The organism is Borrelia persica No12 (genome assembly GCF_000500045.1).
Classification (GTDB): Bacteria; Spirochaetota; Spirochaetia; order Borreliales; family Borreliaceae; genus Borrelia; species Borrelia persica.
This window is the reverse complement of the sequence record NZ_AYOT01000187.1, coordinates 1-57,671: the sequence shown is the minus strand read 5'-3', so window position 1 is coordinate 57,671 and position 57,671 is coordinate 1. Positions and strand designations below refer to the sequence as shown.

At 28.8% G+C, this 57,671-nt stretch carries 58 protein-coding genes (1 of these 58 running past the window's edge); 17 read left to right on the top strand and 41 right to left on the bottom strand.

Annotated features, from left to right (window positions below; all coding sequences use genetic code 11):
* From nrdF to thyX, 4 genes are all read right to left on the bottom strand, one after another.
* Window positions 1-798: the 5' portion of a class 1b ribonucleoside-diphosphate reductase subunit beta gene (nrdF, locus tag U881_RS0106525; RefSeq protein WP_038363914.1), read on the bottom strand. Its footprint begins 165 nt before the window's first position; only the first 798 of its 963 coding nucleotides appear in the window; the start codon lies at window positions 796-798; its stop codon lies beyond the left edge, outside the window.
* Window positions 799-874: 76 nt separating this feature from the next.
* A complete protein-coding gene (gene nrdE, locus U881_RS0106520) occupies window positions 875-2,947 on the bottom strand; it encodes a class 1b ribonucleoside-diphosphate reductase subunit alpha (RefSeq protein ID WP_235048148.1) in 2,073 nt (690 codons plus the stop codon).
* Window positions 2,922-3,248, bottom strand: a complete 327-nt coding sequence (nrdI, locus tag U881_RS0106515; protein WP_235048154.1) for a class Ib ribonucleoside-diphosphate reductase assembly flavoprotein NrdI — start codon at window positions 3,246-3,248, stop codon at window positions 2,922-2,924. Before nrdI ends, nrdE begins: the two co-directional genes overlap by 26 nt.
* Before the next feature lie 102 nt (window positions 3,249-3,350).
* Window positions 3,351-4,169, bottom strand: coding sequence for an FAD-dependent thymidylate synthase (thyX, locus tag U881_RS0106510; protein WP_024653725.1), 819 nt, complete (start codon window positions 4,167-4,169; stop codon window positions 3,351-3,353).
* Window positions 4,170-4,663: 494 nt separating this feature from the next.
* On the opposite strand from thyX, the gene U881_RS0106505 reads away from it, so the two are divergent.
* Complete coding sequence (locus U881_RS0106505; protein WP_024653724.1) at window positions 4,664-5,521, top strand: S2/P23 family protein; 858 nt, start codon at window positions 4,664-4,666, stop codon at window positions 5,519-5,521.
* A gap of 308 nt (window positions 5,522-5,829) precedes the next feature.
* The gene (locus tag U881_RS10950; protein ID WP_024653723.1) at window positions 5,830-6,663 is read left to right on the top strand and encodes a BB0158 famile outer surface lipoprotein; all 834 of its coding nucleotides are present in this window, start codon (window positions 5,830-5,832) and stop codon (window positions 6,661-6,663) included.
* 170 nt (window positions 6,664-6,833) lie between these two features.
* Here U881_RS10950 and U881_RS10945 read toward each other — a convergent pair whose 3' ends face one another.
* From U881_RS10945 to U881_RS0106410, 18 genes are all read right to left on the bottom strand, one after another.
* Window positions 6,834-7,457: a BTA121 domain-containing protein surface lipoprotein gene (locus U881_RS10945; RefSeq protein ID WP_235048147.1), complete on the bottom strand. Its 624-nt coding sequence runs from the start codon at window positions 7,455-7,457 to the stop codon at window positions 6,834-6,836.
* Between the two features lie 227 nt (window positions 7,458-7,684).
* Window positions 7,685-8,302, bottom strand: coding sequence for a DUF777 family protein (locus U881_RS0106490; RefSeq protein ID WP_024653722.1), 618 nt, complete (start codon window positions 8,300-8,302; stop codon window positions 7,685-7,687).
* Window positions 8,303-8,381: 79 nt separating this feature from the next.
* Window positions 8,382-9,290, bottom strand: a complete 909-nt coding sequence (locus U881_RS0106485) for a DUF693 family protein (protein ID WP_024653721.1) — start codon at window positions 9,288-9,290, stop codon at window positions 8,382-8,384.
* Window positions 9,291-9,437: 147 nt separating this feature from the next.
* Window positions 9,438-10,541 (bottom strand): hypothetical protein, encoded by a 1,104-nt coding sequence (locus tag U881_RS0106480; protein ID WP_235048146.1) that lies wholly within the window; start codon window positions 10,539-10,541, stop codon window positions 9,438-9,440.
* Window positions 10,542-10,591: 50 nt separating this feature from the next.
* A complete protein-coding gene (locus U881_RS0106475; RefSeq protein ID WP_024653719.1) occupies window positions 10,592-11,221 on the bottom strand; it encodes a DUF792 family protein in 630 nt (209 codons plus the stop codon).
* A gap of 30 nt (window positions 11,222-11,251) precedes the next feature.
* Window positions 11,252-12,592, bottom strand: a complete 1,341-nt coding sequence (locus U881_RS0106470; RefSeq protein ID WP_024653718.1) for a hypothetical protein — start codon at window positions 12,590-12,592, stop codon at window positions 11,252-11,254.
* A gap of 12 nt (window positions 12,593-12,604) precedes the next feature.
* On the bottom strand, window positions 12,605-12,823 hold the full coding sequence (locus U881_RS0106465; RefSeq protein WP_024653717.1) for a DUF1322 family protein: 219 nt from the start codon (window positions 12,821-12,823) through the stop codon (window positions 12,605-12,607).
* A 70-nt stretch (window positions 12,824-12,893) separates the two neighbouring features.
* A complete protein-coding gene (locus U881_RS0106460; protein WP_024653716.1) occupies window positions 12,894-13,316 on the bottom strand; it encodes a DUF1473 family protein in 423 nt (140 codons plus the stop codon).
* Between the two features lie 3 nt (window positions 13,317-13,319).
* A complete protein-coding gene (locus tag U881_RS0106455) occupies window positions 13,320-13,739 on the bottom strand; it encodes a DUF1463 family protein (protein ID WP_024653715.1) in 420 nt (139 codons plus the stop codon).
* Window positions 13,739-14,815, bottom strand: coding sequence for a DUF787 family protein (locus tag U881_RS0106450; protein WP_024653714.1), 1,077 nt, complete (start codon window positions 14,813-14,815; stop codon window positions 13,739-13,741). The genes U881_RS0106455 and U881_RS0106450 overlap by 1 nt, the downstream gene beginning before the upstream one ends.
* Before the next feature lie 50 nt (window positions 14,816-14,865).
* A complete protein-coding gene (locus U881_RS0106445; RefSeq protein ID WP_024653713.1) occupies window positions 14,866-15,447 on the bottom strand; it encodes a DUF764 family protein in 582 nt (193 codons plus the stop codon).
* A gap of 63 nt (window positions 15,448-15,510) precedes the next feature.
* On the bottom strand, window positions 15,511-15,882 hold the full coding sequence (locus U881_RS0106440; protein ID WP_084538447.1) for a hypothetical protein: 372 nt from the start codon (window positions 15,880-15,882) through the stop codon (window positions 15,511-15,513).
* On the bottom strand, window positions 15,882-16,280 hold the full coding sequence (locus U881_RS0106435; protein WP_235048145.1) for a DUF3890 domain-containing protein: 399 nt from the start codon (window positions 16,278-16,280) through the stop codon (window positions 15,882-15,884). Before U881_RS0106435 ends, U881_RS0106440 begins: the two co-directional genes overlap by 1 nt.
* 2 nt (window positions 16,281-16,282) lie before the next feature.
* Window positions 16,283-17,206 (bottom strand): hypothetical protein, encoded by a 924-nt coding sequence (locus tag U881_RS0106430; protein WP_024653710.1) that lies wholly within the window; start codon window positions 17,204-17,206, stop codon window positions 16,283-16,285.
* A gap of 177 nt (window positions 17,207-17,383) precedes the next feature.
* Window positions 17,384-17,977 (bottom strand): DUF228 domain-containing protein, encoded by a 594-nt coding sequence (locus U881_RS0106425; protein ID WP_024653709.1) that lies wholly within the window; start codon window positions 17,975-17,977, stop codon window positions 17,384-17,386.
* Window positions 17,978-18,048: 71 nt separating this feature from the next.
* Window positions 18,049-18,630 (bottom strand): DUF1357 family protein, encoded by a 582-nt coding sequence (locus tag U881_RS0106420; protein WP_235048144.1) that lies wholly within the window; start codon window positions 18,628-18,630, stop codon window positions 18,049-18,051.
* Window positions 18,630-19,838 carry an anti-CBASS protein Acb1 family protein gene (locus U881_RS0106415; RefSeq protein WP_038363909.1) on the bottom strand — a complete coding sequence of 403 codons (1,209 nt, stop codon included), beginning with the start codon at window positions 19,836-19,838 and terminating at the stop codon, window positions 18,630-18,632. The genes U881_RS0106420 and U881_RS0106415 overlap by 1 nt, the downstream gene beginning before the upstream one ends.
* 239 nt (window positions 19,839-20,077) lie before the next feature.
* Window positions 20,078-21,298: a hypothetical protein gene (locus U881_RS0106410; protein WP_024653706.1), complete on the bottom strand. Its 1,221-nt coding sequence runs from the start codon at window positions 21,296-21,298 to the stop codon at window positions 20,078-20,080.
* 242 nt (window positions 21,299-21,540) lie between these two features.
* Between U881_RS0106410 and U881_RS0106405 the strand changes: the two genes are divergently transcribed.
* The 6 genes from U881_RS0106405 (at window position 21,541) to U881_RS0106385 (ending at window position 27,098) form a co-directional block, all read left to right on the top strand.
* Window positions 21,541-22,065 carry a BTA121 domain-containing protein surface lipoprotein gene (locus U881_RS0106405; protein WP_024653705.1) on the top strand — a complete coding sequence of 175 codons (525 nt, stop codon included), beginning with the start codon at window positions 21,541-21,543 and terminating at the stop codon, window positions 22,063-22,065.
* Between the two features lie 157 nt (window positions 22,066-22,222).
* On the top strand, window positions 22,223-23,263 hold the full coding sequence (locus tag U881_RS0106400) for a BTA121 domain-containing protein surface lipoprotein (protein ID WP_024653704.1): 1,041 nt from the start codon (window positions 22,223-22,225) through the stop codon (window positions 23,261-23,263).
* A 483-nt stretch (window positions 23,264-23,746) separates the two neighbouring features.
* On the top strand, window positions 23,747-23,794 hold the full coding sequence (locus U881_RS13780) for a KxYKxGKxW signal peptide domain-containing protein (protein ID WP_152520702.1): 48 nt from the start codon (window positions 23,747-23,749) through the stop codon (window positions 23,792-23,794).
* 53 nt (window positions 23,795-23,847) lie between these two features.
* Window positions 23,848-24,885, top strand: coding sequence for a BTA121 domain-containing protein surface lipoprotein (locus U881_RS0106395; protein ID WP_024653703.1), 1,038 nt, complete (start codon window positions 23,848-23,850; stop codon window positions 24,883-24,885).
* A 203-nt stretch (window positions 24,886-25,088) separates the two neighbouring features.
* Window positions 25,089-25,805 (top strand): BTA121 domain-containing protein surface lipoprotein, encoded by a 717-nt coding sequence (locus tag U881_RS11590; protein WP_024653702.1) that lies wholly within the window; start codon window positions 25,089-25,091, stop codon window positions 25,803-25,805.
* A 228-nt stretch (window positions 25,806-26,033) separates the two neighbouring features.
* The gene (locus tag U881_RS0106385) at window positions 26,034-27,098 is read left to right on the top strand and encodes a BTA121 domain-containing protein surface lipoprotein (protein ID WP_024653701.1); all 1,065 of its coding nucleotides are present in this window, start codon (window positions 26,034-26,036) and stop codon (window positions 27,096-27,098) included.
* 248 nt (window positions 27,099-27,346) lie between these two features.
* Here U881_RS0106385 and U881_RS0106380 read toward each other — a convergent pair whose 3' ends face one another.
* The 6 genes from U881_RS0106380 to U881_RS0106355 all read right to left on the bottom strand — a co-directional run bounded on the left by U881_RS0106380 (window position 27,347) and on the right by U881_RS0106355 (window position 34,723).
* Window positions 27,347-29,206 carry a hypothetical protein gene (locus tag U881_RS0106380; RefSeq protein ID WP_024653700.1) on the bottom strand — a complete coding sequence of 620 codons (1,860 nt, stop codon included), beginning with the start codon at window positions 29,204-29,206 and terminating at the stop codon, window positions 27,347-27,349.
* 181 nt (window positions 29,207-29,387) lie between these two features.
* On the bottom strand, window positions 29,388-30,656 hold the full coding sequence (locus U881_RS0106375; RefSeq protein ID WP_024653699.1) for a hypothetical protein: 1,269 nt from the start codon (window positions 30,654-30,656) through the stop codon (window positions 29,388-29,390).
* Window positions 30,657-30,908: 252 nt separating this feature from the next.
* Complete coding sequence (locus U881_RS0106370) at window positions 30,909-31,964, bottom strand: hypothetical protein (protein WP_024653698.1); 1,056 nt, start codon at window positions 31,962-31,964, stop codon at window positions 30,909-30,911.
* Between the two features lie 243 nt (window positions 31,965-32,207).
* Window positions 32,208-33,122: a hypothetical protein gene (locus U881_RS11585; protein ID WP_024653697.1), complete on the bottom strand. Its 915-nt coding sequence runs from the start codon at window positions 33,120-33,122 to the stop codon at window positions 32,208-32,210.
* A gap of 271 nt (window positions 33,123-33,393) precedes the next feature.
* Window positions 33,394-34,068, bottom strand: coding sequence for a hypothetical protein (locus U881_RS0106360; RefSeq protein WP_024653696.1), 675 nt, complete (start codon window positions 34,066-34,068; stop codon window positions 33,394-33,396).
* Between the two features lie 118 nt (window positions 34,069-34,186).
* Entirely contained in the window at window positions 34,187-34,723 is a 537-nt protein-coding gene (locus tag U881_RS0106355) for a hypothetical protein (protein WP_024653695.1), read from the bottom strand.
* Between the two features lie 279 nt (window positions 34,724-35,002).
* Here U881_RS0106355 and U881_RS0106350 point away from each other — a divergent pair, with 279 nt between their 5' ends.
* Together U881_RS0106350 and U881_RS10930 are read left to right on the top strand one after the other, a co-directional pair.
* Window positions 35,003-35,806, top strand: coding sequence for a BB0158 famile outer surface lipoprotein (locus tag U881_RS0106350; protein WP_024653694.1), 804 nt, complete (start codon window positions 35,003-35,005; stop codon window positions 35,804-35,806).
* Window positions 35,807-36,358: 552 nt separating this feature from the next.
* Window positions 36,359-36,811 carry a hypothetical protein gene (locus U881_RS10930; RefSeq protein WP_235048143.1) on the top strand — a complete coding sequence of 151 codons (453 nt, stop codon included), beginning with the start codon at window positions 36,359-36,361 and terminating at the stop codon, window positions 36,809-36,811.
* A gap of 346 nt (window positions 36,812-37,157) precedes the next feature.
* On the opposite strand, the gene U881_RS0106340 is transcribed toward U881_RS10930, so the two are convergent.
* The 13 genes from U881_RS0106340 to U881_RS0106275 form a co-directional block, all read right to left on the bottom strand.
* Entirely contained in the window at window positions 37,158-38,510 is a 1,353-nt protein-coding gene (locus U881_RS0106340) for a PBSX family phage terminase large subunit (protein ID WP_024653693.1), read from the bottom strand.
* A gap of 2 nt (window positions 38,511-38,512) precedes the next feature.
* Window positions 38,513-39,085 (bottom strand): hypothetical protein, encoded by a 573-nt coding sequence (locus tag U881_RS0106335; RefSeq protein ID WP_024653692.1) that lies wholly within the window; start codon window positions 39,083-39,085, stop codon window positions 38,513-38,515.
* Window positions 39,086-39,979: 894 nt separating this feature from the next.
* A complete protein-coding gene (locus tag U881_RS0106325) occupies window positions 39,980-40,525 on the bottom strand; it encodes a chromosome replication/partitioning protein (protein WP_024653691.1) in 546 nt (181 codons plus the stop codon).
* Window positions 40,526-40,578: 53 nt separating this feature from the next.
* On the bottom strand, window positions 40,579-41,334 hold the full coding sequence (locus U881_RS0106320; protein WP_024653690.1) for a ParA family protein: 756 nt from the start codon (window positions 41,332-41,334) through the stop codon (window positions 40,579-40,581).
* Complete coding sequence (locus U881_RS0106315; protein WP_024653689.1) at window positions 41,310-41,873, bottom strand: DUF226 domain-containing protein; 564 nt, start codon at window positions 41,871-41,873, stop codon at window positions 41,310-41,312. The genes U881_RS0106320 and U881_RS0106315 overlap by 25 nt, the downstream gene beginning before the upstream one ends.
* 27 nt (window positions 41,874-41,900) lie before the next feature.
* Window positions 41,901-43,079 carry a plasmid maintenance protein gene (locus U881_RS0106310; protein WP_024653688.1) on the bottom strand — a complete coding sequence of 393 codons (1,179 nt, stop codon included), beginning with the start codon at window positions 43,077-43,079 and terminating at the stop codon, window positions 41,901-41,903.
* A 476-nt stretch (window positions 43,080-43,555) separates the two neighbouring features.
* A complete protein-coding gene (locus U881_RS0106305; RefSeq protein WP_038363902.1) occupies window positions 43,556-43,924 on the bottom strand; it encodes a BBA14 family lipoprotein in 369 nt (122 codons plus the stop codon).
* Entirely contained in the window at window positions 43,914-44,294 is a 381-nt protein-coding gene (locus U881_RS0106300; RefSeq protein WP_024653686.1) for a BlyB family putative holin accessory protein, read from the bottom strand. Before U881_RS0106300 ends, U881_RS0106305 begins: the two co-directional genes overlap by 11 nt.
* 35 nt (window positions 44,295-44,329) lie before the next feature.
* Window positions 44,330-44,512 (bottom strand): BlyA family holin, encoded by a 183-nt coding sequence (locus tag U881_RS0106295; RefSeq protein WP_024653685.1) that lies wholly within the window; start codon window positions 44,510-44,512, stop codon window positions 44,330-44,332.
* A gap of 134 nt (window positions 44,513-44,646) precedes the next feature.
* The gene (locus tag U881_RS0106290; protein ID WP_024653684.1) at window positions 44,647-45,759 is read right to left on the bottom strand and encodes a DUF685 domain-containing protein; all 1,113 of its coding nucleotides are present in this window, start codon (window positions 45,757-45,759) and stop codon (window positions 44,647-44,649) included.
* A 31-nt stretch (window positions 45,760-45,790) separates the two neighbouring features.
* A complete protein-coding gene (locus U881_RS0106285; protein WP_024653683.1) occupies window positions 45,791-46,372 on the bottom strand; it encodes a DUF735 family protein in 582 nt (193 codons plus the stop codon).
* Window positions 46,373-46,375: 3 nt separating this feature from the next.
* Complete coding sequence (locus tag U881_RS0106280; RefSeq protein ID WP_024653682.1) at window positions 46,376-47,233, bottom strand: DUF276 domain-containing protein; 858 nt, start codon at window positions 47,231-47,233, stop codon at window positions 46,376-46,378.
* The gene (locus U881_RS0106275) at window positions 47,230-47,565 is read right to left on the bottom strand and encodes a GPW/gp25 family protein (RefSeq protein WP_024653681.1); all 336 of its coding nucleotides are present in this window, start codon (window positions 47,563-47,565) and stop codon (window positions 47,230-47,232) included. Before U881_RS0106275 ends, U881_RS0106280 begins: the two co-directional genes overlap by 4 nt.
* Before the next feature lie 1,184 nt (window positions 47,566-48,749).
* Between U881_RS0106275 and U881_RS0106270 the strand changes: the two genes are divergently transcribed.
* The 7 genes from U881_RS0106270 to U881_RS10920 all read left to right on the top strand — a co-directional run.
* On the top strand, window positions 48,750-49,559 hold the full coding sequence (locus tag U881_RS0106270) for a hypothetical protein (protein ID WP_024653680.1): 810 nt from the start codon (window positions 48,750-48,752) through the stop codon (window positions 49,557-49,559).
* A gap of 387 nt (window positions 49,560-49,946) precedes the next feature.
* A complete protein-coding gene (locus U881_RS0106265) occupies window positions 49,947-51,101 on the top strand; it encodes a BTA121 domain-containing protein surface lipoprotein (protein ID WP_024653679.1) in 1,155 nt (384 codons plus the stop codon).
* Between the two features lie 740 nt (window positions 51,102-51,841).
* Entirely contained in the window at window positions 51,842-53,731 is a 1,890-nt protein-coding gene (locus U881_RS0106260) for a BTA121 domain-containing protein surface lipoprotein (protein ID WP_024653678.1), read from the top strand.
* Between the two features lie 300 nt (window positions 53,732-54,031).
* The gene (locus U881_RS10925) at window positions 54,032-54,604 is read left to right on the top strand and encodes a BTA121 domain-containing protein surface lipoprotein (protein WP_024653677.1); all 573 of its coding nucleotides are present in this window, start codon (window positions 54,032-54,034) and stop codon (window positions 54,602-54,604) included.
* A 241-nt stretch (window positions 54,605-54,845) separates the two neighbouring features.
* Window positions 54,846-55,004, top strand: coding sequence for a hypothetical protein (locus tag U881_RS12850; RefSeq protein WP_160164810.1), 159 nt, complete (start codon window positions 54,846-54,848; stop codon window positions 55,002-55,004).
* A gap of 330 nt (window positions 55,005-55,334) precedes the next feature.
* A complete protein-coding gene (locus U881_RS0106245) occupies window positions 55,335-56,957 on the top strand; it encodes a BTA121 domain-containing protein surface lipoprotein (RefSeq protein WP_024653676.1) in 1,623 nt (540 codons plus the stop codon).
* A gap of 270 nt (window positions 56,958-57,227) precedes the next feature.
* Window positions 57,228-57,671: hypothetical protein (locus tag U881_RS10920; protein ID WP_038363898.1), on the top strand; the 444-nt coding region annotated here is incomplete at its 3' end.

Genomic DNA, 57,671 nt, shown 5'->3' with positions numbered 1-57,671 from the left:
ATTCATCAATGCCTTATCAGCATTATACCTAACAAAAACATCAACAGCCGATTCAAGGCCAATACAAGAATATAGCTCTTTGGTATATTCTCTCTCAAGAGCATAAAGCCTTTCTAAAATACGCACAACCTCTTTGTAGGCATATTCCTGTTCTTTAGTTGTCATCTTGTCAAACTCTTCTTGAGCCAAAAGACCCACAAACACCCCATGAACCGATTCATCACGTAATATTAAATTAATAATCTCACCACTATTAATCATTTTACCTTGCCCTGCAAGATAGAGAGGATAAAAAAAACCAGAATAAAATAAAAAAGTCTCAAGAAATACGGAAGTGCAAAGTGCATGATATAAACTCATTCTATCATGAATGTTATTATACCTATCCAAAATCAATTTTAATTTTTCTTGATAATTTTTATAAGTTTTAACCCAATCAAATATATAATCTATACGATCGATATTAGACAAACTTGAAAATATACTACTATAACTCTTAGCATGCATATGCTCCATAGCCCCCATAAACCCAAGAATTGGTTTATAATCCAGATTATCTATAGCTAAAGCTATACGTGGCATACCAACAGAACCTTGTTCTGTATCTAAGAGAGTAAGCCCACCTAAAACCTTTTCATAAACATCTCTCTCATCAATAGACAATGTATTCCAAACCAATTTATCATCAGAGATTGGAATCTCTTCATCAACCCAAAATTGCCTCACATTTTGATCCCAAAACATTTTGGTATAGCCATTATTAAGCCTATTCCAATTTATAGCTTCTCTACTTTTCATCAATAACTCTCCTCACAAAAACAAATCTCAAAATTAATAAATATTAACAAAGACTCTAAATAAATATACTAATAAACTATACTGAACAGAGAATACACTCATTTACTGAAAGATTTTTATTACGCGTATAATACAAACTTTTAAGTCCCTTATTTTTTGCATAAATATAAAGCTTTACAAGCTCTCTAGTACTAGTTTCATTTGTAACATAAAGCAGAGTACTAATCCCCTGGTCAACATGCCTTTGAGCCTCGCTTATCAGATCAATCAATTTCCTCATGTCCATATAATATGCAGACTTAAAGCAAATAGCATTCTCTCTGCTAAGATATGGCATTGGATAATAAGTTGTAGAATTTCCATAAACCCTAGCCTCAACAAGCTCAACAATGGGCATAAGCGATGTTGTTGCATTTTGAATATAAGATATACTCTGAGTTGGAGCAACAGCCAATCTATAGGCATGGTAAAGTCCATATTGTTGAACATCTCTCTTAAGATTTTCCCAATCACTCTTAGAAGGAATTTTAAGTGAACCAAATATTTCTTTTACAATTTCACTTTTTGGAGAAAAATCTTCATTAAGATACATATCAAAATAATTGCCATTATAATATTCGCTAAGCTTAAAATCCTTAAAAGGCGAATTTCTTTCTTTTGCAATATTCATACTGCTCTTTAGAGAATAAAAATTTAACAACATAAAAAACGTACGAACAAAATCCAAAGCCTCATCGCTCTCATAAGGAATTTTATTTTTAATCAAAAATCCATGCAAATTCATAACACCAAGACCAACAGCACGATAATCATCATTTGCTTTGCGTATGCTTGGAGCATTTTTAATGCTAGTCTTATCAACAACAGACGTAAGTGCCCTCATGGCCAAATCAACAGTAGATTCAAAATCACTGTTAATCACATTGACAATATTAAGTGAACCCAAGATGCAACTAACATCATATCCAACAACATCTCCATCACCATAATCACCAATAACAGAAGATGTCTGAATTTGAAAGATTTCTGTACAAAGATTAGACATCTTAATACGTCCAATTCCCTTTAGTGGATTGTTTAAATTACAAGCAGTTTGATACATGATATAAGGATAACCCGATTCAAACTGCAGCCTTGCAATACGAACAAGGATATCCCTAGCTGAGAGCTCTTTTTTCATAATACGAGGATTATTTGCAAGCAAATCGTATTCCAAATCAAAATCAATCTCATTCATCACAAGACCAGTTTCTTTATAAATTGAATGTGGAGCAAATGCATAATACGCCCTACCCTGCTTTGCAAGTTCAAAGAACTTATCTGGAATTATGACTCCCAATGATAATGTCTGCACACGACTCTTTTCATCAGCATTAATCTTTTTTGTATCCAAGAAATCTTCAATATCATAATGAAAAATATTTAAATATACAGCACCAGCACCCTTTCTTTGACCCATCTGATCTGCATAATTAAATCCATCTTCTAAAAGCTTCATAACTGGAATAACACCTTTTGCAACATTAGCAATGCCCCGTATCTCCTCTCCCCTAGCCCTAAGATTTGAAAGATTTAAAGCAACACCCCCACCAATTTTTGAAAGCTGCATTGAAGATGAAATATTAAAAGTAATACTATTAAGCGAATCTGCAACCTCCAATAAGAAGCAAGACACAAGCTCACCTCTAACACACTTACCAGCATTTAAAAAAGTGGGAGTTGCAGGCTGGTATCGCTGCCTTATCATATCTAGAGCAAGTTTTAATGCAAAATCAAAACAACCATCAGCAAGAAACAGACTAACTGCAATAATTCGATCTTCATAAGATTCAAGATAAGTGTCATTTACTTTTAGTGCATAATCTTTATAAAACTTTGACGCACTCATATAAGATTGAAACTTAAAGTCTTCAGCATAAACAGCATTATGTATTTCAAGTATCTGATCTTCAGAATACTTTTGATAAAAATCTTCATATAATCTGTTATCAATCAAATAATGCATTCTTTCATTTGGATTTTTAAATTTTAAAGACTTACTCCCAATCTCTTCTAAAAAAACACCCAAAGCTTCAAGATCTCGCTCCAATCTATAAAACCCGTCCTTTAAAACCATAATCTCATTATTTAACTCTAAGTGTCTCATCATTAATCCTTTTTATAAAATTATTAACATCGTGTGATGTTCCAGACAATTCAAACTTTAGTATCTCAGGAACACCATACTCATCTCTTATTAAATTTACAGCATTACAAAATGAATCACCCCAATTTCTATTTCCACTACCAGCAACGCCAATCATAAATTTAAAATTATGCTTTAAAAATTTATCAACCTCAGATGGAATTTTTCCAAATGAAATAGTATAAGTCAGAAGAACATAAGGCTCACTCACAATTTCATCACCAGTCACAATACGAACAATATTTTCAAATCCCGTCTTTTCAATAAAACGCCTTACATTTCCAGTTTTTGAAGCATAAACTACTAAAATACACTCACCTCTCTAAAAATATTAAAAACAACAATTTATAAAAAAACAAATAAATTACTACAAATTAAGTTTTTCTTTTAACCTATCTAAACTTTTTTGTGGTAAATTAATTTTTGTTAAATCCAATGCCTTTCGAATTTCACATACCTCTTCACTCGAGAGCATCACTCCTCCCAAAATATGCTTTTTAAAACTACTGGTTGCCAATGGTACAACCAAGTCAACAATCTTAAGCAAAACATCAGCATATTCTCTTATCTCTTTTTGTGCATGTCCCGATGCTCTGAGTTTAATAAAACGAAACAAATTATTAAGATCAATTTGCCAATACCATTCGGTATATAAACTTAAAGGCAAAGTTATTCTTGCAAGCTCCCTGGAGACATCTTTTTTAATCATATCATCATAAATTTGATAAGCATTTTTATAATTCTCATTAAGACCATCTAAAACAGATAAAGCAATATCACATTCAATATCCTCTTCTGATCTACCCTGTTTATTTACTACACTCTGCCTCTTAATATCTTCCCTTAATGGCACATAAAATTCTTCACGCATAATACTATAACGTCCTGAAACTTCATTAATTCTTGAAGTCCGATGTCTCATCCACTGCCTTGCAACAAATATTGGAGCCTTAACATGAAAAGTAAAAACCACTTGCTCAAGCGGACTTGTATGTTCATTTCTAATCAAATAGTCAATAAGACCAGCATTGTCTCGCTTTGCCTTAGAATCCCTATAAGAAACTCTAGCAGAATTAACTATCCGGTTATCACTGCCCATATAATCAACAAGCCTCAAGAAACCTTTATCTAGAACCTTATATTCTCGATCCAATATCTCTTCTGCCCTATCCACATAATCGCGCATAAAACTGCCCTACCTAATAAAATTTTTTTAAAAACCTAACAAATTATCGTCTGAGTATTAAGTCACAAAAGCAAATACAAATATATCAGTAAACTATAAATGACTTACAGACGCTTTAAGAACAACACTCATAGTAAATTACCTTACCTTAAAAATAACCATAAAACATTAAAACACCTTAATTCTTCATAAACTTCAATTTTGAGCCTATCAAAATTAAAATAAGAATCAACATAAAAATTAATAGATACATGTTAACACAAAACTATTCAATATTAAACAAGCTATTTTACTTGCAAATGCATATATAATTTATAAGAATTTTGTACGCAATCTGCATGCACTTAGAGACAAAAAAAAATAAAAGAAAAATAAATAAATTACAATAAACCAATATCAATTACAAATTACACAATAAAAATTAAAAAAATAAATAAAATATTCTCAAAAATATATCTTTTTCATGATAAAATAAAGAATTTGGAGGGGATAAAATGAAAAAAATAATTATTTTAATATGTGGATTTATAATATCATTACAAGTAACATCTTGCTTTTTGGATGGCAATTATGAACATACAAAAACACAAATTACCGATGCATTAAACAATATTATAAATCCACATAAACACGATCATCAAAATCAAGATAAAGACGATAAATCAGATTTAGAAAATGAATTATTTGCAAAAAAACACGATACATTTGAATTACTCGAAGGACAAAAAGAGCAATGTATGTGCATAAGCTGTTGGTGGTGTAGCTGCGCAAGAAAACCAAAAAAATGCTATATTACTTGGATGAAGATTAAAGCCAAAGACATTATTGGCACAGACAAAAAGACAATAGAAACACTAAAAGATAAACTTAAATATTCATATTCAGTATCACCTATAAAGTACAATCAAGATTACAGCAAATACGTTATGCCATTAATACTCTTTGAAACTTTGGATGAAAACATTGAAGTTACATCATTTAAATTGACAAATCATCCAAACCTAGACTTTAACAATAAGAATGTTCTTGGTGGTCTTATGCAAGGAATACCTAAGGTAGAAAAATCATCGGAAGATGGATACAAGAATGTATATCCTTATGGCATACTCAATGCATTAAGTCCAACTGGTGGAGCAGAGTTGATATCTGCTTTCAAAGCCCTATATCAAGATGGCAAATGGAATTTTATGGATGCCGAAATTAAAGTAAAAGATAAAACTTCAAATCAAGAAACAACTCACAATATATTACTCAATGGAAAATTATTCAATGAATTTATTAAAGAGGTAATCAAAAAACACCAAGGCACAACTACTGCAAATACCAAATTCCAAGTACCCATTAACAACTGATCTTAAGATATAAAAATTAAATCTAATACTTAAGAGCACAAACATTTCTTAAGCATCAAGCACTTCTTCTGGAAATACTTGATGCTTCTTTTATAAAAACTACATTGAATCCGAGTAAAATGCTTTAAAATTTTGTTTAAAATCTTTCAATTATTTAAATAATTTCTATTTAAGACAACTTGTTTTATAAACAAAAATTATTTATATTATACTAATTGTTTATATTGTAATAAGGTACAAATATTAAACGACTTTAAAAAAGAGATCAAAAAAACATTAAAAAAGTTATAAGTTAAGGGGGTAAAGAAGTGATAAAAATCATCATCTTACTATTGATTTTAGTGTCGTGTAATCTGCACAATACAGACAAATCATTACAACAAGAAGGAAAAGATAAAAATGGAATTTATATTCCTCAGTTCAGGACAATAGGACGCCATGGTCTTGATCATCTACACAACAGTAATACAGAAGATAAAGAAGACCCGAATGCAATGCAACTAACAGAGGGTAGTTTAAACGTATGTTTAATGGTAACTGGTCACTGGTGGTCATATAATAGAAATTACTGTAAGATTACTTGGATCAAAACCAATTCACAAAATCTCATTGATCCAGATGCACAAGAATCAAAAATATTTCAGGGTAAATTTAAATACTCATACGCAGTGGCACCAATCAAAAGCCATGATGAGTATAGTCAATACGTTATGCCACTAATATTATTTGAAAGCCTAGTTGAGTATATTCAGATACGGTCATTTAAATTGCTAAAAAACACCCTGGTCGATCTGGATTTTCGCAAAGGAGCCATGCAAAATATGAGAAACGATGTCGCCAATCAAGTGGAAAAATCAATTCAAGCTCAAGGCTATAAAAAAGTATATATTTATGGGTCGCTTTACGCACTCTATCCAAATGGTGGAAAGGCATTACTAGACATTATTAAAACACATTACGAGAATAATCGGTGGTCATTTATGAAAGCAGAACTTACAACTTATGATGAAATTACAGATAAAACAAGTACAAACATAATACTCTTAAACACCCAAAGATTTAATGAATTCTTAAAAGAAGTTACAAAAAGACACCCAGCAACAAAAATAGCAAATACAAATTTCAAAGCACCAGTTGACTAACTGATCACCAAGTTAACTAGACTGATCACCAATTGGTGATCAGTTGTTAATATTAAATTGTTAATATTAACGATTTAATATTAACAATTTTAAACAGAAATATTTTGAAACGGCAATAAATTAAATACATCAAATTTAATACCAAACACCCCAATTAACAAACATTAAAATTAATACACATGCAAAACATCATAAACACGTCTCTTTAGAGGTTTAAATAGCTCTGAACAATTAGCCGATTTAAGCGCCCAATAAGCCCCACTATAACCATTATCACCACTACAAGCAACTTTTAAAGTTTTTAAATATTCTCTCTCTTGCATATCAAGTTGTACTTCAAATGAATCGCGATTCAAATTTCCATCCGCAAATTCATATATGGCATCAAGTATTGAATTTCTAATACCTAAAGTCACAACAATATCAGCAATTGCCTCTTTTACCTTAGAAGCATTAAGAATAACTAAAAATTCATAAAACTCATCATCACTATAAGTACGTATATCTGACATACCCTCTGCAACACTAGAATCTGTCAATGCACTCCTTAAAAACCTAACTGCCTGCTTTTCTTCATCTGATAGATCAAAATCCGAAATCAACCTTTCTAATGAAGCATTGTCAAAGCTAACACCAATATCAAAATCGCTATCAATAATATCCTGAATAGCAATATCATGAGAATCATAAAACTCATAAGAATCGCTAAATAAACCAAAATTACTTGCATACTCCTCACCCGTACAACAAAAAAACAAAACAAAAAACAGGGCCCAATTATCAAGAATTTTCATAATTTTAATATCTCCTTCTACTTAAGAAAAGATATCTCATTAATGTTAATTTAATGGGTATTAATAAAATTATTTAATTAAAATTAAATCAATATTTAGCCAAAACAATATTTAAGTACATGTAATAAGTACATATACAGATTAAAACCAAAAACAACATAAAATAAATTCAAATAAACGAAAATAAATTAGAACAAACTAAAATAGATTAAACAAATTTAAAATATTCAAGAAACACCAGAAGTATTTCCAGTTGCAAAAGTAGGAGCTCCGCTGGAACTAACATAAGTTATACTTCCAGCAGAATGAGTATGACTTTCAAACAACCTACCATTGATATACAAATTACCTTTAAGTTCAATCCTCTCAGCTTCAATAACTAAAGATTTAAGAGAAATCTTAGCATGATCCCCATCACAAATCATATTTGTCAAATTAAAAGCAGAGTTTTCACTTGCAATATCAAGCTTACCCACATTAATCTCAAATCTATCCACATTAATTCCCAAATTTTTAGGAGTCAGCGCATTTAAGATATAAAAATAATGCTTATCAAAGTAATTATTGTCATCCTCATTAAAAATGTTAATGCTACTTTGAAGCAAAACCACCCTATCACCTTCTGAAAGCTCAAGTTTTAAATTTGAAATATTACGAGTTAAAATATGCAAATCTTCATATTCTTCAATAATAACAATTCCCTCTTGCCGCTCAAAATCAAACTCCTCAACCATGCCAATACGACAAATAAATATATTATCTTGCAAATATCTCTTAATATCTTCAAATATCGAATTCCCACTTAAATTTCCAAGTCTTCTTGAAATTTCATAATTATTTTGCATAAAATCCTCCTTATTAAAAATTCAAATAAAAACATTATAAAATCAAGTAAAAATAAATAATAAATTAAATTACCAATATTTATAAAACATTAGATTCGTCATAAAGACTTAATTTTAATATACAATTACCCACATTACTAAGTTCAGCACTAGTCTGTTGAACAATAGTCTTTATAACCTTTCCATGCCTATCATTAAATTGGATCAAATCTCCAACTTTAATTTTATCTGTAAAGAGAACAGAAACATTCCAAAAATTAATAGACGCCCTACCCACAAATCTCATTTCTTTTTGTGGAGAAAAAATAGGTACAAAATCTGCAAGTTTTTGGTGGCTTTGAAGGCTGCCAAATCCATTAAAATTAATGAATATAAATTTAGTATCAACCTTAAAATCCAAATTTCCAATATCAACAAAAATCAATTGAACATATCGCCCAATAAGTCTTTCTACAAATTCTACTAAAGTAGATACGTAAAAACCCTCAACAATCATACTCTCTTTATCTTGTTCACTCAGATACATAACGGCTTGGCCTGGCAATGCCAAATCAATTGCATCTTTAAGAGACTTACCTGTGTAATCTTTAACATCAAGTTTTTTGTTAAAAAATGTATCTTGAGACAAAAGATAAATATCAAACTGAGAAACAACATCACCATTTTGACAATCAAAATTAATGAGAGCACCCATATATCCAGCCATCACAAATCTAAAACCTAAATTGTCTTCATGTGCAAATTTTTTATAATATATTCTAACAACATCCCCATGTTGTAACGCCTTACTAAAATTCAAAGGCACATTAAACAATTTAACGCAAGCTTTTTTCCAACGTAGAGAACCTACATAGGAATATTCATTACTAATTAAAATTTTAACAATGGGTGCTCCATTTTTTGTCTCTATTACTAATTTAGGTCTCTGTTCAGAAACAAGATCATTGCCATAAAACTCTATTTTAAAGTCATATTGAAATAACAACATATAATTCCCTATCTATTTCAAAAATAATCTTCGATTACATCTCCAACTACAATCTCCGATTACGTCTTAGATATAGTCTTAAATTACATTTGAGACTATATCAATACTCACAAAAACCTATTAAATTTTCAAGACTCTTTAAATTTATCAATTATCATCATGCTCCCTATTTCTCCTATAAGGCACAGGTTTGTCACCAAGCGGTCTTACAAGAGGTCTTATAAAATTTGGTCTAACATCACTACCAGGTCTTCTAAGACTAGGTCTTGTACTACTTGGTCTTAAATTTCCCCTCCTAATATTAGTTGGTTTAACACCCTTTACCCGCGATTTGGAACTGTCCTGCTCTTGAAGAGATCTAGGAATTGGCTGTCTTGGAGCAGATTGCTGCGCACGACTCTCATAATCAGAGCTTGACCGCTGACTTCTTGAAGAGCGATTTGCTGCTGCACTCTCAGAACTTGGTCTCTGACTTCTTGAAGAGCGATTTGCTGCTGCACTCTCAGAACTTGGTCTCTGGCTTCTTGAAGAGCGATTTGCTGCTGCACTCTCAGAGCTTGGCCGCTGGCTTCTTGAGAAACGACTCTCCGATCTGTCATAGCTTGGAACAACACCATACGTTCTCTCTCTTTCAAGATAATCAAAATCATCTTCAGAATTATTATCATATCTACTAACAGGAGTTCCCTTGCGACCATTTGCGGTTAATGCAATACCAAGTTTTTGCTTAATATAGTTTTCAACAAACTCAATTTCTTTAATCTGCAATTTAATAAATAACTTGGTATAATCTGGATTTTTAATCCAAGTTTTATTGCTAAAAGTCAAAACTCGATGTCTATACCTACCAAAAGAATCTTCCATAGGGATCTCTATTAATTGTTTAAATCTATTATCAGTTTCAGTAAAAACATCATCATCAAAATACTGACCATAATCTCTTAAAAACTCATCTTCCACTTGCAAAAAAAGATTATCTCGTATCAAATTCACAAGACATTTATAATAACCCTCAAGCTCTAAAATTTTAGACAGAATCTGTTTTGCCTTACCATTTTTATTTGGATCATCAACATTCACCAAAAGGCCATCTATAACTTCATAACTTGCCTCATAGGCTTCTTCAATATCTCTCTCAAAATTCCAACTGGCAAAATCAAAAGGCCTAACTAAAGGCGATGAAGAATTAGCATTAAGATTAGAAAGCACAAAGAATAAAAATACAATACATTTAAATTTAAATTTAGCCATAAACATTCTCCTAAATAAGATTATCATATGAATAATTGTATAATTATATTTTAACCTTTATAAGTAAAAAAATTAAAAGTTTTTAATATTTTAATTCGCAAACTAACATTAATCTCTTCAATGAATGCAGTATCCATAAATTTTAAAGAATTAATAATAGCAACTTCATGAAATCCAAGCAATGGACCATAAACAGAATAATAAGCACCCATCTTAAATTTTTCCCTAAAATGCAATTTTACAAAATTGGTATCAAACTCCAAAACACTATTTGCAAAAGATGTTTTTTTTAAAAGTTCAACCAAACCCTTATCATAAACAGAAGACAAAATCCCATTAGAAATATTAATTATCTCTGGATTTGATGAAACATTATAATTAAAAAACTCACCCTGAGCACTATCAACATTAACGGCTGCCTGTTCATTACTGATATTACTAAAACTTTCCTCAGGAGGTTTTGATTTTGGCAAAATAACAAATAATTGAGGCACATACACAGACCCTTTAAAATCGGGACGAGGAAATAGAACGATAAAATTGGGTGAGACTGCAAGACTAAAAGTATTATTAACCACCTCCAAAATCATTGATGTTATATTTCCACTTGAAATATTAAATTTACTTAACATATAAATATCCTCATCAATTTTATTAACAAAATTTACTAACAAAACCATTTAAAATCACAAAAACAAAAATCCTCAATTTCAAGGAATTTGTGAAATTGAATTACCCATCTTACCAAAATCAATATCACTCTTAAGAGACTCATTTTTAGAATTAAGATTTATTACATCTGATAAAGAATTAATGGCAGTCTCAATATTAGACAAACAAATGCTTAAAGGCTCCACAATATCTCTTTCCAAATCTATGTCACACACCTGTTTTAGCAAATCTCTAATCTCTCCCAAAAGCATCACATCATCACAAACATCATTCAATTTTATATTATCCAAATTAAAACTGGTATCTAAATCAAGACCATCATCTAAATTAACAGCACGCTTAATTCCTGCATTTCCACTTAAATCTAAATTTTTACTGAAAGTGCCACTGAAAGTGTCATTTAAAGGATCACTGAAAGTATTACTGAAAGTATCATTTAAATTTAAGCCACTTAAGGAATCCAATTTATTACCACCCAACATCAAATTTGCAAAAAGATTCGCAGTAGGTGCATCAAAGCCAGTACTCATAGGTAGTTTGAGTGGTGGAATTTTGAAAGACTGCTCTTTAAAACTACGAACAGGATCATAAGGCAAAGCAGAAAAGTTGTCTCTCTGAGAACTAGAAGACAAGGTATCATCACTAAATAGCTTGTAGATAACAGAAACAGCATCATTATTTGACTGATTTTTATTTTTAAAATTGCTTGCAAATTTAATCATGTCAAAAAGCATATCATTTGACTTTTCCCCATTATTTGGTAATAAACTTTCTGGTAAGAGTGATTTAAAACCAGCAGTTTGACGAATAAAATCATTAACATCCACCTGAGTATCAAATTTACCTGTATTTGCAAGCACGCTCTTGATCTTTTGTGTTTCAAATTTATCATAAGTAACATCATCAATTCCCAATGCAGAACCACCTTTTAAATATTCCAAACCATCAATCATACCAATACGTGCTTTGGAAGCTGAATTTAGATTTAAATATTTAAAAACATCTGAATATAGGGTATCTGCATTTTGTTTTGCATCCATATTTTTTGCATCAAATACATCCAAACCCAAATGAGGTGGCATATTTAAACGTGATAAATCCAGATGGGACTCATTTATATGTGACAAATTGGAACCAGGTAAATTATCAAGAGAAATAGGTATTGAAAGAGAGTCTAAAATTAAAGATTCAATTAAATCAAAATCACTATCCAATTCTTCACTAAAAGGACAAATATTTGGAAGCATCAATGATTTGGGCAAGCAATGTATAAAGCTTTCATCATTTAAGTCAAATTTTGATTTTAAATATTCATCCAATCCAATATTAAAATTAGAAGGCGGTAGAACCTCATTTACAGTATCAATGCCTAAATTCATAACAAATCTCCATCAACTCAATAAATTTGAAGTCAAAATACTTTCATACACTTCTTTTTTAAGCTTAAAATTGGCAATTTTATTGATCTCTATAAGCTCAGCATATTTATATTTTTTAATATCACCAAATGTACAAACCCCCATCAATACGGGAAAATAATATTTACAGGTTTCACTTCTCAAATATCTCAAATAACTCAAATACTCATTTAAAATTTCATTACGATTCATAAACTTTCCTTAAATTTTATTCATTAAATTTCATTTATAATTTTTTATAGTTTTTTATAATTTTTTAAAATCAACCAACTTCTCTTAACATCAAATCATCATAATTCCATCTCTCATCAATATATGAATATTTAACAAAAGTCCCACACGAATCTTGAAAACTTTCAAGATAAACCAAATTAGGTTTTTGCAAGCCTGCTATCTTTTCAACCAAAGAATACTCAATGGCAAACAGAATAGTGGGTAGCGAATATTTATATAAGAATGAATGCTCCTTATCACTATTAATGATGTCATAAAATTCATCAAAAAAAGATGGAGATATCATAAGGGAAGTTATTTTCTTTAAAGTATGCAAATTATTTAGTTCACGTCTTAAAGTTTCTTGATTTGAATCAAATCCCAAAATAGAATCCCAAGAATACATGGGAATATCTCTTACAACATATTCATAAGTTTTAAGTTTGGTTAAAATTTTAAGTTTATATCTCATAAATCAAATCCTATCGACTTCACAATTGATTGCATGAATCACAAAATTTACAGTATCACTGCTACTTGCATAAGTTCTACTTGGAATTTCAGAAAAAAATGCACTATTAGAAATAATCTTAAGTCCCATCTGGTCATTAAAAACCAATGATTTAAGCTTATCTCTTTTAAAATTTGAACCATAAAATTGCTCATTACTAAGTTTAGTTAAAATCTTATAATCAAATGATCCTTTAGTAATCTCTAAACTAAATATGTGAATAACGGTTCTTGGATCCCTAAAACTTGGAATTGGGATATTACGATCCTCAGTACTAGCAGTTGCCATAATATTTGGAGAAGTTGAGTATTGTAACTTACCCCTATCAATAAGCATACCTGCAAAACTAAAAAACACCAACTCTAATGAATAATAATCTTTCATCAATCAACCTCCCGTCTTAAATAATCATTAATATCGGAACTACTGATATTAAGTACAACACTCTTAAAGCTGTCATTATATTTAACGCTAATAGACAAATTCAAACCCAAAATATTATCTTTCTTAAGTGTAAATTTAATGTCACTGAAAGACACAACAAGTCCCCTTTCTTTAAATTCCTTAAATAAACATTCAAGTCCTGCTGTGTAAGCATTGGGTCTTCCATCGGCAAATTTTAATTCACCAAGTTTACTATTTTGCCTATTATTATGATTCCAAATACGAATAAGCTCACGCGTTGACTCATTTTTTAAGAGGTAGTACGTAAATGCCTCATCAATTGGCATTGATGAACAATCAACCGCCTCTTTAAACGCAAAGACGCCATCTCTACCAGTTTCATTCAATAGAGAATAAAAATTAATATTATTACGCCTTAAACTATCAATCAAGGTTGGATCATAAATTGGATTTGAGCGTAATGTCATTCCATAAGGATTTACAGAATGAAAAATGCTAGCCTCATATAAATACTTAGCTATAAATTTAAGATGCAAATTATCATGACCACTATCATAAATCAAAATAACACCATCTCTCTGGTCTAGTGGCAATACTTCCAAAAACTCAGGCAGTCTATTTAAATCTGTAAGGAATACTACAAATTTGACAAAACTTTTAACCAAATCCCATTCTGATTTAAAATTTTCCTTTAGCGTATCAACAAAAACGACAAACGCATATATATTTTTCTTTAAAAAGCTAACCACATCTTTTATATTTTTGTAAATAAAAAGATCAAAAGACTTAAGTCCCTCTTCATTAAAAAAATCACTGCTACTTTTGATCAAAAACTCAATCTGATCAGTAGCCAACTTAACTTTAACTTCATCTACCTTAACCTCATCTTTAACCTTAATAGAAGTCAAGGTATCTTGAAAACTTCCACCAGTTAAAACAAAATGACCTTTACTTAAAACATCACTCTTATAAATAAGCAAAGGACTATAATAACCAATGCTAGTTAATTTAACGCTATCTTCAATTAAGTTGACATTAATTGTATCTTGTGGCATATTATCTCCTATTTTTAAATTTAATTTTTAAGTTTAATTTAATTTTTAATTTATTTTTTTGTTATTCCATTTTCTAAAGTTATTAAATCTCTTTTATTTTCAATAACCTGTATATCTGCTCTGTAATTTTGACTAAATCCCAATACACCCTTAAGTCCATTACAAGAAGCATTAACAAAACCTCCATTTACCAAATCACTTGTGAATTTTAAATAATAATTTAAATGCAAAACATATTCCCTATCTGCTGCTATTGATTTTAAAAACTCGAATTTAAATGAATTATCATACAAAAATTCCAAAAAATACTCATAAATATTATGCAAACCAATATAAACCTTAAGTTCACCAACATCTCCAACAAGTCCAAAGAAGAAAAGCATAAATTTAAATCCAAATTCATTAACATTTTCATAAAAGCTTCCACTTTTTAAACCTCTACTACCCAATGAATCAAAACCTTCTGGTTTTATTACCAAAAGATAAGAACTCTTACTCCTAAGGTCATTTAAATACAAGGGCTTATAAGAATTTACAATCTTTATATTTAAAGAACGCTCTTTCAAATAATCTCTAAATTTAAACAGTATTTTTATCAAAAAATTTTGTGATTCATGTAAATTAAGTAACACAAATATTCTCCAAATTAATATTTAAACTTTAAACTTAAAATTTTAAACCTAAAGTTTAACAACTTACAGTTTTTTTAGCATTAAAACAGTATATCTAAATCTATGATCCAAACACAAATTAAAATGTCTACTTACACTTAAGATTTCCATCAGATCACTTTCCACCAATAATTGCTCTCCCGCATTAAAATCAACAACATCCAGAGTATAAGCTTTAGCATAAATTTCTTTGACAAATATATTAGAATTAAAGAGTTCAATATTATGCTCACCACTAAGAAAAAACACACCATCAAATTTAATAGGACTACTCTTGTCAATTTGAATTTCATAAGAAGAATCAACTCTATTTCTAACTAAATTTTTTTTTAATAAAAACATTGGTTGCGTATATCTTGCGATATTACGAATTATGGCTAAATTAATGGCATCCATCACACAACCCCAATTACAATATGTTTATTAGCCTTAATATTCTCAACAAGATTATCAAAAGCAAAACAAAAATCATTCAATAATTCACAACGCAATGAATAATCCGAATACTCAACCGATATTTCACCCAATCGCTCAGACTTAATTTTCCCCGAATCAAAATACAAAAGTTTTCCTCGCTTCTTAAGCTCACATCCAATAAAGTAATAAATAAGCAAAAACACATTACTTGAATTTAAATCTCTAAGTTCTAAACCTCTACTAAGCAAAACATCACTAAGCAAAAGAATATACAAATTAAATTTCGCAAAACTCAAATCCAAAGCATTAAGCATAAGCAATTCCAAAACCCTATTATAAATATCCTCTAAAATTTTATCCAAGTCCTCATTACTCATTATTAAATCCAAATTATTTTAAATCTGAGTATTGATTTTTCACTTGCAAGAATGCTACCAATAGAAAAGTCCAAAAAACTAGTTCTAAAATTGCTACTTGAAATCTGTGTATACGCATTTACAACTGGCGGATGCCCATCTTTTAAGAGTAAAAGCTTAGAACTTCTTGGATAAATTAAGATCTCATCATTCAATAAATTGGTAGTCTCAAAATCAATATCGGCATCATTATTTATTGCCCGCAGAGAATCAAACAACATGTCTTTATACGAATAATTATTATTGCTCAATCGCTCAAGCAATTTTGCCTTAACCTTGGGAGTTGTAAGAACTCTAAAAGGCACGTCTCGCTCATCTTCCAAATTGATATTATCAATCTCATCATTACAAGCCTTTATTAAATCAAAAATCCTAGCAACCTTAACACTTTTATCTATCTGTCCTGGAATATTAAGCAGTCCATACATAGTTTCTCGATTCAAATCATCAACCAAAAGAGTTCGCTCCTTAGAACCTGCAAAAGACAAACCACCTCTTAAATAATGCGAACTTAAAAGTCTATGTATTTGTGCCAATGAATACTTAAGTCCTTCTTTCATATTAATATTATTAACTGCCTGAATATCCAATTTGCCATCAGGCGCATAATACGTAAATGCATATTGAAAAGGTAAATAATTGACAAAAACAACCTGCCTTTTAAATTTAATAGTAGCAACGGTACTAAAATCATTTACCTTAAGTGTTGGCAAATCGATTATACTTGAGTTCCACTTAATAACTCGCTCACTTGCAAGTGATGCATCGCTAATCTCTATTTGCTCATCATCAAAAAAATGATAATACTCAGGAATTGGCTTATCAACAACAATAGAATCCCTTAGAGTATTTATAAATTCTTCATTATTAAATAAATTTTCATTCAATGTTCACTATCTCCTTAATTTGTAACTAATTTTTGACAAAACAATCTACAAAATTGCAGCAAAATTCATTCAAATAATTTATTTGTTACAAATAAATTTGACAAACCCATCTGACAAACCCATTTGGCAAACTCATTTGGCAAATAAATCTGCAATAAACTAGTTACCTCTATTTGCCTATAAAGGTTTACTTAAAAGCATCACTTTAACACCATAAGATCCTGGCTTGTCTTTAAATTCCAAAGCATCACTTAAGGCCATAGCATGCATATAAGTAGCCGTAGTCTTAACCTTTGTAAGAATGCCCATATCATCAAAAACCAATTTGTCACCAATCTTAATACTAGCCTCTGCCAATAAAACACACTCAAAACTATTTGCAATAGAAATTACTGTTGCCGTTCGTGTAAGATCATCATAATCTATACACACCCCATAAAGATCATTACCTCCACCACGTGACACACAAGGTGACATGACATCTTGAACAATCAGCTTAACCCCACGTTTATAGCAAAATCCAACAGCCTGATAATTTTCAAGCTTATCTGCCAAAGAATACTGCAATCCCCCTCTATGAACAAAATAAAAATCAGATGATTTAAGCTGAACGCCTCTGTCAAAAACGGCTGGATTTGTGGTATGTTTTTCAAGTTTCTCCAAAACTTCTGATTGCTTACCCGATTTTAAAGATGCAACTTCACTCTCAAGTCTCTTTTTTTCTCTGGTAAGTCTATTTACACTGGCTTCTAATTCGCTTTTATCTGCCATAAATACTCTCCTTAATGTATCTAATGTTTATTTATAATCTACTAATTTTAATTTAATTTAAAAAATTAAGACTAAACATTATAAAAATCTTGCTTAATCTGTTTCCATTCATTAAGAATTGCACGTCTTAAATCTTTATAATCTTTTAATCTATGATTTGTATTTCTTAAATTTAACACCTCCTCTTTATTGCCTTTATTAAAACTCATAAGACCATATGAATTATTGGTATTTTTAAATGAATCAATATTTACACTTGCAAGTCTTAGTAATATATCTTTAACCTGACTACTTAAATTGCGTATATCAAGCTTACCTGCAACTGCCAATATTTGCTTTTCATCAACATATTTTTTAATAAGCTCACATACTTGAATATCTAAAACCTCACCAAGTACATGACCTGCATTAATAAGTTCTTTTGTATTATAATTTAAACTTAAATTGTCATCAGCAAGTCTTGTAATCCAAACAGCCCTTGAAAGCAACTCATTATGATTGACATCATTGTTGATATTATTATCATAATTATTGATATTATGGTCAAGTTCATTATCAAGTTTATGTGTATTATCAATACTCAAATTTTGATTTAAAGCAATATTATTGCCATCTTCAAATTCTTCTTTTGCATTAACACCAGACGCTTCCATCAACCAAACCTCCTAAAATTAAAATGTAATTTACTATTTAAAAGTTCTATCTCATCATCACTTAAAGAATTTGACTTCAAAATATCCAGATATTTAGAATAAACATCAAGAAACACCTTATCTTTTTCCAATCTTTCTTTTTCGCTAAGTACAACTAGATCATTAAAATACATATTAAGCCTATAATACTTATTAAGCTTAAGATTAACCGAAAATGCTGCCGCTTCTTGAACAGTACGCAAAAAATCAATATAGTTAGTCCGATCTCCCTTGCCATCACTTCCCAAACCCTTTACCTGCTCATTAAAATTTCTAGTAAGTGGTTCTTTACTATCAGCTCCAATCTTTGCCTTTACAAGTTCAAATGCATCCTTTAAAAATGAGAGATCATATTTAATAACCTGCAAACTTGCTCCCTCATCTGCACTATAAAATACTCCATCATTATTAAGACCACTCTTTAGTCTTTCAATTACACGGCTAAGCTCAAAATCCACAGTTTCCAAATTTTGTTGCTTAGCATCATTTTTAAAAAAAGCAGAAAACAATCCCTTGCTCTTATTTTCAAAACCACTTATCTGGTCTTTGGCATTTTGCAAGGCATCCATAAGCCCAACCAACTGCTCATCCTTGTAAAACAAAAAATTATATTGTCCAATACGTTTTTCTATCTCGGCATATATCTGTTCCAATAGACAGATATCTAAAAGCAAGCTTTGAGTATAAACTGGTGTATGTTCACCCAGTACATGATCAAAATTTTCATGAATTATAACTCTACTTTTATGCAAAACAATAGACGTACCATTATCTTGGATGTACCTTAAATAATCACTACTCTGATCATCTCTTATTCGCTTATAATCCAAATACTTAAATCCAACTGGCAATTCATCATTAACAGCTCTACTTAAATCTTCATCTAAATCTTTAGGTTTAATTAAAATATATCCAGCACCATTAAATCTATAACTTATCATGGCCTCAAGAAGTGCATTTGAAAGTTCCAGAGCCAAAGATTGCAAATCATTAAAATCAACAGATTTTTTTACAAATTCCAATCCAATTCCACACTTTAATGCGTCTTCTGCTGAATTTTCTATATAATTCCTAAAAAACAATGAATACCTATAAAGATTTAATGGGTCTATCCTATATCTTTTAAATAATGTATATTCAAAATCATTCATCTCTTTTTTAAATGTCATACATTAATTATATCAATAATATTTAATCTTGTAAACTAAATATAATTAAATAATAAGTATAATTATTGTAATCTTTTATATCATGTCTATTCTAAAGCAGATATAACATATACATTATTAATATATATATTTTAAAAAAAAGGATACCCAAGACTCAAAGTCTCTGGGTAGCATACTTAAGATGATTGTTGACTCTTTGCATTAAGCAAAGATATCAATATAAATTTCTTTTCGCACTTTTAACGCAATTCTTCTTTAAGTTTAATAAAAGCAGGATCATTATTTTGAAATTTAGAGTCAATCTTCCATACTAATTCTTGCAAAAATTCAACTTCATCAGAAGTATAAACATAACGCATATTACCTGCCAATGCTTCAAAGAATGTTCTTATAGAGTTAGAATTACCTTTGTCAGTAAGAGCAAAATTAATTATAACTGAAATATCATCATAATTTTTAATATCACTAACAGACTTGATGTTGGATTTATATAAAACGCTATTTTGATCAGCTAAACCAAGCTCAATTAATTTCTTTATCTCTGCTGAATTTGAAGCATTGCTTTTCACATAGTCATAAAGCTTTTTAGTAGCTCGTCCCAAATCCAAAACTCTATACTCACCAGCAAGAGTATCTTCTTTTGCCTTAGTCATCAATTTTTCATATCTACGCTTAATCTCATCGTGATTAGGAAGATTTTTAGCAAAATCAATGGTATCTTTAATATGTTTTTCTAAGAAATTAAACATCTTTCGCTCATCTTCAGAAATATATAATTTTGAAGCCCTCTCTCCTGGACGAAGATCATAAAATTTGCAGTGAGTCCTAACAAGTTTTTGAGGAGTATTGTTATAGGTATTATTATAAGCACGTCTAGGAGCAACAGAAGCAGGTTTTTTAGCCTTTAGAACAGGAGCAGCAACAACTTGCCTAATAGAACCCTTAACATCGCCTTCTACCTTAGCAACCATAGATTTTAAATCGGAACCCTTAGCTGCAACTTGAGATACCTGAGGAACCAAAGCTTCTTGACCCTTATCTGCGTTACCAAAAACTTTTTCTTTAACACCAGAACTCAACTTGCCAACAAGCTCAGAAACTGATCCTTTCTCCCCAGCAGACACATCAAGCTTATCATCATCTTTTAAAACCTTAGACTTTCCTTCAGCATCAACAACAATATTTTTGTCCTTATAAACAAAAGTACCATCTTCGTTTAAAATAACAGCATTATCATGTTCATCAAAGTAATTGCCCTCTTCGTCAACATAATAATATTCATATTCAACATCTCCTTCAAGAAGACTATCTAAAAAACGCTCTGAACCCTCAATAATAGTCGATAAAACATCTCTCCCTTTACCATCTTCCCCTTTAAAATCTTTATCAAAAAATTCAGCCAAATTACAACTAAATGATAAGATAGTCAAGAGAGAAATAAAAATTTTACATATTTTCATTATTTTCCTCCTTACAAACTGAAATAAATTTTTAAATACTAAAGTCAGTAAATATACATCAATAAATTCAAATTTAAAGAATAGTCATATAAATCAGATTGATAAAATGGTTATTGAAATATTTCATACAAAAAAATAAGTTAAAACAATATACATCAATAGTCAAAGCATTTATGTTAAAACCATTTATTGTGCTATCTTTACTTACAAGATATATTTTTTAAAGGAAACATTATGCACAAATGGCTAAAACTGTTACCATACTATCTTTACTTGGATGCAATCCCAAATTTAATAAAAATCCTACTCAAAACATTACTCACCCTACACAAGCAACACAAGCAGAAAAACAAGAATCACAGGCTGCAACTATCATAAATCAACTAGACCAAGATGAAAAAGAGGCACTGGCATTCTTAAGAGATGCATTAAAAGACAGCACCATAGATGCAAATGTAAGCAAAACTCATACTGACAAAGAGATCGATGATTTTATAGTATATGCAGACGTAACTAAACTAAAAAAAGTGCTCGAAAATATTGTAAAAACTTTAAAAACAAAACGTGAAGCAGAAGATGCTATTGCAAAAATCACTACTGAAGATCAAAAAAATCAACTAACCAATCAATTACAGGAAGCAGAAAAACAATCTAAAACCATGCTTAAAGCAGCCAGCAGTAATGATTTTGACAGTATGTATAACAATCTTAAAGTAAATGATGATGCTAATCAGTTTGAAAATATCAAAAATCAAGCACAACAATAAAACCAATAAAATATTTAATTTTTAAACAAGTCCTCAAATAAGGATAATATCTAATTAATGAGAATGCTTTACTGGGTCTTAACAAGGATATTGTCATATCTAGATAATTATGATATACATATACGATAAACAATTTTTTTAAAAATGGAGAATATTTATGCAAAAACACTTATGGTTATTTATTACTTTATATTTATTAATGGGCTGTAAATTAGAAGTGCCAACACAAGATGGACAACAAAGCGACCATCCAAGTCACACAAAGCCCCAAACAACAGAAACGAGTTCATTAAAACAAAAGGACAAAACAACTGGTAATATAAACGCACAACTAGATGCACAAGAGGAGGATGCATTAAAGTTTTTATTACAAATCCTTAAGAATGACAAAATAAACCCAAATGGCAAAACGTATACAGATGAAGAGTCTAACAAACTCATAACGTATTTAAAACCAATAAAAATTAAAACAATGCTTGCAAATATTAAAGAAGCATTAGCACTCAAAAAAGATATAGAAACCAACTTAGCACTAATCCCCACTTACAGACCACAAAGAGATAAGTTGATCAATCAATTACAAACAGCAATAGATGAATACAATAAAAATCTTAAAACAGCTGCTGGTGAGGATTCTTTTGATATTATTGCGAATAAAATTCAAAACATATCTATTAATCAGCTTAAACAAATAGCAGAAGAAACAAAAGATGCCGTAGATATTACAAAAATAGTAGACTCTTTCAGCACTGAAATGTCAAATGCATTTGATTTCTTAGAAGAAACTTTAACAAATAATAATGCAGGAGATGCAACTTATACATTTGCACTATTTAATAAATTTATATTAGATATGGGCACAGACACAATGAAAGAAATGCTTAAAAATATTATGCAAAAAATCAAGAACGCATGTAATGCAGAAGACTTCATTAAAGAAATCGATGATCCAACACAAAAAGCCAATTTGGAAAGAGAAATAAAAAATGCCAAAGAAGAATATCAAAAATCAATTAGACAAGCCATTGGTAATGACACTTCTAACTCTAATACTGTTAAACAAAAGATTGAAGGAGTTCCATCTCCACAAAAATTTAAAACAATCAAAGATCAATCACAAAAGCAAATCCTTCAAGCACAAAGTCAAAAACGTACACCAAAAGATGGTATAAGAGATGTTCCAAACCCAATGGGATGAAAATATTATAAGCTTGTTGATAATTTTATGCACGATAACGCACCGATTATATACACTAGGTATTAAAAGAAAAGAGACTTTAAAGAATCTATAGCTATATGACAAAATTTTTGATACAAATTTAAGCAATAGATAAAATTGTTTAAACAAAACAAAATTAAATAAAAAATCTCCGTCTATTTCTAGACGGAGATTTTCAGATTAGCTAGACCAAACTTTAAAGATCAAAAGAATATTAGATATGCTAAATCCTTACTTATACAAATGACAAATTTAATCAACTAATAATATATCTAACCTAGATAGAACCATCAAACTGATTGTAGAAGGTCAACCTAACCTTCCAAGTAAAATCAAAATGAAATACAAAATAAAACACAAATGAACAACGGTTGCATTTTTACAAAATTACTAATATAATAAATAAACATTTATTTAGAAACCTGTTTAAAGCAATGTTGAGACGTTATTTGTTCGTATATTATGCACAAGTCAAAGAAAAGATGGGTTTACACGTATTGCTATATATGATTAATTGTGCTATGGGTAACTAAAATAAATCTTTAAGGAAATGGAGAATATTTATGAAAAAACACTTATGGCTAAGATATTTATGGCTGCTGATGATCTTATCTTTACTGATAAGCTGTAGTCCTCAAAAAACAAGAACTATCAGAAGTGCTGGTGACAATACTGGTGGTAATGGAAAATTAGATCCAAGAACAATATACGCACTACAAGAGAGTCAATCAAATGCTCATATAATGAGAGAACTGAGTTTAGCAGATAGGCTCATATTTAACTTTCTAGAATCAACCGTCAAAGATATGACTATAGCCCAAGATATCCAACCTTATCAGAAGATAAATGAATTTTCAATACATTTAAAAGCAGAAAAAATAAGAGAAATGCTTACACATATTAAGGCAAGATTGGATCTCGACGAAAAACTAGAAAAAGAAATAAAGAGAATGTTCAACGATGATCCACAAAAAACTGAATTCCAAAATAGATTGGAACAGGCAATGATCAATTACAAAGCAAATCTTAAAAGAGCTACCAATACAGATTCTTTTGATGAAGTTAAAACCAACATTGAAAATGTACCTATTGATGAGATAAGACAAATAGAGAAGGATATAGAGATTAACAAACAAATGACAAGTATAAGATTGCAGGTAGATACAGACAATGACATGGCATATGAACTTTTCAACGAAGCTTTAAAGGACCCTACTATAACAGTCAATGACCCCTATACAAATGAACAATATAATCAACTTTTAATCAATCTAAAAGCAAAAAAACTCAATGAAATACTTAAAAAGATAAGAAGCAAATTAACTCTTATAATAAGAAATACAAAAAATGAGCTTAAAAAAATCAGTGGTGATAATCAAGAAAAAGATCAATTAAAGAAAACGATAAAAGAAATCAGAAGAACTTATCAAATATCAATAAGAAAAGCTATTGGTACTGCTGATAGAACTGTTGCTGACAATGTTAAAATAAAAATTGAAAAAGTTGATCCTCCTAACGAGATCAACACAATTCTAAATCAAGCAAGACAAATTGTAAAAGATTTACAAAAAAATAAACCAGGAGGTAGCTCAACCAATTAAGTAATTAAATTATAATGCAAAACCAAAAGAACAAATCTTCATCTTACAGATGAAGATTTTAATTTATTTCAAGCATAATCAAACAATTAAATCAATTGTTGATAATATGTCAATCACAATTGTACAAACATAATACTACATTATAAAATTAGAGATAATATTGTTATACAACACGATATTATGATATATATAATGAGGTGAATTTGAAAGAATGTAAAATATTTATGCAAAAATATTTATGGTTACCCACTATTTTATATCTTATAACAGGCTGCAATCAGCAAAAAGAAAAGATTCCTACAGAAACAATAAAAGATAACATACCGGTACAACTAAACTCAAAAGAAAAGCAAGCATTAGACTTTTTAATACAAACTTTAACAGACAATTCAATAGCACCAGGTAGCAAAACTTATACACAAACAAAAATCAATGAACTTGTAACATATCTAACACCAATAAAAATTAAAGAAATGCTTAAAAATATGACAAAAATATTTGAAAACAACAAAAATATAGAAGACGATCTTAACAAGATATACGATCATGACCCACAAAAACCCATACTACATAAACGCTTCACAAAAATAATAAACGACTACAAAAAAAATCTTAAAATAGCTGCAAGCAATAATTCTTTAGACAAAATAAAAACCAATATTCAAAACATCCCTACCGATGAGATTATAGAGATAAAAGCCGAACTTAAACGGGCTATATCTGTACAAAAGATATTAGACAATCTAGATTATCATTACATAGGACACTTATTTTACCTAATAAAATCTACAACAGACAATTCCAAAGAAGAAAACCCCAAAAATATCTATGACTTATTTAATAAATTGGTAATAAATACAAACCCAAAAGACATTGAAGACATGTTTGAATACTCTAAAATCAATCATAAAAGCTATTGACGATAATTCAACCTCAAGTATTATCAATAAAATACAAAACCTAAATCACAGCAAGTTTACAATCATTTACCTTCAGGCAAAACATTATCAGCAATCATAATTAATAAAATACAAAAGTAAAATAAAAAAAACCTATAAACATACTTGTAATACAAAGCACACTACATTATGATATACATAGGAAAACTAAGTATTAATGTACATAAAAAAAAGAAATGGAGAATATTTATGAAACAACGCTTATGGGTACTGATTATTGCTTCTATAGTACTAAACTGCAAGCCCCAACAAACAAAGGTTCCACAAAAAACCAAAGACACTGATACAAAGACCACACAATCACAACACCAAAAACCAACACCAACACAACATGGACTGAATCGTACTATAATTAAAGAAATAGATATTCAATACAGAAAGGCACTCAATTACTACTTAATAACCCTTTTACAAGACAAAACGAATGATAAAAGATGGGATAATGACAAAATAAATAAATTATTAGAATATTTAAAAGTAGCAAGAATACAAGAAATGCTTGAAAATATAAAAACAGTAGAAAAAATCCAAAGAAAAATAAAAACACAATTACAATACGTATCAAAATTTATATACGATGAAGAACAACGAAAGTCAGTCATAGAAGACCTTGATACTCGATTTACAACAGCAATAGAAACTTACCAAGCAGAGCTTAAAAAAACTATTAGTCATGAAGATTTTGAGGATCTAAAAACAAGTATCGAAAGTATATCTATTGAAGATATTGAAGAAATAGATAAGGAAATAAACCGAATTACAGATGCAGACACGATAATACAAAATATATACCCACACAAACTTGTATATAGATTCAACTATTTCAAGAGGTTTATAACAAATAATCGCAATGGCAATATTTATACACATGACAAATTTAATCAATTTATAATAGCAATAGAAGAAGAAGGTCTTACAGACATACTTAACAAGATCCACGAACAATTAACCAAAAAGGAAAATACACAAACTGAGATCAGCAAAATCAATGATTCCGACACAAATAAAAAAACATTCAAGAAAACACTCAATCAAGCTAACAGAAATTTCCACAACTTAATTAAAGAAGCCTTTGAGCCTGATAAGACTCAATTTGATGATATTAAAGAAAAAATTATTGCAATTAAATTTGATGAATTTGATACACTCTACACCAAAGTAAAACAGTATGTAGAGAATCCAAAACCAAGTGGCACAGGTGCTGATACAGGTGATACAAGTACAGCAAGTGGCATGCAAGGTGGCACGACATAAAGCCACAAGTGGTGTTTTAGGTAGCATGTTTGTCAATTTAAGCAGTGTTTAAAGATTGATTAATTAAATTGCAACACAAAAGAGAAATAATAAAAAATCTCCATCTAGATACAAATAATCAGATGGAGATTTCCATTTATTTTGAGGATATAAAAAATAAGAACTTATCTTAAAAATACAAGACAAGTTCTTATATTACAGGGTATTTTTTTGAATACTGTACCTAAAACTATGCTTATTATAAAAAACTAATCTACAATTTGCATACTAGATTCAATTATAGATTTCAACTCTCTAATATTTGCCCCTTTTGAAGAAGTCTCAGAAAATGCATCTCTTAGATCTTGAAATATCTGTTCTCCAGATTTAGCACTATCATTAACACTATCATAAAAAGTATCAGACAATGTCTGAAATAACAAACTCACAATAGTTCCCCGATATTTATCAAATCTAAGAGTATTTCTTATTAAAAGATCAATCTCATCATCATCCAACTGATCGTCATTATAAATATCAACAATAATATTTTGTGCCTTTATGTCCCAAGAAACATTTGCAACCCAATTTTGAAGTTCATCAGAATAAGGGCTCTTATCTTTAATAAATTGATATATTCCCTCAAGAGCTTGCACCAATTCTTTTCGCTTCAATGAATCAGTATCATTTTGTTTCAACCAATCAAATAACTTTTTATGACCAACTTCAAATTTACTCTGTTCTCCTGCTCTGCCATTAACCTTAATTGCATCCCTTAAGTAACCCTCCAAACGAACAAGTATCTGTGACTCACGTGCAGTCAAACCCAAAGGCGTTCCGTCTCGCGAATTTGGAACATAAGAAATAGGATCAATACCATTAAACATACCAGATCCCACGCTTTGCAACCTGTCCATAACAAAAGTTCCAGCATCATGAATAACACCAATAGCGGCTCCTGCTCCACTAATAACGGCTCCAACTCCATCCTCAATTCCATGAACAATTCCACTAACAACACCATCAACAATTTCACTTTCAACCAAAGAATCAGAACTATTAGATTTATCTGCCCTACCCACAGATTTAGTATTGCCAGCATCAGTTTTTGCCTTTACATTTTGTGTTTGAGATGTCTGAGATATTTGCATGTGAGGCACAACAGCACTCCTACTCTTACCACTCTTATCCTTAAGAACAGTGGTTCCTTTTTCATCTTTGAAAGTATTATTAACAATATTATTATCAGCCATAAGATTCTCAGACGTAATCTTATCAGTAATCTTACCAGATGAAAGCTTATTAAATGGAAGCACAGGTAAAGTTACTACATGTGAATCTATTTTATCCACAGATTTACCATCCTGTAAACCAGCTTTTTCCACATTATCAACCAAATCATCAACCAAAGCAACAGTATCAGTCTGAATTTGTTCTTGATTTTGTTCTTGATTTTGATTTTGCTGATCAATAACAGCAATCTCCAATCCCTGACCACCAACATTCCCTGAAATAACACCAGCATGAAATTCAATACCAGAATCAACATCCAAATCACCACCAAAATCACCTAACTGATCAATACCACCCAAACTTTTACCATCATTTTCTGCTATTTGTTTACCTTTCAAATGATTATCATCTTGTAATTCTTTGTGTCCCTTCTGTGCTTCTTGATTAACATTCGCCTTCTGCTCATCAATTACTCCTAGATCCTTAGCCAGTGCCAATTGCCCTTCAATAGCTTTGTCCTGAACAACCCCATCTACTTTCTGTCCATCAACCGCAACTGCAACTTGATTACCAGCCGCCTGCTTATCAGCATTTTTATCTAATTCTGCTTTAACATCTTTAATATCTCTTTTATCTTTAGAAGAAACTTTATCTTTAGAAGCAATATCAGAGGCTCCACTCACATTCAATTTTTTTACGTCTTTATTAATCAATTTATCAAATTTAATACCAACAGAATCGTCAACTTTTTGCAAGGAAGACGAAGAAAAATCTTTAACATCTTGAGAAAAACCAGTACTATCATTCCACAATGACCTCTGATTTCCAGGATCATAAAACTTACAACTCAGCGTCGAAATACTCAAAAGTAAGACAATAATACAAAAATTTCCCATACCCAAACTCCTTACAAGATTCACAGATATTGGAATAAAAAAATTATACAGCAAATCTACAAAAAAAACACTAATTAAGCATCAGTGTCATTTAAAGAAAAAACAAAAAAATCGTTCTGAAGTTTTTAAAACTTCAGAACACAATCAAAATAATAGGTCAGCAAAAATTTATGGGTAATCTTTATTTTTTGACAGAATTTCGTATTAACGAACTTTTAAAAGAATTTCCGCTAAAGAAGAATATCAAATAATCATAGATCTTATCGTACTTAACACCAAATTTTTGACCTGCATAGTAACATTCTCTTACTGCCAATCTTAAACCAGTATAAGAAAAATCATTAGGATTTTTATTATTGTAATCATCAAGGAAACTGTTAAAATAGATACCATTTGTAACTACAGAATCAACATCGTTATCGATTGCAACTAAATATTTACCTTCATCTCCATAAGAGAAAATATCAGTATAAGCAAAATAGAAGCTTGGTAATTCTTTTTGAGCATTTACTCGATTTTTCACTATATTTGCATTTGCAAATTTGGACATTACATCTATCAAAGCATTCCATTTCTCTTCATCGTCTTTTAACCAACTAAAGAATCTATTTAATGGATTATCACTATGTCCATAAAACTCTTTTTGACCACTCTTAAATGATCCCCCAACAACAGACTTAGAAGCAGTTTCTTTACTTGGCTCAATAACAACAGTAGGAATAGCAGTAGAAGTGGTATCTTGACTTGAATTACCAAAAATATCAGAAGTGGTATCTTGCAAAAGATTTAAAGTAGCATCTGCAACACCAGCTATACCACCAATTACAGAACTGCCAACTTTTTGAGCAATATCAATAATATCACCACCAACAGTGTCTAAAAGACCTACAGCAACACTACCAGCCCCTTCTGCAATACCAGCAACAATATCACCAATAGGAGAAGCAGTAGAAGTAGTATCTTGACTTGAATTACCAGAAATATCAGAAGTGGTATCTTGCAAAAGATTTAAAGTAGCATCTGCAACATCAGCTATACCACCAATTACAGAACTGCCAACTTTTTGAGCAATATCAACAACATCACCACCAACTGTACCACCAACCGTGTCTAAAAGACCTACAGCAACACTACCAGCTCCTTCTGCAATACCAGAAACAATATCACCAGCTTCTCCTGAAATACCAGCAACGGCATTGCCAACAGCTCCTTTTGTAATATCATCAATAGCTTTAGATCCCAAATCAACAACAGGTGATACCACACCATCTTCAGCACCATTTAAAGGTTTTTTAAAAACGGTATCAATCAACTCATGAGCTTCCTTGGCAATCTCTTCACCTCTAGGCAAAGGTCCACCTGAATTTAAACCATCAACAAACTTACAACTAAATGTTAAGGCACTTACACACATAAGAAGATTAATTTTACGCATAGTAAATTTACTCATTTATTCGTAACTCCTTTAAAATTTACAATTTTTACATGATCCATCTATACAATTTGTAATACTGGCTCATAAACAAAAAATTTTATAACAATAAATACAAAATTACAGATAAGATTTAAAATTAATTTAAATTCTTTCTAAAATAAAAACATACTTATAAAAAACATAAGTAAATAAAAATCGTCCCGAAGTTTAAAAAAACTCCAGGACACAATCACAATCACATGTCAGTGCTAAAATATTATTGTAATTTTATTTTTTTAAAAGCTTTTGTACAGAATCTTTTAATGTGGTATGTAAAGAATTTCCTTCAAAGAATGATTTTAAATGTTCATAAATCTTAGCATAATCAGTCTCACCAAATTTTTGACCTGCATAGTAACATTCTCTTACTGCCAATCTCATACCAACAAAAGAAAAATCATTAGGATTTAAATCATTATATTCATCAAAGAACCGAGCAAAATAAAAACCATTTGTCAGCACAGGAGAAATACCTTGATCAACTAAAACCAAATATTTATATTTATCTTCAGGTTTGGATGAATCCTTGTAATAAAAAACATGCATATTAAAATAGAAATCTGGCAATTGACTTTTAGCTTTTACTCTATCACTATATACAAGTCTCTTTTCAAATTGTGAAATTGTCTTAATCAAAGCATTCCATTTCTCATTATCGTCTTTTAACCAACTAAAAAATCTATTTAATGGATTATTAGTATACCCAGGAAATCGTTCCACACTACCCTTCAATGAGCTCTCATTAAATGATTTTTCATAAGTAACAGCAGACTCATCAATATTTCCGTTTGGCGAAACAACGATATTAGTACCTTCGTTAGACGAAACAGCAACAACAGCAGGAGCAGCTGCAACTTTTTCGTCTAACACAACAGGAACATCCAAAGCAACATTTTGTAAAGCATTCAAAGCAACACCTGCAACACGATTTACACCATTAATAACGGCACTCTTAACTTTCTCTTCATCATCATCACTCTCAACTGCATCTGCAATCTCTACAACAGCATCAGAAACTTCGCCTACAATATCAACAACAACATCAGCTTTCAAACCAACAACAGATAATGCTTCTTCAACAATATTTGAAGGACTAACAAAATCAACAGACTCAAGATCTTTTTGGTCACTCTTTTCATGACCAAACAAAGAATCAGATGAAGGTAAACTATCAACGAATTTACAACTAAATATCAAAGCACTTACACACATAAGAATATTAAATCTATTAACAATATTAAATTTGTTCACAATATTAAATTTATTCACAGTAAATTTACTCATTTATTCTTAACCTCCTTCAAAATTTACAATCTATGCACGATCCATTTATATAAATTGCAATATTGGATCATGAGTAAAGAATTCTATAACAATAAATATAAAATCACAAATAATATTAAAATTAATTTAAATTTTTACTTAAATAAACATAATTAATATCAAAATAAAAATTGTCCTGAAGCTTTTATAAGCTTCAGGACACAATTAGAATAATAGGCCAAAAATAAAAATGTTTGCAATCTTTTATTTAGAAGGATCTTTTAGAGAATCTTTCAATTTTAGAGAATTTTTTAATGTACTCTCTAAAATATTTCCTTCAAAAAAATTTTTTAAATGTTTAGAGATCTTAACATGATCATCACCAAATGCAGTTAACGCAAATAAAAATTCTCTTGCACAAAATCTAATACAAGCCCAATTCCAATCACTAGAGTTTCTCATTGAATAATTATCTAAGAAATATTTCACATTATCACCTTTCATATCTACAATATAATCATCACCAAGATTTACCGTACTTTTATCTTGATCCATAAAGAAAGGCTCTCTTAGATTCAAAACCACCATTTTTTTCCTAATCTCTTGCCTCTTTTTATTGTAAAATTTTTGCATCAAATCCATAAGTTCTTCCCACTTAACAGGATCATCTTTTAAGAAACCCAAAAAATTATCAAATTTGCCACTAAATTTAGCAACATTATCAGATAGAACTTTTAAAGTATCATCAGTATCATTCACATCATCACTTATCACATCATCACCTAAATTCTTAGATTCAGACGAATCTTCATTACCCAAAAAAATATCTTTGTAATAGTTCTTCTCACCAAGAACTTCATTTTCAAAATTCTTGAAAGAATAACCCAAATACATACCTTGAATATAATCAGTATCTCTAATAAGATTAGAAATGTAATTAACAGAATCTGCAAAGCCTACAGTATTATTTTTATTTTGAATATCCAAATCAAAATTCATGTACTGCAAACCACCAACTGTAGCAACCTCAACTCCACCTAAATTTTCCCCGACAATATCTTTATCCCCAGGCAAATAATCACATAAGTTGAAGAAACAATAAAATTTAAAAATTAATATAATAAAAATCAAAGAAATAATAATATCCTTAAATATCTTTATATTAAATAAATTCATCATCTTTATATATGTCTCCTAACAAATACTCTGATTTATAAGCTAATATTGAAAATCAGATTATAAATCAGACAATAAATAAAAAAAGTCTATAACAAGAAATGCAAAATTAAAGTAAAAATGAATAAAAATTGAAAATCAGACAAATAGTTTATAAAAATGATATTTACATAATTAATTAAAAGTTAAACATAGCTAAAAAATAAATTAAAAACAAAATTAAAATTTCTTTAAAAAAATTAATAGATTCCAAATACAATTACAAATACAAATACTATTTTTCATCTAAAATATTAAATCTTTCATTAGACAAAAAATTAAAAGTTTCAACAGTATATTCCACATCATCATGAGCTACCACAGTAATTTTCAATTTTGGTTGTTCACGTAAAATTCTAAATAAAACCTCATTAATTAAAATGGAAAAACTATTCCTAACGACAACCGGATACTCACCCATAATTTCACGTTCCAAATTATTAACTTTATTCAGTTTAAAATATGGTTCACTAGATGATCTAAAGTTTATATTGGGCAAATCACTAGAATAAATATTAGCCTCAACTCCATGAAAAATCACATTCTTAAAATTCATCAAGCGTCCCCCATCAGATACGGTAAAAGTCAACTTGAAAGATGGACAGACGGCCATTATTTTTTCCCTCTCTTCATTTTGCAAAGACTTAAAAGCATCAGAACGTTTATTGAGATAACTAACTTCAAATAAAATGATCCTTATTCCACTTAAATTAAAATCCTCATAATAAGAAAATCTTTGCACCATATCATCATGACCACTACCATAATGATAACGAGACGAATTTCTATTCAAATCTACAATTAAAAATTTACTTTTCACAAAAATCACAAAAACAACAAAAAAAAATACAAAAAAACATGCAAGCATAAAAACATATATTTTGAATATAATTGATCTAATATCTCTCATTGTACTTCCTCACTAAACATTTACTTATATTTTACCTAACTTATATTTAGTTATCTTTATTATTATTATTATACTTATTTATTTTGATTAAAAATGCAAAGCAAAATTTTTAATATCTTTAAAATTCATCAACAAGATCAAAAAATTGCTGAGCACCACTTATGCTAAACTCAAAAGGAAAATTAATCTTAACATCACTACCACGCTCAACACATTCAACATTAAGTTTAAGACCCTCAGTTCTTGCAAATTCTCTAAATTTTAAATGCTCGCCCAATGCAGGATTTAAATGAACATAAAACCCTGTAAGCTCAATTGAATCATCAAAAGATAAAAAATACTGTTCATGATTTAATTCTAATGGAATATCATAAGACCACCACAAATTTTTATGTGCAATTTCAAGACCATTAAAATAAACCTTTAAAAGATTAAGGGGTTTCGTAGTTTTAAGAGTAAAATTCAAAACAAGATAATTATTATCACTCCTATAAGGATAATGCATAGTAAGAGAACCCATTTTATTTCTTAAAACAATTTCTAATGAAACTTTACCACTATCAGCATTATGCCGAAGCACCACTTCCTCTGAAGAGGATACACGTGCACAACTAAAAATTAAAGACGTTAATATTAAAATTACATTTAATAACATAAATACCCTTTCCCTTATTATAAAATAGCAATTAAACTTTTACAATATTTTATATATTTAAAAATCATAAAAAAATAAGTATTATATAAAAACATTATAAATAATAATATAATTTATATATGTTAATTTGATATTTACAATTATATAGCTAATATTTTATAATAAATTATATAAAATAAGGTGATAAAATCTTAAAGCTATGAGATAATAGAGTCTAAAAGTCAACCCATATTATGGATGGCATGAAGTAGTTTATAAAAATTTAAGGAGAAACACCTTATGAACACAAAAACTTTATTATCAGTCTCAGGTATTATACTTTGCATTCAATGCAATAATGCAACGGCTGAAAGATTACAATACGAGGAGAGAATATCAAAAGAAATCAGTATAAGACGCCAAGAATATCTCAGAAGCTTGCAAACAATTACAGATGACAAATCAAAGACTCCATCAAAGTTAATAGAAAGTCTTAATCTTAAAGAAGAATACGAAACAATGACTGGAAGTAAAAATATAAGCATCTTGTTCATAAATAAAGAGATAACATGGATTAAAAACAAAGCCTTAACCATCAATGGATTAAACGGCAATCCCATAGATAGCCTGAAAGACAAAATCAGATACTCATATTCAATATCACCTATCACAGAAAACCAACAACTAAGTTCCAAGATCATACCCATTGTGCTATTTGAAACAACACAAAGTGGTGGCCAAAATTTGGAGGTCATAAGCTTCCAGTTAATAGATGCACCCAATCTAGATTTTGATGAGAGAATATATTACAAAGGATTCGTCCCGATTTACACACCACCAACAACTGAACCATCACAAGAGGTTGGGTATCTTAATGCAAATCCATTTTGGATATCAGGACAAAATGACAAAGTAATACCAGCACTGACACAAAACAAAATCATTAGAGCCACAATAAAGGTAAAAAATTTGCAAACTGGATCTATTGATGAATATGATATAGAATTAGACACCAGTTATCTGGTATTATTAATAAGCCAAGTACTTCAGGAAAATCCGAAGTTACAAACGGTTGCCCCGACATTTAAGCTTGAAGAAGATTAAAACCAACCAGTATTTAAATTAATTTAATCTATAAAAAGAATAGCAAGATCCTATTTTAAAGCATAGGATCTTGTCTCATAATTAAATTTGCCAAAAAAAACAAAAAAAGACAAAAATCCCAAAATAAGATATATGCATTTACTTAAAACTTGTATCAAGAAACAAATGTCTAAGCCAAAGAACAATATTTCCTTAAGTACTTAGGTTCCTCACATAATGTGAGAAGGAAACAAAGCTTATAGCCAACATTCCTTAACAATGCACTATCTTATTTTTACTAAATAGTAAGTATATATCAATATATACACATAACAAATATATTTATAAAAAAATAAATAAAAAATAAAACAACATATACTTTTTTTTAAAAATATGGTTAAAACAGATTTATAAACAAAATCTTTACAAATAAATCATATCCCTAAAGACAAGTTTCTCTGGATAAAATATCAAGGCATATTTCAAGTCTTGTACTTTTTAATCAAAAATGGTAACATGATTATAAATTAAATAATGTTATCGTTAAAAAAACGGTAAAAAGGAGAATGTTTAATGAAAACAATTATTTTAAGTGCTCTAGTAGCTTTATTTACTTTATTAAGTTGTGGCGATGCAAAAGTTTCTCAAGAACAGTTAGGGACAGGACAAGGTACTGCTTACATCAAAGTCTTCCAAGATCGAGATGCAATAAAAGAGTTTGCTAGAAACTTTGACGAAATTAAGGATTTGTTACCACCTGCAGAAACAGGAAAGACATACAAGGCAACCAAGTTAGACGAAGCATTCAAAGCAATTGATCAAACTCTTGTAACTCCTTTCTTAAAAGCATTAAGCGCATTAAAGATGATCAAATCTGCTAAGAACAATACAGGTGCAAACATAGCAGAAATAGACAAAGAGTTTGACGATTTAATGGTACATTTAGGTTTTGTAAAGGGTGATGAAAATACAGATAAAACTTATGCAAAAACTTTAAAGACATTTAGAACTAAATTATCAGAATAATAAATTGTATCTATACAGTTTATTAGAACAGAGATTGAAATATTGGTTTTAAAAGACCAAATATGAAATCATTAAACTTCATCAGATAAATTAATGAAAGATGTATCACTTTAAGAGTGGTACATTTGTTTGTACTTTTATACTCATAACTATAATTTTATAATTTATAATAAAAAAAAATATAAAAAGATTGGAATTTTAAAAATTTGAGATATATTATTAAAGGTTGTGTTTATAATGGTTGTTCCATGTATTGATTTCAAGAATCTCTAAGGTCACAAAGTGAAAACTTGTGGCCTTAATTTTTTTTACATTACATTATAATATACTACACACACAGATGTATCTAGATATACTTACTTGTGCTAAAATGCTTAAATCTATCATGATACTTCAGACTTAAAAGTAAATAACAGGCACTAAGAGCATCAAGAGCATCATCTCTGCATCTAGATGAACCATTATAACTATAAATATCATTTATTACGTTTTTATCCGTTATCTTTAAAAACTCTATAATACGAGCATTAAATAATGGTATCAGGGTGCATATTCTTATAAACTTATTACTTAAAGGCTTAACGGCTGATATCCTAAAATAATGATTCATACCCTGCCTAAGAGATATCATAATTTTTGTTAAAAATCCATGTCCATCAGTATTATCCCTATCCTCAATATAAAGGGTATTGATATTAAAATTCTCTGCAAGCACACAAATTGCATGTAAAATTGATTCATCACTTATTGGTTTTTGATCTTGGTAAACATAGGCATAATACTTATCACCCATTCGTTCAAGTACACAAATTGCAGTATTATCCATACCAACAGAAAATGCAGGATCAATATACATAATGGGACTTTTAAATATATACTCACAATTTAAAATCACCTCATTAAAGCATGCATCAACACTAGCAGTCCACTCTCCAAGAAGTACCCTGGCCTTATACGCAGACAAATTTTTATAAATTGCCTCTTGCGTTTCAATAAAATCTTTTGAATTTAAAGGATTATCATAAATACTAAAATTATAAGTCTTATATACGTTTCTATTATCAATATAATCTGTCTTAAAATAATGTGCAGGATGATCTGGATTTGTATCGAAAATAATAATTCCTGGCTTTTGTCTAAGCCTCTTCATTATCTCAAGCAAAGTCTCCTTATGCATTAAGGTTGCCTCATTGACATAGACCAAAGCAGAATTACTGCCCCTAATTTTTGCAAAAGAATCAATATTCTTACCACCATAAACATTAAGAGTCAAACCCGCAATGGTACACTTAACTTGCCGCAAATCTTTTACAGAATACTCTATATTTAAAAGACCACATATCTTTTCTATCTGTTTAAGTGTATTTGAAAGCAAAGTACCAATTGAACTTCCCACAATAAAATTATTAGTATCCTTATGATAATTATTCCTATTTAAAATTAGAAGCTTAATTAGTAGATAAGACGCCAAAAATGTCTTGCCACTAGATATTCCCCCATTAAATATTATTTTGGAATACAAATTATCCTCAATATCTCTAAACACTTTCCTTTGCTTTGCAGTTAAATATTTATCTTCAAATAGCTTAAAGTCAATCTTATTATTTTTATTTCCAAGAAATGAATTGATATCAATATTAAACTTTTGTTTAAATCGTTTTTGCAACTTAATAAAAACGGGTAAATCACATAACTTCAAAATTACCCCAACTTTAATCCCTTAAAATTAAAGATTTCTTTTAATTTTAGTAAACATTCATAATCTTCTTTCATCTCACATAAAATAATCTTTTTAGATAGTCTATTTCTCTTATAAATCTTAAATCTTAAATTTAGCTTTAATTTTTTACATAAATTTTGATCATCAGTACCATCTATCTCTTTTTCTAAATTCAATATCTCTTCATTAACATCAGTCAATTTTTTAAAAGAAGAATTTAAAACAAGTTGCTTATATTTCAAACAAGAATCTATATAAGAATTTGCAGTTCCGTAGAACGATTTATGAAAACTATCACGTTCCATCTCAAGCCTATATGCTTGAGATGTGGCATCACGAACAAGACCATCTAAATCAACATTTAAACAAGTATCTGAAGAATTGTCATCACACTCAGCATCCATCTTGCACAAATCATCTACAGCCTCACCCAAAATATTACGTCTGGCTTTTAAAACAGCAGATTCACTGATGTCTAAAACCTTTGCTATATCAGACATACTTAAATTTGATTTAAATAAAATATTATACTTCTCTTTATTTTTAAATATCATTTGAATACATTGTAACTAATTTTTAACAAAAAAACAAGAGTAATTTAAATTAAATACAATAAAAAACAATAATTTTATTGACAATTTCATTGTTCAATAGCAAACTTTATTTTAAAATAATATTTATGCAAATTAACAGTAAATGGTATAAAAACAAAACAGATATTGGACTTAGCCAATATCTTAAGAAAAGGAGAAAAGCATAGTTAAAAAATCATTCTAACGTCAAACTTCATAATCAACAATTGATTTACCCTTTAATATATTTTAACACAAAAGATAATTTAAAGATATAAAATAAAGAAAAATTATTCCATATTTTATATACAGAATAATTAAAATTATAATTATTTTTGATAGATCTAAAGTTACAATGCAAAAACTGATAAAATAACATAAATAAAAACATATAAAAATTAAATTATACTCTCTAAAATTAAGATGTATGTTTCTTAAATAGTAAAGGGTTTACTGGAAACTCTAGCTTTAAAGCCCCCAATAAACCCTTTAAGGTAACAGGTCCTTATATTAAGAGTGACATATTGCATGTCAATCTGTACTAACTATAATATATAACAATTTAAAACATTTTGCAAACATTTTTTCAACTTTTTTTTATTTTTTTTCAAAAAAAATAAAAACCGTCTATTTGCACAATAACATGTCTATCCAAGGCTATTTATTTATAGCAAAATAATAAAAAAACCTATCGTATTTTAAAATGGCTCTTAAATTTATTACAAAAAACATAAATTTTATATTTTGACAACTTACTAGATCCATTCCTAAATTCTTTGCTCTCTATACCCAATATTTTTTTTATAAAAAATTCAAAGATTCTTAAAAAATCCAACACCATCTCATTTAATCATTTAAATATATTTAAAAATATATTTAATTTTTTGGCTTTTTTAAAGATTCAAATTGAGACAATATTTTCGATAAGAATTCTTTTTCATCCGAAAAAATTTTTTCTAAAAGGAAACTTGTAAGTTTGGCGTTCTTTTTATAAAACGCATAAGCATGAGGGCATTTAAGTTGAAATCTTAAGGGTCTTAGTGGGTTTTGTTTAGACTTTTTGATGTTAACGCCTTCTTTGTTTCTTAGCAAACAAATAGTAGAATTAATGCCATTACTGATAACAAATTTTTCTTCAATGATTCCCTCTTCAATAGCGGTTGCTATCTTTAGATATTTATAAGTCTGAGTTCTAGCAAGTCTGTAATCTTTTGCAAAATCATCAAAGCAAGAATAGTTATCCATTTTATAATATTCATTATCTTTGATTTCTTTTAATACCTTCATTGCTTCAACTTTATAAAAAATTTCTTTTTGAAAGTTAATGCACAATTTTTCTTTAAGCTTATTATAGTGGATCCACTTTTGTTTTTCCGGTGAAATATTTTGAGCTAAATTCCTCTTATTGACCTCTATTCTCATTTCTAACCCTCCTTTTGCTTCCACGTACACTAAGTGTACGTAATAATTCAAGCTTAAACAATAACACTTTTAATTTTATCCATCAAAATCGAGAGTGTATTTTGATACTCTATTATATAATCTTTATTTAAATCAAAAACATCATTTCTGGCTATTTTTCTATTTAAATCTTCCCTCTCAGATACTGTGCCTAAAAAATTATCATTTTCTTTTAAAATATTAAGCAGCTCTCTGTGTGTATTATTTCTCTTAAACTTAGTATTAATCAAATAAATGGGAGCTTTTATAGACAGTTTTTCTATGAAAAAATTAAACAAATCCAAACTCTCAACTGCCCATTTTTCTGCCGTAATTGGCACTATAATGTAATCGCTACATACCAAAGCATTAGTTAGAGTAAAATCTAAACTAGGATTAGTATCAAGTATTATGTAATCATATTCAAATTCTAATAATCTTAACTGTTCTTTCAGCCTAAATTCCTTATATGGAATGGCCTCAGAATTAAATTTGTGCAAGGTTAAATAACTAGGTATTAAATCTAGATTGCTATTGATATTGACCACAGCATTATTAATATGCAAATTAGATATTAAAACTTCATATATGTTTTGATTAAATAAATCAATCCCATTTTCCTTTATTTTTTTAAAATAGTAACTGGTGGTTGATGCCTGGGTATCTATGTCGACAATCAACACCCTAGAAGACTGCGACAGAAGTGTTGCAAATATTAAACTAGTTGTACTCTTGCCTACTCCACCCTTAATTGATGCCACTGTAATTATTTTTGTCTCTTTTCTATCCATTTTGGAATAATACCCCCTTCCGGTAATTTTTTCCCATAAAATGCATAAAGTTCCCTCTCTAATTCTAGGAGTATACTTAACAAAGTCTGATAGTAGGAACTTCCAATCTTACTTTTTTTTAATAAATTATGTAGACCACTCAGATAACAAAAAACACCACCTTTTTTAAATCGAAATTCAATATACTCACATTTCCTTAAAGTATAGGTTTCTCTTTTATTGAAGTTTTTTACCAAAAATGCTTTATCTAATTTTTTAATTCCGTAATGAATACCCAAAAAATTATCATCGTCTCTTATGGAAAACAGATGAAACATACTGATATCTTCTATGTTAAAAATTCCTCTAAGAGATATAAAAAATTTAGTAGGTTCATTTTTGCTTATTCCAAACGCATAGAAATCATTAAATATTTTAGTATGATATATTTTACGGTTATTGACATCCTCTAATTTTGAGAATATATTTTTTCCCTTCCTTTGGTTTTTAGGATCTATTTCCTTTTTCTTTTTCTTCAACAACTCTAGTAAAGCCACCATCCTTCCCTTTCCTTGGTCTAATAAATTTTACTTTATCGTGTCAAGCAGTTCGTAATAATACGTATTATCGACCACTTTACTATACTTTAATTCGTCCTTAGCGTTAATGAATTTCTTCAAAGCTGGTATCAATATGTTAATGTCCACTTTATACCTCAACTGTTCTAATAATATACTAAAAATATTGTTTTTTATATCATTTTTTTCTTTCTCTTTCTTTTTGACATCGCATATCTCAGTGTTCTTTTTTATTTTGTCAATCAGTAAACTCAAATCTTTGTATTTATTTTGTTCTATGATGAAATGTGGCTTGTTTTTGTATTTTTCGTATATTTTGTCTATCTCTTTGTTCAAGGCATCTTCTTTGTAATTTTGCTTCTTAAGTTCTTCCCGTTTTAAATCCAATATTTCTTTGAGTTTTTTTAGCTTAAGCTCTTTTTTTGAAAGTCTTTCTTTAGAATTCTTCAAGTATCCATTCTTCTCTAAAAAGTCCTTAATGCATCCAGCAGCACCCGTTTCTATCTCTTTCTTTAGTAAATTTGCATCATCAACAGAAATCGATTCTATAACCCTTTCGTACCTTTTGATTTCTCTTATGAATTCTATCTTGGAATCTTTATTCATTTTTAAATTCAATAAAACAAGAGGAAGATCGATCCTAAAGTGACATTTGGCTATGTATTTTTTTAGTATATTCTCTTCTCTTTTTTTATTATTAATACTATTAATACACTCCCATTTTAGACTCCCATTTTCTTTTGTATAAGTTTCATTATTGTTGATACTCTCTTTTGTATAAGTTTCATTTTCTTTAATATAATTTTCTATGTAGGTTTCTACTCTTTCTGTGAACTTATCCACATTTTCTTTTTTGATGGTTTTGAAATATCGATTTATCTTGGCATGACATTCTTTTTTTGGATATCTTAGCTTATACCTAACTTCACTGCCGCATTGTTTTCCCAGATGTCTACAATAGTTGAGTGTGACTTTAAACTTTTTTTCAAGTTCGTATAGATATTTTTGTACTGTTTTAAGCTTGGCTAATTTTTGATTGTTTCTAGACAGGTTGCCATTGAAAAAATATAAGATGTTTTTTTGTGTATATTGCTTGAATTTTAAATTCATGAAATTAAGTGTTGATACAAGTACAATCAAGTTGTATTGATATCTATTGGTTTTACCTTTTATGCTTTTTATTTCCATTGTTTACTCCTAATATAAGTATTTAAAGTCTTAAGTTAATTAATAATACAATTTATCTTAAAAGTAAATACTTGTTTTAACAAATATGAAAATAAATTAATATTTATTTTTTATTGCTTTAAATATTGTTTATATCTTGTTTAATTGTGCTTTATTTCTCTTAAAAAGACTTTACAAAGTTATATTTTTGCTATATTATAAAATTAAACACTTGTATTAAGAGTAAATAAGTACTAATAATTTTTTATTTAAAATTAATTAGAAATGGACGAGCCTAGTTAGGGCAAGTCGTGTCGATTTTTTTGTAGTATTAAAAAAATTATAATTTTGAAGTACAATATTTTAAAGTATAGATGAGAGTTTCATAAATAAAATAAAATAGTGAAAGTCCCATGCGGGACTTTCGTAAAAAAGAGTAAAAAAGGATATTTAATGTAATTTTAAATTTACTTTTTTAAATTACTTTTTTAAATAGATTATTGCAACTTACTATATTTTTGATATACAGCAAGCGCTATGGGTTTTGTATTATCTATGTGTTTTTTTAGATATTCTATATTTGTTTTTACCGCTTGGAGTGTATGCTCTTTGTTTAATTTTGTGTAATCAAATAGTTCAAACGGTGGAAAATTAGGATTTTCAAATTTTTGTTTTGCTTTAACTAAAAAAACTTCAAGATATAATGCATAACCCGTAAGTTGTGCTTCGTATATACTTAAATTTTTAAGTGTAGATTCAGCAGGTGGTTTAGGTTCATCGACAAGTGCCGCTATTGATTTGCAACTAAGTGATATGAATTGCAGTAAAATTATTAAGACTATAATTAATTTTTTGTTAATTTGCATCTTTATGCTCCTTTACCTTTTGTTTTTTTAGCTCTGCTTTCATTAATTTAATTTTGCTTTCCATAAGATGATTACGTTCAAGTCGCAATTCTTCAATCAAATTTGTATCAGCATCATTGTTGATTGCATTTATAAGCTTTGATATTTTATTTAGTATGGTTTCAAGTTCTAGTAAAATTTTTTTACTCTCATCCATCTCCATTTTTTTTAGTGATTCCAGGTAAATGTTGTTCATATATCTGTAAATATCAATTGCTTTTTTGATACCGGATGTAAAGAGTGTATTGTCTGTTTTATCACTGTATCCAAAAAATTCCATTAGGTTTTCTAGGAAAATTAATCCCAAATCGATATTATTTTTATTTAACATAAATTATTTCTTAAATCTCCTTATTTAAATAAATTTTATTTTTTATGTTTCGTGTTAGTGAAGTGTTTATCAACTATATGTTTCATTATTTTAACTATTTCGCTTGATACGGGTTTTAAGAATAATGCTAAGGGAATTAGTATAAATAGTATAAAGATTCCAATTATTATAAGTTTTGTCTCAGCAATATTTGATAAGAATTCAAATACTGTATTCATATTGTCCTCCATTTTAAATGTGTGTTAGATGTGTTTTTTTGCGCAAGGAATAAACCATCAAACAATTTTGTTATATTTATATATTAACATATTTTTAACAAAAATTAAATATGTTAAAAATTAAAAATTTTACATTATAGTTTAAGAAGATGTGGGGTATCTTGCCGTTCATCATTGTTATACACAGATGATTTTATTTTATACCATCCTTCAAGAAGAGTTATGGTTTGATTGTGTTGCTTACCGCTGTAGAAATATATCATGGTGTATTGTGACGTGTTACTATTTTCTGAAAATCTAAGGTAAACTTTTTTAGTCATAATTTGATTTGGATTCTTATCGCCTACAAGATGAAGAATTATATAAAGGTATATATTTTGTTCTTTAAGATTTCTTGGAAACCTTAGTTCTACTTTATCGCTAGTTATGTCTATTTTTAGTGTTTTGTTGGAAAATTCATTGTAAGAATAATAAAGATCGCTTGTAGGTGTAATTCCCCAGTATTTGAAACCATCAGGAATTCCTTTTAAGTAAAGATGTCCTGATGTTAATTTATACAATTGGTTGTTTTGTGAGTTAAATGCAATAAATTCTAATTTGTTATTTTGATTTGTGTATGATGACATTTGTGATACTATGGTATTTAACTTTGAAGTTAGTTCGTATTGTTTTATACAGGAGATATCTATTTTTTTAATTGTTACTTCGTCTTTTATTACTTGTTCAGTGATTTTTTTTATACTTTCTTTGAGTTTTTCAAAATCAGTGGCTTCTGCAAAAATTTGTTTTAACTTGTCAGTAAATGTTTGAAATCCAATCAGTTCAAAATCGCGTCTTTGTGCATTATAAATTGATATTTTGCTTGAATTTATGTTTTCTCCAGATTGATTTGTATTTTGAATAAGTATTTCTTTAACTGTGTTTAAAACATCATCAAGAGTAATTGTGTTTGATTTGCTTTTAAGACCTATTAGTTTGGACATTGTTTTTGTGTACATTTGTTCTACGTGAAGCTCGTATTCAAGTAGTTCTCTGGATATTATGTCTCTGATAATCCGTTTAAAATATTCAGTACCTTCATAAAATATATCTTTTTTAATTTGTTCAAGTAAATTTTTATATGTAATTGCATATGTCTCTTCAACGATGTCGTCAATGGGAATTAAATCGTTTTCATTGACTTTGATTTTCCTGTTGAAATCTTTTATTTGTATATTTTCTTCTATGTTTTCTCTTTGATTTTCCATATATCCTCCTTTTTATTTTTGTAATGTAAACTTATTTTATCTCTTTAGAATAAGTGTCAAAAATTTTAATAGTCCGCCCAGCAGGAATTAAAGATTTAATAAATCCATAAATTGAATTTTGGAAATCCTTTGGTATGTAATTGGATACAAGTTTTTTCAGTTTACCTTTATGTTTAACCATAATAATTTTTAGCTTTCCATTATGCTTTCCAGCTATTTTAAATTTAATTGGTGATCTTATATTTTCAAGTAATTTTATAATAATCTCGCCAGGTACATTTGGATTGACATTAACCTCAACTCTTGCGTGTAAGAATGCTTTGAATATCAAATGAAAACTTTCATCAGTGCCTATTGATTTTATTGCAAATATCAATGCCTTAAGATAACTTATCAGATCTTTTTTAAGTCCTTTTTTTAAGTGAGATGCATTAAATAGCGATAGCATCAGCAGTGCAATGTATCTTGAGTTGATGCTTTCATCTACATCGATTGAAGCAAAATTTTTACGTAATTCATTAAGTTCTTCTAATAGTTGTTTTTTAAAATCAAGTTCACTTTGTATAATTTTTGCAATCTGTGTATTTTGTAAAAATTGTGGTATTTTATTCATTGTTTATTCTCTGTCTATTATGAGTCTTAAGTTTTCATCAAAAGATAGAAGTTCGTTTTCTTTAATCTCAATGTCATTATCAAATTGAAATTCACTTTCTTTAATTTCCGTTATTTTGGTGTTTAGATTTTCTTTTATGTGAATACCAATCCGCATGCTTTTAAGCCCTTTAAGGCTACTTACAGGACTGAAAAAATCTTGATATCTAAAGGAAATACCCATGTCTTTATATTTCTTTTGGATTATGCTTTTGTATATTTCTCTTATCTGTCCATCTATTTCTCTGTAAAAAGATTCTGTTTCGGTTTTATATAATACTTTTAGGTATGCATATTTGATGAGACCTAAGCTAAATCTATACGCCTTTTTTTGTCCATTTTTGTTTAAAAATTCAAGTTTTATTTGGCCTTCGAATGCTGTGCCACTTGGAGCAGTATTATATATTGCTTGCCAAATTTGCTTTTGTATCTCTTTTGTTATTGATTGTGCTTTGTATTCTTCATCAAATATTATATGAATTGCCATTGTTCCTGGAGAATTTATGATATTTGCGTATTTTATTTGTGGAATTGCCAATAATGATTGTTTGATTGCCTCATCGGTTGAGCTTTTGTGTATGCTTAGAGATTTTTGTAATCTTTTAAAATATTCTCCCCCTTCTCTTAGTGTTGCAAATAATTCATTTAAAGCTTGAATTATTTCCATATCAATGGCAGAGCTTGGGTAATTGACTATGTCAAAAATGGAATCGTCTTTTATAGAGATATTATATTCTTTCTTAAGAATTTCTTTTTTTATGTTTTGTATTTCTTCTATTGATTTTGTGAGTATTCCAATTTCTTTGTCAAATACTATTTTCATAGATTGTATTCCATATTTAAAGTGTCTCCGGCTAAAAAGAATTGTAATGTTATTTTTTTGTCCTTTAGGGAATCTTTTGTTCTGATATTTAATATGTCTATATTTAGGTTTTTTAATGTATTTGCAAAAAAGATTTTAATTTCTTCTTCTTTGTGGATTTTTAAAAGCTTCATAAAGAAATTAAAATCAAGACCATAATTTTTATTATAAAGACTGCCAATAGGTGTTTTTAAATATAAAAGCAGTCTTTGTTTTTGCTCATCTAGCCCGTCTACCATTTTTAAATCATTGTCAAAAATTATATTAAATTCACTATCTATTTTAATATCCATTTTTAATTACCTTAGGTTATTACCTATGTTCCAATTATAACATTTTTAGCAAAAAAAATATATTATTTTTGTTAAAAAAATAGATTTATTTAAATAAATTTAAAATTAATTTTAGTTTCTCAAAATTGTGATAAAATGAATACCAATTTAGATAAAAAATTCTAAATTGTAAAAAAAAGAGACTCTTTGAAACAAAGAGTCTCCAAGGTGAGAAGAATATAAAAATGAGATTCGTTGGTATTTTAAATAAAATCTAACTTCATTGCTTTACATTTTTTTACAGAAACAATATTTAAATTGAGAACAAGCATTGTAATAACAAAATTTGTGATAACAAGAATTGTTCTTTAAATTTAAATCTACTTTTCTTGATTTTTATCAATTTAGCTCTCCTGTGGTACTTGTTTTTTGAAGGGTACCGCAGAAAAATCTTAAGAGAATAAACAAAGATGATATTATTTTATACACTTTATAACACTTTAGCCTTATAATTACTTTTGTTGTATACTTCGTATTATACATTTTTCATTAATGATCCGCAATAATAAAAGTATAAAAATAAATGCTTTTTTTGTATTTTCTGTTATTTGCCTTAATTTACGATAGTAAAGTCATTTAAGTCTAAATTGCTTTAATTTTTTTGTTTAAAAATTAACTATTTAAAATGATTAATAATTGTTGATATCTAGGCTTTTTTATATATGTTTAATAAATGCTTTTTGAGTTTAGATTGTCTTTAGAGTATGCGATCATAAATAAATATCATAAATATAGTCACTAGCAAATAGCTAGTGACATTGTCAATACGTAAGCTTTTGAAAGGGACTCTCAGAAACTTATCAAATAAGTTGCTTAAGCATATGATTTTGTTATTGCTTTCATCTTCTGATGTAAAACTTACCATTTATGCTCTTTGTTGTATTCATCTTGATTATAGTAATCATTGCTGGTATCTTCTTCATCCAAAGATGAGCATGAAAGCATCGTTAGTAACAATAGAAATAAACATTTTTTCATCTTTTATCCTTTATCTTGAAATTATATCAAATATCAAAATATATCTAGTATAATTTTAATGCTACCAAAATATATTGCGAAAGTCTAGAGGTGAAAATTAAATTGTAAGTAATAAAATTAGTGCTATATTTGTAGTTCTATTTTTATAAAAAAATAGGAGGTGAAGAATGAAAAGAAATGATTTATTGACTCTTGTTATGATTCTATTTGTAGGGTGTGATTTAAATTCTGGTCTTGGCTTTTTGGGAGATGTTGTTGAAAAATTTCATGGCAAATCTGTAAATGTTGATGGTGCAATTGGTGATGAGATTGGTGCTGCGATTGGTAATGGTAGAGTTAAGAGAGATTTGGGTGGTAAAGATGAGATAGTTAGAGAAGGTGTAGAGCGTGGACCTTTGCCTAATATTCCTGAAGAGCAATTGCCAAATCCTGGTGATAATGGTAATAACGATTTGGATGATGAGGACATTGATTTGGATAATGATGAGATTGATTTAAAGCAAATTGATTATAATCCTTATTCTTTGAATGATGTGTATAAATTGTTAGATATCTTTGCTGAAAAATCTGAAAAAGTAAGACGTAAAGTTCAAAAAGCATATGATGTTTGGGAAAAAGCTTATAATGCTGACAAACTTGCTCGTAAAGCTTATGAGGATGCTTTTGATAAATTGAAACATTTTTATGATACTGAGGGTGAAGAAAAGACTTTCAATAATCATTTTGAAGTTATACAAGAATTTTATAGAGCACTTGATAATTTTAAACAATCCGGTTTAGTTGTAGATAAGGCTTATAAAAATTATAAGAAAGCTGAGGACTATTCTTTAGCATTAGATTCTAAAATAGATGCAACTATTAAAGTTTTACAATCACCTTTTGTGGATAAAGGATATCTACCATCTGATAAGGAGCCATCTGATAAGGATTTATCTGTTGAGGATTCAGATGATGATGGTTCAGATGATGAGGATTGATTAAATATCTATAAAGATTATATTCATTTATATCAATAAGTTGTCAATAAAAATAAATTGCCTGGAATTATGAATTCTGGGCAATTTATTGACATTTATGGAATCTTTGTTTTGTTCATGAAAATGTTATGCATGCATTTGTCTCTTTTTATCAATTTTGAAAAATTACAAGATTTATTAGAAACATTCGAGCACTAATTGAAGTAGATATTTATAATATTTGCATTTTTATGCTATCAATTTTTGAAAAAAAATATTATCCTTCTACTGATTGATTGGAAATCAGGGTACATTAACTTTATGGTTATATGGTTTGTCTTGTATTTAATATTAATATAAACTTTAGGGTGGAGTGATTTAAGATAAGTTAAAAAAAGGAGGTGTTTGGTGGTTAGAGGAAAATATTACGTTTTATTTGTATTTTTAGTATTAATGATAGGATGTAATTTGAAATCTACAAAAAATGGTGAAACTTCTAGAGAAGGTTCATACAATAAACGTTCCTTTGAGGAGAGAATAGGAATAACAAATTTTGATGATGATGTTGTTGATGATAATTTAGATTCTGCTTTAAATTCATTGAAAATATCTGTTGAACTTAAAAGATTCATTTTGTACTTGGCAAGTATTGCAAGTGATCCGAATATCATTATTTCTGATTTTGATAGAGCATATACGGCTGACGAATTTTATTATTTTTTAAAGAAAATGGACAAGGAGAGTGTTTATAAATTGGTAAAATTTAGTCCAATTTATAAAAAATTAAGTATAGTTAAAGACATTATTGCTACTATTAATGATTCTGAATTAAAATTTGTAGCAGATTCGTGTTTTAAATATTATGTATATGTTTATTCCCTTTCTTTAAAGGAAACATTTAATATGTGTATTGCAAATCAAAGCAATGTACATCTTGATGATAAAGTTAACAAGCATTCTTTTAATTTTGATAATTTTGCAGTTGTTGCAGAGCATATTAAAGTTTTTGATTCTTTTTTTGAGCCATTATCTAATAATCAAAAGAAAGTTTTTTATTATATTTTTGATGTGGTAAGTAATATTAAACGTGAGGATGTCAAGTTTGAGCCTTATCATCCTTGTGAATTTTATGCGCTATTAGGTAAACTTGGTGTTGATGAGGTTAGAAATATACTAGACGTTCAGTTTCGTATTATTGACAAGATATTTGAAATTGAAGAATCCATTTCAAATATTGTAGGCAAGAACATAAATTTAAATGAACAATCTGTTTCTGATAAGCAAGAAGGGGAATCTGATAAGCAAGAAGGGGAATCTGATAAGCAAGAAGGGGAATCTGATAAGCAAGAAGGGGAATCGCACGCTGAAGTTAATATTAAAATTAAGGATGATTTGAAACGAGTAATTAAGGAATTTGCTGATATTAATGCATCATATGATCTTTATTTGAGCAGAATTTTTTACGATCAAAATATGAATAAGATGTATTATAGTAATATGAATAATGTCTTAAACTTTGATTATAATTATTATGATGAGTTGGTTAAACTTAAATTTGATTAAACTTGATATTTCTAGTTTTGTTAGGGATAATTGATGTTGTTCATATTTAATTATTAACTTGCTATAAAATTGAAGTAGCGTAGAAGAGATGTAATGGTTTGATTTTTAGGCTTTAGACCTTTGTTCTAAAGCTTTCATTTATTTTTATGCTGTCTTATAATTATACATAACATATTCCATAAGATATATGTTGATCCTACTAATTTGGATAATCCTCTTTATAAAAAGATTGGTAAGCTTTATGAAGAGATTTCGAATTTTTCTTAGTAAGCATTGATGAATATAGATAAAAGTTAATACTAAATATTGATTAATATTTCATGTAACAATAAAGCTATAGGAGACTATAATTTATAGTCTCCTTTTTATTATTTAGCATACAAAATTAATAATAAAAATTACTAAGCATTATATCCCAATTTAAAGCTTAGTGCTTTTATGTATTTTTTGTATATCATTTTTAAATAAACAAAATAGATTCTATTGTTTGATTAGAATGGTTGTCGGTAATTTACTATTGTTATAGTAACATTTTTATTATACTTTATTCTTTTAATATTTAATAACATTTTGGCTTAAAGTACAATAAATATTTTAATATTTTCAATATGGATAAGTATAAAATTGTATTCATTTTTATTATAAATTTGTATAATAATATTATATTAGTATAAAATACTAATTATAGTAATAATAATTAATTCTTTAAATTAAATGTATTTGGGGGAGGGTGATATTTGATGTTTGGCAGAAGAGAATATAATTCATTATTGGTATTATTATTAGTATTAATAGTAGGTTGTAATTTAAAATCTCCAAAAAGTGATGATAGTCTTGAAAAAAATTTTAATGAAAAAGAGAAAGATGATGATCTTGGATTGGTATTGGAGAGTGGACAGCTTAAAGATCTCCTTAGTATGTTTATGATGTCTAATTTGGATAAAAAACTGATTTTGCACATAAGAGAAATTGTAACTGATTCTAATTTACATTTTCCAGGTTATAAGACATATACAAAAGATGAGTTTTATCTTGTTTTAAGAGATCTGGGTAGAGAAAATGTTTTAAAATTGGTGGCATCAAATGCAAGTTTTCGAGCTTTAAAAGAGTCTGAGGAGGCTGTTGCTGCTCTTAAGAGTGATTATGCTTTGCAAAGGTTAATGTCTGAATTGAAGGAGTATAAGAGAGCATATTTTTTATCTCTAAAGGAAGCTTTTGATAGATTTGTTGCTGATAAAAATAAGGTTTATGATGATGTTATGATTGAAAATCATGCTTCTAATTTTAAAAATCTTGAAGAACAGGCTAGACATGTTATGGTTTTTGAGTCTTGTTATGGAGCATTGCTTGATGAGGATAAACAAGTAATTGAGAATGTTCGTGGTATATTGACCAATGCTGATATTGGTGTTGCTGAGGAATATAAGACTTATGATAATTATGAATTTACTATTTTATTTGGCAAGTTAAATAATCTTAGATTTGGAAATGTTATTAGAATATTTTCTGAAAATCTGCAGGCGTTTAGAGAGGCTAGGGATAAGATTGCAAATGTTATAATGTCAGATAGAAAATTTGTTCTGCAGCGCAAATTGGATGCTTGTGAGAGTGATTATTATTTAAATGTCAAGAGAGCATTTGATTCAGGTGTTGTTGATGATGTTTATGCTAAGTTTATATCTGTGTCCAGTTCTATTATTGATTCTAAATCTGGTGTTCCTTATAGTGTGGTTGATTTTTGCAAAGGACTTGAGAATCATGCCGTTTATATTAATGCCTATCAACTTTTCTTTAGAAATTTGGCAGGCGAGAGACAGAGAGCTGTTGATTTTATCAGAAATGTATTAACTAAATCGGTTGTTTTTGATAATTTAAAAGTATATAAAGATTATGAGTTTGAAGCTTTATTTGGTAATAAAAACTTTGCTGTTGATGAAATTATAGATGAACACCTTTATACTTTGGCAAAAAGAGACGAAGTTGGTCGTATTATTTCTGGTATTAAAGATGTATCTGAAAGAAAGGATAATAAAACTAAGTATGATGACCTTGTAAGTGGGTATTTAGAATATTTAAGACGGTTGTTCAATAATTTTGATCCTATTTCAGTTTCGGTTGAGAATATAAATCATGATTATGCATCTCAATTTGTTAAACTTGGGGCTTATATTAGACAGCAAGGATTTATAAATAAGGTATATAATACATTGTCACCTACTCAGAGTGATATGTTTGAAGAGATATTAGGTATAGTGACCAATCCTGATATTGGTGCTGCTGAAGAATTGAAAACTTATCAAGATTATGAGGTTTTTGATTTGTTTGGTGATGATCGCTTTGATGCTAAAATGTTTATAGATAGTCATAAAGATATTAGTCTTTTGGAAAAACAAATTAAAAGGGAAATTGATGGTCTGCCAGATGGAGAGAAAAAAGCAGACTTAAAGAAGGAGTTTGATACTCTTGCATTAGAATATAAACTTCATTTAAAGAGTTTATTTCATGGGATTGCTGCTGATAATGTACCTACTATACTTGAAATTGATAATTCGTTTTTAAAGCAATTTAATAGTATTAAAAATCGAGTTCAAAAGATTAAACATAAAAGATCAATATTTAAAGACATTTGAAATTGTTAATTTCAAGATGGTATCAAGCCTTAGATTTTTCTGTCTAAGGCTTTTTTATATTTTATATACTATTTATATAAAATATATTTGTTAAATTTACCAAGTTAAATAATCAATTATTTGTATTTAATTGTCTTATTTGCTTTGTCTAATTTATATTATTCTTTAATTAATATATATATTAATATTATTACATTATTATATAATAATATTTCTAGGTGATAAAATTATTGAATGATAATGTTTCTTGTTTTTGTGGTTTGTATTGTTTTGGTTTTTCAAAAAAAGGAGCTGTGAGTGATGGACGGAATAAATCGTAATGTATTACTTTTATTATTGTTGTTTATGTTGTGTGTGGGTTGTGATGTAGATGTCAAAACGGGTGGCAGTGTGGTCATTGATAAAACCGATCATGAGTTATTTATGTTTGTTTTGGAAAATCCTGTTGACAGATTTAATGTTTTACTAAATAAATTTGGTTTGTCTGCAGATGAGCAAATGATTGTTGGATTTATAAGGGAGTCTGTAACTGATCCTAATATTGAAAAGGATATGCATTATGAAACGTATAATGATGATGAGTTTTATGATGTGTTAAAAAAAATGGGCGGATCGCGTATTAAAGATATCATAACATTTTTTGGACCGACTTTTCTATCGCTAAATCGTGCTAAGATTACTGTTTATACTCTTCTTGAGAGTGATCAGGAACGCTTTGAGAGAACTTTTTTAAATTTTGTTGCTTGGTTTAAAAGAGACTTGAAGAAAATATTTGATGAAGATGATGTTCGTGACATATATCGTAATGCTTTTTATTATGGTAATCCTCTTAATACTATATTTATTTCTTTGCGAGCGCAAATTGTAGGATAGTTCAAGTTATATTATAAATACATTATAAATATTGAAAATAAAGTATTCTAATTCTCAACTAGGACTAAGCCTTATGTTTTGTTTCCAAGGCTTGGTCTGTTTTTTTATATTTTCCTATTTGCACTGCTTCTTTGTATTGTAGTTAATATTATTGATTATGTGTTACCAAATTAATTTGGTATTTTTCATTTGCTATTTATTTTTTTTATTGCTATTTATAGTATTGATAATAATATTAAGTTTGAGTCTAAAGTTTAAGCGGTCTTTTTGGCATATTGCGTATGAAAATAGGGTATTATTTGATTTTTTTATTGGAGATGGTAAAGGTTATAAGACTTATAATTATGATGAATTTTATGATTTGTTGAAGAATTTTAAAGAAGATGTATATATGTACTAGGATCCAGTAAACTTAGCTGCAACTTTTAATGAGTTAATAAAATTATAGTTATTTATTAATAATATTGTTAATGTTTCAAGATATATGTTTAAGTAGATTGAAAAAATTAAAATTTCTAAAAAATAAATTTTATGGGTAATTTTATACAAATTCACAAATTTATATTTGATTATTCATAGTATGAGCTATTATTTAAGTTAATTTAATATTAGGTTAATATTAAATTGAATATTAATCTTGATAAAAAATATTGGTATTAATTTATTGAATTGCTATTAAGAGTAGCATTGGTATTTTTGACATTATAAAAATTAGAAGAGGAGATATTTGATGCTTAGAGAAAGAATTTTCCAAATATGCATTTTATTTTTGTCATTATTATTAATATTCTTAATAATAAATTGTGATTTAAAATCTTCACAGTCTTCTGGACGTGGGAATAAAGTGGTTAGATCTGTTTTTGGTAAACCTACAGACAAAGTTGATGAGAATGAAGGAGAGTCTTTTGCCAAAATTCCAGAGCGTATCATAAAACCTTTGGGAGATGATAGCCAGGGTACGGGCGATGGTTTGGAAGCTATTCATATAGATGTTGAACTTGATAATTTGCTTGACAAATTTAATATACAAAAAAGAGACAAAAAAGTGATTGCAAATGTAAAGAAAGTATTGTGTAATCCTGATATTGTGGATAGGTGGGGAAGTGTTTATAAAACTTATGCTGCTGCTGAGTTTCATAATTTGCTTGATAGTTGGGGAGCAGATAAGGTTATTGAGCTTGGAGAGCAGATATTTCCAGTTTTGCATTCATTTACGGTATTGCAAAAATTGATTAATGGGATTAATGATGATATATTCAGACAAGGGTTACTTTATAGGTTGAGTCTTGTTAGAGAAGCTTATGAATTGGATCTTAAGAGAATATTTGGTAATTCTGTTTATGATAATATGCACAAAGATGTTGTAAGATTTATGGATCTCAAACATCAAAATGACTATTCTCAAAGCTTAGAAGAAATTAAAACCGATGCATTAGAATTTGTAAGCCTGATAAATCGTTATGCTAAATTTTCTGATGATGGGCAGGCAGCAATTAGGGCAGCAAGAAAAATAGTAACTGATCCTAATATTGCACGAGAGCAAGGTTATAGGACTTATAGTAATGATGAATTTGATATTTTACTTAGTAGTTGGGGTAATGATCAAATTCAAGAATTTATTAGTATGTATTTGGGTTATGAGCAAAGGAAAGCAGAGATTGATTTGCAGATCAATTCCATTGATAGTATAGACGATCTAGAAGCTTCAGGAGATATAAAATATAGGCTGTTAATAAGCTTGGGCAGGCTTAGACGTAAGATGAGAGATCAATTTTCCCAAAAATCAATTGACTATCTAGCGTATTTAAAAGGATTCTTTAATAAATCTACTGCTATTGAAGTTTATGATAATGTTTTCGTTGCCAGTGATTCATTTGTTGACAATCATTTTTCAAGTATTGTCGAATGTCTCTCTTCAAAGCGTAATTTTGTTAATAGATATAATGGATTGTTGCTTAATGAAAAGGTTGCAATTGAGTGGATAAGAAGGATAGTGTTTGATTCTAGGGTTGCCGAGTTTGAACGTTATAAACAATATACTGATGATTATGAGTTTTATTTGCTCTTGGGAGGGACAAATTCTGATTTTCTTGAAATCATAGATGAACATTTAAAAGTCCTTGATGCTAAGGAAAAGGCTTTGCAGGCTATTCTTAATCTTGGGTTGGATTCTAGTTTGTACAGTAAATGTTTGTTTGAATATAATTGGGTTTCGGAAGAATACACTGTGCATGTGAAAAAATTGTTTAGCATTGTTGAGGATAATGCTTTTGAAATTAAATTTGATCAGGCAAAAGAAAAGGATTATAAAATGGCTTTTTACAGTGTTGAACGCTTGACTCACTTTTATTGATTTGTCCTTGGGTTTTTTTGGTTTTTACCTAAATTTTAATTTAATTAAAAACTTTAATTTTGAAAAAAGGGTTTAAAAACATTTGATAGTGTGTAGGTTGATGTTTTATTATTTTTAGTGTTGCTTTGTATTATAATTAAGTAATATTCAATTAATTCAGTAGTGATGTTGATAATAATATTGAAGGATTATTGATATTTAATTTGTGTCAATATTATTGGTATTGGCATTGATATTGTTGTGATTTTAAATTAAAAAAGGAGTCATCTTATGATGAGAAAAAAAAATTATATTTTATTGTTGTCGTTATTCTCATTGGTACTTATAATATTGATATTGATTTTCAATTTAAGATTCCCCAAAAAAACTCCTGATCTTGAAGATGCATTTCTCAGATCTGGTCTTAGTAGACCTGTATCCGAAATTTGTGAACTTATAGATGTGTCTTTGGCAGGAAAGAGTGAATATGCTGCAGGGATTTATGGTCAAGATTTGAATGATGATTTAGAGATTTACGATAATTTAGAGCCTGTCCTTGTAGATGATAAGCTTAATGCTTTACTTGATGAGCTTGGAATAGAAGAGAAGCAAAAAGTGGCAATTGCGCATATACAAAAAGTATTGTGTGAGCCTGCTATTGGGAGTAATTATAAGACGTATGATAATGCTGAGTTTCGTAGTCTACTGATTGATTGGAAATCAGACAAAGTTAAA

Excerpts from the sequence above, each read along its gene's own strand:
- U881_RS0106270 (WP_024653680.1), top strand. The coding sequence starts at position 48,750 with ATGAAAAGAAATGATTTATTGACTCTTGTTATGATTCTATTTGTAGGG.
- U881_RS0106490 (WP_024653722.1), bottom strand. The coding sequence starts at position 8,302 with ATGCAAAATAATTATGAAATTTCAAGAAGACTTGGAAATTTAAGTGGG.
- U881_RS0106280 (WP_024653682.1), bottom strand. The coding sequence starts at position 47,233 with ATGAAAATAGTATTTGACAAAGAAATTGGAATACTCACAAAATCAATA.
- U881_RS0106290 (WP_024653684.1), bottom strand. The coding sequence starts at position 45,759 with ATGGAAAATCAAAGAGAAAACATAGAAGAAAATATACAAATAAAAGAT.
- U881_RS11585 (WP_024653697.1), bottom strand. The coding sequence starts at position 33,122 with ATGATGAATTTATTTAATATAAAGATATTTAAGGATATTATTATTTCT.
- U881_RS0106275 (WP_024653681.1), bottom strand. The coding sequence starts at position 47,565 with ATGGATATTAAAATAGATAGTGAATTTAATATAATTTTTGACAATGAT.
- U881_RS0106305 (WP_038363902.1), bottom strand. The coding sequence starts at position 43,924 with ATGCAAATTAACAAAAAATTAATTATAGTCTTAATAATTTTACTGCAA.
- U881_RS0106315 (WP_024653689.1), bottom strand. The coding sequence starts at position 41,873 with ATGGTGGCTTTACTAGAGTTGTTGAAGAAAAAGAAAAAGGAAATAGAT.
- U881_RS0106440 (WP_084538447.1), bottom strand. The coding sequence starts at position 15,882 with ATGGATGCCATTAATTTAGCCATAATTCGTAATATCGCAAGATATACG.
- U881_RS0106380 (WP_024653700.1), bottom strand. The coding sequence starts at position 29,206 with ATGGGAAATTTTTGTATTATTGTCTTACTTTTGAGTATTTCGACGCTG.
- U881_RS0106420 (WP_235048144.1), bottom strand. The coding sequence starts at position 18,630 with ATGGAAGCGTCTGGTGTTAATGCAAAAGAAGAATTTGAAGATGGCAAT.
- U881_RS0106450 (WP_024653714.1), bottom strand. The coding sequence starts at position 14,815 with ATGCCACAAGATACAATTAATGTCAACTTAATTGAAGATAGCGTTAAA.
- U881_RS0106460 (WP_024653716.1), bottom strand. The coding sequence starts at position 13,316 with ATGAGATATAAACTTAAAATTTTAACCAAACTTAAAACTTATGAATAT.
- U881_RS0106475 (WP_024653719.1), bottom strand. The coding sequence starts at position 11,221 with ATGGTTTTGTTAGTAAATTTTGTTAATAAAATTGATGAGGATATTTAT.
- U881_RS0106425 (WP_024653709.1), bottom strand. The coding sequence starts at position 17,977 with ATGGCAGATAAAAGCGAATTAGAAGCCAGTGTAAATAGACTTACCAGA.
- U881_RS10945 (WP_235048147.1), bottom strand. The coding sequence starts at position 7,457 with ATGAAAATTCTTGATAATTGGGCCCTGTTTTTTGTTTTGTTTTTTTGT.
- U881_RS0106285 (WP_024653683.1), bottom strand. The coding sequence starts at position 46,372 with ATGAATAAAATACCACAATTTTTACAAAATACACAGATTGCAAAAATT.
- U881_RS0106375 (WP_024653699.1), bottom strand. The coding sequence starts at position 30,656 with ATGAGTAAATTTACTATGCGTAAAATTAATCTTCTTATGTGTGTAAGT.
- thyX (WP_024653725.1), bottom strand. The coding sequence starts at position 4,169 with ATGCGCGATTATGTGGATAGGGCAGAAGAGATATTGGATCGAGAATAT.
- U881_RS0106410 (WP_024653706.1), bottom strand. The coding sequence starts at position 21,298 with ATGAAAATATGTAAAATTTTTATTTCTCTCTTGACTATCTTATCATTT.
- U881_RS0106355 (WP_024653695.1), bottom strand. The coding sequence starts at position 34,723 with ATGTTATTAAATGTAATTTTAATATTAACGTCTTTAATTTTTAGTTGT.
- U881_RS10925 (WP_024653677.1), top strand. The coding sequence starts at position 54,032 with ATGGACGGAATAAATCGTAATGTATTACTTTTATTATTGTTGTTTATG.
- U881_RS0106335 (WP_024653692.1), bottom strand. The coding sequence starts at position 39,085 with ATGATATTTAAAAATAAAGAGAAGTATAATATTTTATTTAAATCAAAT.
- U881_RS0106505 (WP_024653724.1), top strand. The coding sequence starts at position 4,664 with ATGAAAAAAATAATTATTTTAATATGTGGATTTATAATATCATTACAA.
- U881_RS0106325 (WP_024653691.1), bottom strand. The coding sequence starts at position 40,525 with ATGAGAATAGAGGTCAATAAGAGGAATTTAGCTCAAAATATTTCACCG.
- U881_RS10930 (WP_235048143.1), top strand. The coding sequence starts at position 36,359 with ATGAAAACAATTATTTTAAGTGCTCTAGTAGCTTTATTTACTTTATTA.
- U881_RS0106480 (WP_235048146.1), bottom strand. The coding sequence starts at position 10,541 with ATGGCTAAATTTAAATTTAAATGTATTGTATTTTTATTCTTTGTGCTT.
- U881_RS0106435 (WP_235048145.1), bottom strand. The coding sequence starts at position 16,280 with ATGAGTAATGAGGACTTGGATAAAATTTTAGAGGATATTTATAATAGG.
- U881_RS0106350 (WP_024653694.1), top strand. The coding sequence starts at position 35,003 with ATGAACACAAAAACTTTATTATCAGTCTCAGGTATTATACTTTGCATT.
- U881_RS0106400 (WP_024653704.1), top strand. The coding sequence starts at position 22,223 with ATGCAAAAACACTTATGGTTATTTATTACTTTATATTTATTAATGGGC.
- U881_RS0106370 (WP_024653698.1), bottom strand. The coding sequence starts at position 31,964 with ATGAGTAAATTTACTGTGAATAAATTTAATATTGTGAACAAATTTAAT.
- U881_RS0106260 (WP_024653678.1), top strand. The coding sequence starts at position 51,842 with ATGTTTGGCAGAAGAGAATATAATTCATTATTGGTATTATTATTAGTA.
- U881_RS0106385 (WP_024653701.1), top strand. The coding sequence starts at position 26,034 with ATGAAACAACGCTTATGGGTACTGATTATTGCTTCTATAGTACTAAAC.
- U881_RS0106395 (WP_024653703.1), top strand. The coding sequence starts at position 23,848 with ATGAAAAAACACTTATGGCTAAGATATTTATGGCTGCTGATGATCTTA.
- U881_RS0106310 (WP_024653688.1), bottom strand. The coding sequence starts at position 43,079 with ATGGAAATAAAAAGCATAAAAGGTAAAACCAATAGATATCAATACAAC.
- nrdE (WP_235048148.1), bottom strand. The coding sequence starts at position 2,947 with ATGATGAGACACTTAGAGTTAAATAATGAGATTATGGTTTTAAAGGAC.
- U881_RS0106320 (WP_024653690.1), bottom strand. The coding sequence starts at position 41,334 with ATGGATAGAAAAGAGACAAAAATAATTACAGTGGCATCAATTAAGGGT.
- U881_RS0106465 (WP_024653717.1), bottom strand. The coding sequence starts at position 12,823 with ATGAATCGTAATGAAATTTTAAATGAGTATTTGAGTTATTTGAGATAT.
- U881_RS0106300 (WP_024653686.1), bottom strand. The coding sequence starts at position 44,294 with ATGTTAAATAAAAATAATATCGATTTGGGATTAATTTTCCTAGAAAAC.
- U881_RS0106415 (WP_038363909.1), bottom strand. The coding sequence starts at position 19,838 with ATGACATTTAAAAAAGAGATGAATGATTTTGAATATACATTATTTAAA.
- U881_RS0106245 (WP_024653676.1), top strand. The coding sequence starts at position 55,335 with ATGCTTAGAGAAAGAATTTTCCAAATATGCATTTTATTTTTGTCATTA.
- U881_RS0106485 (WP_024653721.1), bottom strand. The coding sequence starts at position 9,290 with ATGTTGTTATTTCAATATGACTTTAAAATAGAGTTTTATGGCAATGAT.
- U881_RS0106360 (WP_024653696.1), bottom strand. The coding sequence starts at position 34,068 with ATGAGAGATATTAGATCAATTATATTCAAAATATATGTTTTTATGCTT.
- U881_RS0106405 (WP_024653705.1), top strand. The coding sequence starts at position 21,541 with ATGGCTAAAACTGTTACCATACTATCTTTACTTGGATGCAATCCCAAA.
- U881_RS0106295 (WP_024653685.1), bottom strand. The coding sequence starts at position 44,512 with ATGAATACAGTATTTGAATTCTTATCAAATATTGCTGAGACAAAACTT.
- U881_RS0106470 (WP_024653718.1), bottom strand. The coding sequence starts at position 12,592 with ATGAATTTAGGCATTGATACTGTAAATGAGGTTCTACCGCCTTCTAAT.
- U881_RS0106455 (WP_024653715.1), bottom strand. The coding sequence starts at position 13,739 with ATGAAAGATTATTATTCATTAGAGTTGGTGTTTTTTAGTTTTGCAGGT.